We start from the raw sequence: 57,671 nt of genomic DNA on the forward strand, positions 1-57,671 counted from the left end.
TTCGTCCCACACTGCTGAATGACTAACATGACTCATAATTAATACCTTTAAACCGTGACAGCAGGTAGTAGCCGATGCCGTTAATTTATGAAAATGTCGGGAATGGGAAAATACAAAGTAATAAGCCGGTAATAATGATTATCATCAGCGAAGTACCTGGGTATTTATGCTGCGCCAGTACTTTGTAAACCAAACCAGTGAAAATTAAACAATCTATCAAACTAACTATCGGGTCACAGATTGAGGTAAAACATAGAACCGAAGCATTTAGAGTAATGGTGCTCCACGTTAAAGCACCACGCAGACCATAATACTGTTTTTAACCCACTTATAACTATGTGCATCATACGACGCGGAATGCGCATTATAATGCCTTGACCGGCTTTACTACGCCGGAATAAATCCCAAACATCTGATTAGTCGGTTTCATTGTTATTGACATGTACAGAGTTTTTTATTTGATATTTATGTCTAATAAGACAATCAATTTATTTATTCTTGCTTCTATCAACCGGTCGGTAATTTTATCTTCCCTATAATATTACGCCGTGGCGTAGAGAATGTTTTTTTAATATTACCGGCTATTTAGGGGGGGCGTAGAAAATTATTCTATATAAAGCGGTTTATCCTGTATCCGTTTCTAACGATAATCCCAAAACAGGGGGATGCTATTCCCACCACTACATAAGTCGCTAGCTCTTGAGCCTCGCCATCTCGACTGTTTGTTGCTGTCAAATATTCTTGTATGTGCGCTTCAACTTCCTGCTCAAGGGGCAGCGTTGAGTAAAAATACTTAAGGGACCTGATATGGCAGCCCTTCTCTGGCGAACCTGGCCGTTGAAGGTGTGGAACCTGACGGCGCGGGCAACCTTGCTTTCATCGCCAACCAGATGGGACACCAAGACTACTCAATGCTCATGGAAGTCTCTGCGCGTTGGATAGACTTAGAGTCTCCCGGAGAACTGGATAGCATTTGGGAGAACATGAAAAATATGGCTCAAATTACCCCAAAATCACCCCCCCCCCTTAATTTGCCATTATGGTTTATAAGTGATTTATTTAAATGGGAAAAAAAGAAGTTAGCTTGCACACGCCCATGATGAATTGGTGCGTTAGTGCTGATAAATAAAGATTATTTATATAAAACCAGTAAAAACTGCGCTTTAACCTACACGTTTATAACAATTTGATTTATCTGTTGTTACTACGCTGCTGTGCTTTGATAGATTAGTGCATGTGGTTTACAAATCACCATGTAGTGATACCCAGGGTGAATGTATAGATTAAATGATAAACTACTCTATCCACTCGGCAAGAACTGTCTCAAGCTTCGCCAACGCCTGAATATGTTTATCTTTTGGTATCCGACCAATATTTCGTAACTTCCACCTAACCGCTGGTAGATGCTGAATCTGGTCTTCAGGAGCGAGATTCCAGTCCGGCTCACCACGTTTGAAAGACATCAGAAAATCATAATCCCGCTGCGTGAATTGTGCTTTGAGAGCAGTAACCATTAATTTGGGTATCGCATTGAGTTCTTCCAGAGAGATCGCATCGAATGTCATCCCATTAAATTCATTTGCATATGGTAGAGAAATATCTTTCCAGCGGGGATTTAGTACCTCTGATAATGGGCGCGGGTGTCCCAGTAGATAGGTGATGAAACCATTAAAGATGTGGCGATCGATACCTTGCGTTTCGAGCAGCATTTTGACGTCATAAAAATCGCGGGGGTGTTGCCTATCCAGAGCAGCGCAAAGCTTGCCACCATAGAGATCTGCAAGTGATACAACCTGAATAGTAGCAAAACCGAACTCGTCGTCTACCGCCTCAACAACATCACGTTCTTCCGGGGGATACAGTGTACCTCGCGTAACAGGCGAAACTTCTATCTTTATCTGTGCCTCCGGAGAAGAGACAATAATACGCATTTCATCAGGATTATTCGTTTGTAGCACCGCCGAAATGCCCGCCTGTTGTTGCTGTATTTCTGCAATACGCGTCAAAGCAGCCCGCACATTTGGCAATGCCACATCTCTGCTTTCCAGAGGAATGTAAGCCAAATCGATATCAACCGATAATCGTGGGAAATCACGAACAAACAAGTTTATCGCCGTCCCACCTTTTAGTGCAAAGCATCGCTCTGATGCCACAACAGGTAATGCACTGAGCAGCAACTCAACTTGCCGATAATAAGGTGAATGCTTATCCATGCGAGATCCCTTTGCTAACAAAACTCTCTGGAACAGTGATCTGATATTTTGGGTCTAGCTTGCCACCAGATACGATCTGCCGTTTCCCAGCCCCCAAGTCAATGTTGGCTTTATCTATCCGCTTAACCCATGCATGAGCATAGTGATCGGCCAGAAACAGGTAAAGCCGGTTAGTTTGCACTGCTCGACTGGACTGTAACAACAATTCGACTTTACGCGGACTCAGGTTTACCAGCCCCTGAAACAGCTCCGCTGCGTGCTCAAATGAAAGTGAACCAGGGACTGCATTAGCAATCTCGTAAGCAGCTAATTCCGGCACACTCGCTTTCAACCGCCCTCCTTTAATTTCAACCTCTGTCAGATATTTTTCGTCATGCATATTGAGCTTCTGGTTAGAAAGTAAAAGCCACTCGACATTGGGAAATTCTTTGAACCATTTTGGCAATGAAGCTTTATCTTCTACGCAAAGCCAAATCGCCTGGCGTGTTAAGTGAAGATAATGAGAGCGTCCCTGATAGGTCAGGCTAGTAAGCCCCGCCAGATGAACAGAAATCCCAAGCTGATTTTGGAGGCATAGGACGGCATCACTCCACTGAGGGTCGCGCCCACTCCGCACGTATACCCCGGCACGTAGCTTTTGTAACCAGTCGCTGTGCATATACTTATTGGCTAAAGAAGGGCTGATACCATTTTTTGTCAGCCAGGACTGTAATATCAAGGAACCTGGCGCAGTTTTCTGCAAAAGCCAGTTTAACTTTGATGACATAGATTCACCCATGGTTTAACAATATAACAAATACTAAACTACTGAGTTGATAATATGTCAATAGTGAGAGAAGTCAGTCCAACTTGATCTCTTTTTTATGGAGAAGAAGGGCCGAAAACTCTACTTTACGTCGGTACTGAACAACGGGAAGAGATCAATTCGTTATCTACCGATGGCCCCAAAACAGGGGGATGTTATTCCCACCACGGATAATTAGGCGGATTTCTTTTCGTTGTCAAAACCACACGTTTCGACTTTATCCGGTAACGTCAATGGCACGCGTACTTCCACACGGGTGAATTGCTCCGGCTCACTGACCACGGTGATGCCAACGTTTTATTCAAAAAAGAGTCCCGTTGCTTTGCATGCATCAGTCGCTAACTCTTGAGCCTCACCATCTCGCCTGTTTGTTGCTGTCAAATAGGCTTGTATGTGCGCTTCAACTTCTTGCTCAAGGGGCAGTGTTGAATAAAAATACTTAAAGGGCCTGATATGGCAGCCCTTCTCTGGCTAACACATGGCAACCTTAGTAAAATTATTATGAATGACCACTACAAGCTTGAGCCGAAAGATTTTTCCAAAGTATGAATTGGGGACTACATGGGAAACGCTTTAAGCGCGAAGGCCTATGTGTGTAACAAGAGCGAGATGGACTACGATCGGAAAAAACGACAACGTATTCTGGGTTACATGAGCAAGATGGTTCCGCATCTGGCTTAATGGTGGGCCCATTTACCTCGGTCTCAGTACCAGAAAATTATTGGTTTTCTGCAACGTGCTCAAAGTACATGAGGGAATGAGATGGTTGAACTATCTACCGGGAAAGATTGGGTTTACAGGGCTCCAGAGTCGGGTAAGCTGGAAAGAATTGAAGCCTATTTTTCAAATCATGGCTACGATCCGCATCGCCATGATACCTTTGCTATCGGCAGAACCTTATCCGGTGTTCAAAGTTTTCATTACCGCGGCGCCATGCAACATAGTCTGCCAGGTAATACAATCGTCCTCTATCCTGATGAGGAGCACGACGGCCAAGCTGGAACGCAGGAAGGCTTCCGCTATCGTATGATTTATGTTGAGCCAGCCCTGATACAACAGATCCTCAAAGGTAAGCCACTTCCTTTCATCAAGAATGGGATTACCACCGACCCTCGACTTTTTCAGGCAACCAATACGTTACTGCAACAGATGGATTGCCAAATCAACCCAATGGAAGAGGATGATGCCCTTTACGATCTTGCCATTGCATTAAGCGAGACGGTAGGGCAGTCGATAACAAACAATAAATCATTTGATTATCTCGCGGCAGAACGTGCCAGAGAATATATTAACGTCTCACTGGATAGAAACATCACATTAGATGAACTTGCGGAGCAAGCAGGACGCGACCGCTGGAGTTTATCTCGTGATTTCCGATTGCTTTTTGGGACCAGCCCCCACCGTTATATAACGATGCGCAGACTGGATATTGTGAAGTCCTGTTTAATGCAAGGGGAATCGATCATCGACGCGGCTATGATCGCGGGGTTCTTTGATCAGAGCCATATGTCACGACACTTTACCAAAACATTCGGTTTGACACCGTTTCGCTGGAAATCTATTCATAGCAAAAACACCAAGCGAAACGGCACAAAAATTTAGCGCCTTTCAGATATTCTGACTGGGTACCAGTATCTACATTATTATCTGACGTTCAATATCATTTGAAATGTGTGCCACAGGCATAATTTCCCAACCTGAGTACCCAAGAGAATTAGCGGATAACATAATGATCTTCCTTACATTAAATTGACACCAATTAAGAAATCGTATGCCATAAATACACCAGCAGATATCAACATCAGCCCCATCAATCTATTCAGTCTATTAAACCATTTTTCATTAGTGATTCTTTCTCCGAGCACTGATCCGATAAAAGAATAAATACCTGGTGCGCCCGCGCCGCCTACAGAAATTAAAGCCGAAACCGTTAGAATCATACTTCCGGTGATATGAGAAGAAGGATACATCACTGTAGTTATTGGTAACACAACAAGCATTCCCTTGGGATTTAATGCCTGAATAAAAAAACCATTCCAGAAAGTAAGATTATTTCTTCTCGTAGCCTCTTTCGAACCATTTATCCCTACATAAGAGGTCATCATTTTTAACGCCAAATAAAATGTATAGATTGCACCGGCTAAAGCAATATAGGGTAAATAACGATGAGAAATCACTGCTTCTCCAGTGTAACCAAACAGCAGGAAAAGAGTAAACATTGCGAAACCTACGCCAATAAAAAAACCGACCGTTTTTTTGAAATTGCCGGTTAGTCCAGCATTCAAACCCATAAAATTAACGGGACCGGGGCTGTACATTACACTGACAGCATAGAGAAAGATCTCCATCATAGCTCCTGTTTGCTCTGTAACACTGATGCCAACAGTGTTTAACACGTTGAGATATTCAACTTCATGAATATTATCTGTAGATTGAATAATGCCTTTTGCCATAAATAAAAATATTTAAATACCGTGACAATGCCTTTTCGCTCCAAGACGCGGAACATTGACTCAGGGGGATACGACGCCGTTCACTCTCTAAGAATAAGCACAGCTAAAATACTCAATTTTTCTTTGACAAAACCAAAAGTTGAATAAACTGAGGGCGATGTGCAACAACATTAACTGTGGTTTCAACGCATTCAGCTATATACCCGCCATACTTCAAGTTGCAGGTGTGTTGGCGGCGTTCGTTCACCCGAATCACTTACCTGAGTAAGCTCCTCGGGATTCACTCTCTTGCCGCCTTCCTGCAACTCGAATTATTTGGGGTATATCAAGTACCACAGAACATAATTGTGTGTTTTTCCCATCTTGATCAGAGGAATCGATCACAGTAATCAGGTTGAAGAAACGATAATTCAGATGCTATTCGTTTTTATTGTACGTTTGTGCAATATCTGGGGACAGGTTAAGTCTGGGCCTTTTATTTAAACAAAAATAGTTATTTATCATATGATTGGCTATCTCATACGGACGCATTTAATGTTACTTATCACCCATTTAGCGGCGGACTCACTTAGGAATATTGCAAGATTTACTGCGAGCCAGCCGCGTTACACTTAGCGTCATTATCAAGCAGCCGGTGATTTTATTTTCTCGGTATATTACGCTGTGGCATAGAGAATATTTTTTAATATTGCTGGATATTTATAATTAAAGTAGCAAATTATTCTACATAAAGCGGTCTATCCTGCATTCGTTATCTGCCGATGGCCCCAAAACAGGGAGATGTTATTTCCACCACGGATAATTAGGCGGATTTCTTTTCGTTGTCAAAACCACACGTTTCGACTTTATCCGGTAATGTCAATGGCACGCGTACTTCCACACGGGTGAATTGCTCCGGCTCACTGACCACGGTGATGCCATAGCGATGGCCGTAACGCGCTTTGATACGGCGGTCCACCAGATTCATGCCCAACCCATCGCCGCCGCTGCGTGGCTGATAGGTACCGGCATTGTCTTCTACCGTCAGTTCCAGCGTGTTGGCGTGTAATCGTCCCCGGATGCAAATATGGCCGCTTTCCAGCATCTGGGAGGTCCCATGTTTGATGGCATTTTCTACGATGGGTTGCAGTGAGAATGCTGGCAGCCGTGCTTCCAGCAGTGATTCCGGCAGCGAAATATCTACTGTCAGATGATCGGCGAAGCGCGCTTTTTCAATATCCAGATAGGCGTTGACGTGCTCCATCTCATCACTTAGCGATACCTCATCATTGCTGCGCTTGAGGTTTTTGCGAAAGAAGGTCGACAGCGATAGCACCAGATGGCGGGCATAGTCTGGATTGCGGCGAATGACCGCTGAAAGCGTATTCAGCGCATTGAACAGAAAATGAGGGTTGACCTGTGCATGGAGCAATTTTATTTCGGATTGCACCAGTAACTGTTTTTGTTGTTCAAAGCGGCCAGCCAGAATCTGTGCGGACAGCAGATGTGCAATCCCTTCGCCCAGTGTGCGGTTAATGCTGGAAAACAGCTTGTTCTTCGGCTCGTACAGTTTGATAGTGCCAATCACCCGTTGCTCCTCTCCACGCAACGGGATGACCAGCGTTGAACCCAGCTTACAGTGGGGGGAAATGGAGCAGGTATAGGGCACCGCATTGCCGTCGGCGTAGACCACCTGGTTATTATCAATCGCCCGGTGAGTGTGAGGTGAAGTAATGCGCGAACCAACTTTATGGTGATCATCCCCCAGCCCGATAAATGCCAGCAGTTTTTCCCGGTCGGTGATAGCCACGGCACCGACGCCCAGCTCTTCATACAAAATGCGGGCCACACGCATACTGTTTTGTTGATTGAATCCCTGTCTCAACGCTCCTTCGGCCCGTGCCGCGATTTGCAAAGCTTTGGCGGAGAATGCGGAGGTATACTTCTCGAAGATCGCTCGTCGATCGAGCAGAATGCGCATAAACATAGCGGCACCGATGCTGTTGGTGATCATCATTGGCAACGCAATGTCCTTGACCAGTTCCAGTGCCTGGTCAAACGGACGAGCCACCAGCAGGATGATAAGCATCTGTAATATTTCGGCGACCAGTGTAGTGAGCGCCACGACCAATGGCTGGAACAGTTGATCGATACGGTTACGCCGGGCCAGGCTGCGATGGAGCAAGCCACCGACCAGACCTTCCACAATAGTAGAAAGCATACAGGCCAATGCAGTCATGCCGCCCATGGAATAGCGGTGCAGCCCACCGGTTAGTCCCACCAGAAACCCTACTGATGGGCCGCCCAGGACGCCACCCAGTACGGCACCGATAGCCCGGGTATTGGCAATGGAGTCATCAATATGCAGACCAAAGTACGTACCCATGATGCAGAACATCGAAAAAGTCAGGTAACACACCAGCTTGTGTGGCAGACGAATAGTGATCTGCATGAGTGGAATGAACAACGGGGTCTTGCTGAGCAGATAGGCAATAACCAGATAAACACACATTTGCTGTAAGAGGGAAAGAATAAGATCGATTTGGCTAACCATGATGGAACGTACCTCACTAATCGGTGCCTGCCGATTTTACGCTTTTAATGTGGCGCGTGACATTTGCATGATCAATGTTCAGTAAAATGATGATTCATAATTTATTCCTATAATATTTCGATGCAAAAGTTTAGCTATTTCTTAAATATTTTTTGGTTTCTTGACTAAGCTAATTTAAGGCTAACTTGATGAACACATTTTTTTGTATCAGGTATTGCCGCGATCAGTAATAACCCATCAGGTTAGCCATATTTTTTATAGGGTTAGGTTAATTCTTTTTTGTTACAGGGTTAAGAAATCATTATTCGGACAATAACACCAATATTATCATTTATCCCTTTAACATATTTAATGAATTCAGATGGTTAATTAGAGGATGGATACCATGTCAGGGTTTTCTGATCATCATGTAATTGATCTCCTTTTTTCCGGCCACTATGCCGATCCTTTTGCTGTGTTGGGTATGCACGAAACTGCTAATGGTCTGGAGGTACGGGCTTTGCTTCCTGATGCTAGCGACGTGCATGTCGTGGATGCCCGCAATGGGCACAATGTGGGACAACTGATCTGTCAGGATGAGCGTGGTTTTTTTTCCGCCGTAATCCCTCGCCGGAAAAAACGTTTTAGTTACCGTCTGTCAGTCATCTGGCGGAAGGAAACGTATCTGATTGACGATCCTTACCGTTTTGGTCCGTTGTTGCAGGATTTGGACATCTGGCTGCTGGCGGAAGGCCGTCATCTGCGCCCGTTTGAACGAATGGGCGTACATCCTGAAACACTGGATGGCGTGGAGGGTATGCGTTTTGCCGTGTGGGCACCCAATGCGCAACGGGTTTCGGTAGTAGGGAATTTCAATTTCTGGGATGGACGTCGTCATCCAATGCGCCTGCGTAGTGAGAATGGCATATGGGAACTGTTTCTCCCCGCTGTCCATTTCGGCGAGCTTTACAAATACGAAATCATCGACTGTTACGACAATGTATTGCTGAAGTCGGATCCTTATGCCTTTGAAGCTCAAATGCGCCCAGACACTGCTTCTCTGATCAGTCCTCTGCCGGAGAAGGTGACATCCTCTGTGCAGCGTCAGCAGGCTAACGATCTGCCGGCACCCATCTCCATTTATGAGGTGCATCTGGGATCGTGGCGACGTCATACCGACAATAATTTCTGGCTCAGCTATCAGGAACTGGCCGAGCAACTGGTGCCTTATGTCAAAGAGATGGGGTTTACTCACGTTGAACTGATGCCGATCAATGAGCATCCGTTTGATGGTAGCTGGGGTTATCAGCCGCTGGGGTTATATGCACCAACCCGCCGTTTTGGTACGCCAGAAGCGTTTCAGATGCTGGTAAACACGTTTCATCAGGCGGGTATCAATGTGTTACTGGATTGGGTGCCGGGTCATTTCCCCTCGGATAGTTATGGGTTGTCCTGTTTCGATGGTACTTCACTGTATGAATATGCCGACCCGCGGGAAGGTTACCATCAGGACTGGAATACACTGATTTATAACTATGGCCGCTATGAAGTGCGCAATTATCTGGCAGGTAACGCGCTTTACTGGACGGAACGCTACGGTATTGATGGCTTGCGCGTGGACGCGGTGGCATCGATGATTTACCGCGATTATAGCCGTCAGGAGGGCGAATGGGTGCCCAACTATTATGGCGGCAAGGAAAACCTGGAGGCGATTGCTTTTCTGCAATACACCAACCAGGTGCTGGGTCAGAATTGTCCCGGAGTGATCACCGCTGCTGAGGAGTCGACGGATTATCCCGGCGTCACGTTACCGCCGGAGAATAACGGGTTGGGTTTCCACTACAAATGGAACATGGGCTGGATGCACGACACGCTGTCCTATATGCAGCTTGATCCGGTGCATCGTAAGTACCATCACGATCTACTGACTTTCGGCATGCTTTACGCTTACAGCGAAAATTTTATCCTACCGCTTTCTCACGATGAAGTGGTGCACGGCAAACATTCGTTGTTGGATCGTATGCCAGGTGACGCCTGGCAAAAGTTTGCCAATTTGCGTGCCTATTACGGTTTTATGTGGGCGTATCCCGGCAAGAAATTATTGTTCATGGGGGGGGAATTCGCCCAAGGCAATGAATGGAACTACGACACCAGTCTGGACTGGCATTTGCTGGACGAGCCGGAGGGCTGGCATAGCGGTGTGCAGCATCTGGTGCGAGATCTCAACCACTGTTATCGCCAGCATCCGCCACTTTACCAGTGCGACTACCAGCCGCAGGGATTTGAGTGGGTGGTGGTGGATGACTGCGAAAATTCCGTTTTTGCTTTTATCCGGCGCGATGGAGAAGGTAAGGAGATGCTGATTGTCAGCAACTTTACGCCGGTGCCGCGTTATGGCTATCGTATTGGCATCAATCAGCCGGGCCCCTGGCGGGAAGTGCTGAATACGGATTCATGGTATTACCACGGCAGTAATCAGGGTAATGAAGGCGTTGTGCACAGCGAATCGGTTGGAAGCCACACCCGTGCGCAATCACTGGTACTGACATTGCCGCCATTGGCCACCTTATATCTGGTCAGGGAGGGCGAGTGACGGTACTGCGAGAAGGTCATTCGACGCCGTTAGGATCGCACTTTGATGGTAACGGCGTCAATTTTGCCCTGTTTTCTGCCGGAGCGGAGCGGGTTGAACTGTGTGTGTTTGATGAACACCAGCGAGAACAACGGTTGCCGTTGACAGGGCGTACCGGGGATATCTGGCACGGTTATCTGCCGGGCGCCCTCCCGGGGTTGCGTTATGGTTTCCGGGTTGACGGCCCGTTTGATCCGCTGAATGGATTGCGTTTTAACCCGCACAAGCTGTTGCTCGATCCTCGAGCCAGACTGATGGATGGTCAGGTCGTGGATGATGAGATTCTGCATGGCGGCCATGAACGACGTGATGAACGTGACAGCGCCTGCGTTATGCCCAAATGCGTGGTGATTGATGACGATTATGACTGGCAGGATGACCGTTTTCCGCAAGTTCCCTGGGGAAAAACCGTGATTTACGAGGCCCATGTGCGCGGGTTGACCAAGCGGTATACGGCGATCCCTTCGGCAATTCGTGGCACCTATGCGGCACTGGCGCATCCGCTGATATTGGATTATCTGACCCACCTCGGCATTACCACACTGGAGCTGATGCCCATTCAGCAGCATGCCGATGAGCCACGCCTGCAAGAGTTGGGACTACGTAATTACTGGGGTTATAACATGCTGCTGCCGTTCGCGGTGGATAACAGTCTGTCGGCCAGTGATGATCCGCTCAATGAGTTCCGTGAGGCGGTGCGGTTACTACACAACGCGGGTATCGAAGTGATTCTGGATGTGGTTTTCAATCACAGCGCAGAACTGGATATCTACGGCCCGACACTCTCATTGCGCGGTATCGATAACGCCAGTTATTACTGGTTGAATCAGGACGGGACTTATAAAAACTGGACCGGTTGCGGCAATGTGCTGCGCCTGGATCATCCGGCGGTTGTCGATTGGGTGATGGACTGTCTGATTTTCTGGCATGAAGAGTGCCATGTGGATGGTTTCCGTTTTGATCTGGCAACGGTTATGGGGCGGATGCCGGATTTTAGCACTTCCGCGCCATTATTTACTGTCCTGCAACAGCATCATCGACTGCGAGGTTGCAAGTTGATTGCCGAACCGTGGGATATCGGTTGCGGTGGTTATCAGTTAGGAAAATTTCCGCTGCTGTTTGCAGAATGGAATGATCGTTACCGCGATGATATGCGCCGTTTCTGGTTACACGGCACTCTGTCTCTGGGGGAATTTGCCCGTCGTTTTGCCGCCTCCAGCGATGTATTTGAACATCATGGTCGAGAGCCCTGGGCCTCGATCAATATGCTCACCGCCCACGATGGTTTTACTTTGTGCGACCTGGTGAGCTTCAACCATAAACATAACGGAGCCAACGGCGAGCATAACCGGGATGGGGCCAACAGCAATTTCAGTTATAACCACGGGATCGAAGGGCTGGATGCGGATACGGAAATACAGCTCCGGCGGCGAGTCAGTCAGCAGGCATTGCTGACCACACTCTTGTTATCTCAGGGAACGCCGATGCTGTTGGCGGGCGACGAGTTTGGGCACAGCCAGCAAGGCAATAACAATGCCTACTGCCAGGATAATTTGATGACCTGGCTGGAGTGGCTGGATGCAGATAAAACATTGATTGCGTTCACTGCCGGGCTGATCAGTTTACGAAAATCGATCCCGGCATTGCAAAAGGAGTCGTGGTGGCGTGCTGACGAGAATGTCGTGCAGTGGCTGAATACACAGGGAGAGCCATTGACGCCGCACGAATGGGAACAAGGGGAGCACCGGATACAAATACAACTTTCCGAACGTTGGCTATTACTGATTAACGCTTGCCCGCAAGCATGCGACATGATCCTGCCGGAAGGCGAATGGCAGGTGTCCTCGCCGTTTGATGCAACAGAAAATCCGATTGATAACCGGATATGGCACGGAAAAGCGCATGCAGTGTGTGTTCTTGTGAAGAAGTGAAAAGGAGTCCGATATGGTTAGTGCTGAAAAAAATGATCCTATGATGCTTGCCCGACAGCTTCCACTAAAATCTGTAGCACTAATTCTGGCTGGTGGCCGGGGAACGAGACTGAAAGATTTAACTGCTCTGCGTGCCAAACCCGCGGTTCATTTCGGAGGGAAATACCGGATTATTGATTTCGCTCTGTCAAACTGCCTGAATTCTGGTATTCGGCGCATTGGGGTGATTACGCAGTACCAATCTCATACTCTGGTACAGCATATCCAACGTGGCTGGTCGTTCCTCAATGCGGAGATGAACGAGTTTGTCGATTTATTGCCTGCACAGCAACGGCATGATGGGAATGATCAATGGTATCGCGGTACTGCCGATGCCGTCTGCCATAACCTGGATATTATCCGGCGCTATCGGGCCGAATATGTGGTGATTCTGGCCGGCGATCATATCTACAAAATGGATTATTCACGCATGCTGCTTGACCACGTAGAGAAAGGCGCGGAATGCTCGGTGGCCTGCCTGCCAGTGCCGCTGAACGAAGCCAGCGCATTCGGCATTGTGAGTGTGGATAAAGATGACCGGATTGTCAGTTTTGCCGAAAAGCCGAAACAACCGACGCCTATGCCGGGTCATCCAGACAAGGTGCTGGCGAGCATGGGCATTTATGTTTTTAATGCGGAGTTTCTCTATCGGCGCCTTGAAGAGGACGTGTGTCAGTCGGATTCCAGTCATGACTTTGGCAAAGACCTGATCCCGAAAATTGTCGAACAGGGCCTGGCCTGGGCACATCCTTTTTCCCTTTCCTGTGTTACTTCCAATGAGAATGCACCGCCGTACTGGCGGGATGTTGGCACGCTGGAAGCCTATTGGCGTGCGAATCTTGATCTGGCTTCGGTAATGCCGGAGTTGGATATGTATGACCACAACTGGCCGATGCGCTCGGCGATGGATGCCATGCCTCCCGCCAAGTTTGTGCAGGATCGTTCAGGCAGTCACGGATTGACCATGAATTCTCTGGTGTCAGGTGGCTGTATTGTCTCTGGCTCGGTGGTGACGCACTCCGTTTTGTTCCCGCGAGTGCGAGTGAATTCATTTTGTAGCATCGACTCTTCAGTGTTACTGCCAGACGTCACGATAGGACGTTCCTGCCGCTTGCATCGCTGTATTATTGACCGGGCCTGTGAAATTCCGGAAGGCATGATCATTGGTGAAAACGCAGAGGAGGATATTCGGCGTTTTTATCGATCTGATGAGGGCATCGTGCTGGTAACACGAGCGATGTTGGCAAAAATGAAATAGTTTACCGTTAGCGTGGCGGATAAACCCGGATGGTGTGGATAGGTCTGTGATGTGATCCAATACGAATAATAAAGTGAATGCTCAAACGGGAGTAATAATGCGGGTATTACATGTATGTTCTGAATTGTTCCCGTTGTTGAAAACGGGGGGGCTGGCAGATGTCGTTGGTGCGTTGCCTGCGGCACAGATTGAGGCTGGTATGGATGTACGGGTACTGTTGCCCGCGTTTCCCGATCTGAAAAAAGGCATACCTGACACTCAGGTGGTCCGTGAACTGGATACATTTGCCGGGCATGTGACGGTACGCTATGGGCATTTCAATGGTGTAGGAATTTATCTTATTGATATACCACATCTTTATGCCCGTGCTGGCAGCCCTTATCATGATACGTCGCTGTATGCTTATACTGATAACTACCTGCGTTTTGCCTTGCTGGGCTGGATAGGCGCGGAAATGGCTTGTGGCATTGATCCATTCTGGCGACCAGATATTGTTCATGCTCATGATTGGCACGCAGGATTGACCTGCGCTTATCTGGCGGCGCGTGGGCGCCCGGCAAAATCGGTGTTTACCGTCCATAACCTGGCGTATCAGGGATTGTTTGAGGCCCGGCATATGTCGGAGCTGAATTTGCCGATGGAGTACTTTCATGTTTATGGTCTGGAGTTTTACGGACAAATTTCGTACCTGAAGGCGGGGCTGTACTATGCCGATCATGTCACTACCGTCAGCCCGACTTACGCCCATGAAATTACCCAGGCAGAATATGGCTACGGGATGGAAGGATTACTGAAAGCCCGGGAAGAGGAAGGCCGCCTTTCCGGTATTCTCAACGGTGTGGACGATATGATATGGAATCCGGCCCACGACCCGTTACTGATCAGTACGTATGACCGCGATGTACTGTCGCGAAAAGCGGAAAACAAGCAACATCTGCAAACGGCTATGGGATTGACGGTCGATGACAAAATACCGGTTTTTGCCATTGTCAGTCGTCTTACTAACCAGAAAGGTCTGGATATCGCATTGGAAACCGTGCCCGAATTGCTGGATCAGGGCGGGCAACTGGTGGTTCTGGGGGCGGGAGATGCCATCTTGCAGGAAAGCTTTCTGGCGGCGGCGGCGGAATATCATGGCCGGGTCGGTGTCCAGATTGGTTATCACGAAGCATTTTCGCACCGCATTATTGGCGGCGCGGATGTCATTATGGTTCCTAGTCGGTTTGAACCCTGTGGTTTAACCCAGCTCTACGGCCTGAAATACGGTACGTTACCGCTGGTGCGCCGCACGGGAGGACTGGCGGATACGGTAGCAGACTGCTCGCTGGAAAATCTGGCCGATGGCCTGGCGAGTGGATTTGTCTTCAGCGATTGCAATGCAGCATCGCTGGCGCGGGCGATTCGTCGGGTTTTTGTATTATGGTCGCGTCCATCGCTGTGGCGATATGTACAACGTCAGGCGATGGCGATGGATTTTAGCTGGCAGGTCTCTGCTCAGGCCTATCGTGCGCTTTATCAACGTCTGTGGTAGTCACGCATCAGTGGGAAAGGAATATTATGAACTCTCCGTTTATTTATAATTCACCAACACTCAGTGTTGAAGCGCTGAAACACTCTATCGCTTACAAACTCATGTTTACCGTCGGTAAAGACCCCAGCATCGCTAATAAGCACGACTGGTTGAATGCGACATTGTTGGCGGTGCGCGATCGGATGGTAGAACGCTGGTTACGTTCCAATCGGGCTCAACTGTCCCAGGATGTCCGGCAGGTTTATTATCTGTCGATGGAGTTTTTGTTAGGGAGAACCCTATCTAACGCACTGCTGGCGATGGGGCAATATGACGACTTGAAAGCCGCCCTGGATGCCATGGGATTGGACCTGGATGAGCTGCTGGAAGAGGAGTATGACCCAGGACTGGGGAACGGTGGTCTCGGGCGTCTGGCTGCCTGTTTTCTGGATTCGATGGCGACCATGGCACTGCCGGGGCGCGGCTATGGTATTCGCTATGAATACGGTATGTTCAAGCAGAATATTGTTAATGGTCGTCAGGCCGAGTCGCCGGATTACTGGCTGGAATACGGTAACGCCTGGGAGTTTGTGCGCCATAGCACGCGTTATAAAGTGCGTTTTGGCGGACGTCTTCAGCAGGAAGGCAGCAAAGTCCGCTGGCTGGAAACGGAAGAAATTGTTGCCTGTGCCTATGACCAGATTATCCCCGGTTATGATACCGATGCCACTAACACCTTGCGGTTGTGGGCCGCGCAGGCCAGTAACGAAATCAACCTGGGTAAATTCAATCAGGGCGACTACTTCGCGGCGGTGGAAGATAAAAATCACTCGGAAAATGTGTCTCGTGTACTTTATCCGGATGATTCCACCTATTCTGGCCGTGAGCTACGTTTACGCCAGGAGTATTTTCTGGTTTCGGCGACAGTGCAGGATATTCTCATCCGTCACTGGATGATGCACAAAACTTATGACAATCTGGCTGAAAAATTTGCCATCCATCTGAATGATACGCACCCGGTGCTGGCTATTCCGGAGTTGATGCGCCTGTTGCTTGATGAGCATAAATTCAAATGGGATGCCGCATGGGAGATAGTGACCAACGTCTTCTCCTACACCAACCACACCCTGATGAGCGAAGCGCTGGAAACCTGGCCGGTGGATATGCTAGGTAAAATCCTGCCGCGTCATCTGCAACTGATTTTCGAAATTAATGAACAGTTTCTGGATGATGTACAGGCACGTTATCCTGATGATAATGAATTATTGGCTCGCGTCTCCGTCATTGATGAAACGCATGGGCGGCAAGTGCGCATGGCCTGGCTGGCAGTCATCTGTTGTCACAAGGTCAATGGCGTTTCCCAGTTACATTCTGATCTGATGGTGCACTCGCTGTTTGCGGATTTTGCCCGGCTTTTTCCGGACCGTTTCTGCAACAAAACCAATGGTGTCACGCCACGTCGCTGGCTGGCGCTTTCCAATCCGGCTTTGTCCAAAGTGTTGGATGACTCTATTGGACAAACCTGGCGTACTGACCTTAGTCAATTGGACGATTTGAAACAGCATATTGACTATCCGGCTTTTATTCAGAAAGTGCGCAAGGCCAAGCTGGATAACAAGAAGCGGTTGGCGATTTATGTGGCAGAGCATATGAATGTCGTGATTGATCCGAATGCGCTGTTTGATGTGCAGATCAAACGCATTCACGAATACAAACGGCAATTGCTAAATGTATTACACCTGATCACGCTATATAACCGTATCAAAGATGACATGGACACGGAGCGTGTGCCGCGTGTGGCTATTTTTGCCGGTAAAGCGGCGTCGGCATACTACAGTGCCAAGCACATTATCAATCTGATCAATGATGTAGCGAAAGTGGTCAATAATGACCCATTGGTGCAGGATAAACTGAAGATCATTTTTATCCCTAACTACGGTGTCAGTCTGGCACAGATTATCATTCCAGCAGCGGATCTTTCGGAGCAGATTTCGCTGGCGGGTACGGAAGCATCCGGTACCAGCAATATGAAATTTGCACTTAATGGCGCACTGACAATTGGTACGTTGGATGGTGCCAATGTGGAGATGCTGGAGCATGTGGGCGAAGATAATATTTTTATTTTCGGTAACACGGCTGAGCAGGTGGAGGAGTTGCGCTGCAATGGCTACAACCCACGGATTTACTATGATCGTGATGCAGAGTTACATCGGACACTGACCCAGATTGCCACCGGCGTTTTCAGCCCTGATGAACCGCATCGCTATGCTGACCTGTTCGATTCACTGGTGAACTTCGGTGATCACTACCAGTTACTGGCGGATTACCGCAGCTATGTGGACACACAGGACAAGGTGGATGAGTTGTATAGCGATGAGGAGGAATGGACGCGTCGTACACTGCATAATATTGCCAATATGGGGTATTTCTCTTCGGATCGTACCATCCAGGAATATGCTGACGAAATCTGGCATATCAAGCCGATTCGATTATAACCCACGGTTACTCGTCATTATGCCTGTGTAAGCAGGCATTCATAAAAACAGCGTGATGTTATCGCTATCCTGCCGATCCTCAGGAAATTTCCGTTGCCATTGATGTTACGTGAGGACGTCTTCTGTATTTACCTAATACTTGAGTGGCAATGCCGGATGTCATCATGCTAATGCGGCATCCTGGTATGGCATCTGCTGCATAACCAACAGGATGAATTTTCCATTTTTTGAGCGTATTTTCTAAGTCTGAGTGATCATGATCACAAAAATATGGTCATATGCCCAATTATTCGATAGATAATTACTGTAAATGTCATAACTTGCCCAATGACGTGTCGATCATCATCCCCAATAATCTAAAAATAAAACATAATTTTTATTAAATTAGCCCGCTATTTCTTTTATTTTTCGATATTGAATTTTTAGTCATGGAATTTTATAGAATATATATCTGTTATTTTTTCTATTAATGGGTATTCGTTTCTTATTTGTGTGCTTTTTGTAATGGAAAATTCTTATACGTAGTCGCTATTCACTATCAAGGCAGGTCACAACGTGAAAATAGAATTTATTGACGTCACCGTTTTTACCTATCCCACACATCGCGTATCTGATAGCGCCGGGCATTCACATCCCGGTGAAGAAAATCAGGCCAAAATGGCGATGCTGACTATCACGACGGACAACGGGGATAAAGGCTATGCCTTTGCACCGCCAGAGATTATTCGTCCCTATGTGGTCAATGCGTTCTTCCGTAAGGTATTGATTGGTCAGAATCCCTTTGATCGTGAGCGTTTGTGGCAGGATCTGGTGCATTGGCAGCGTGGTAGCGCTCATCAACTGACTGATCGCGCATTGGCTATCGCCGAGCAGGCGATTTGGGATCTGTTAGGCCGTGTGCTGCAAATGCCAGTGTACAAACTGTTGGGAGGATACCGAGATAAAGTGCCAGCTTACGGTAGCACCATGTGTGGTGATGAGCTGAAAGGCGGTTTATCCACACCGGAAGAGTATGGGCAATTTGCTGAGCAGCTGGTACAGCGTGGTTACAAAGCGATCAAACTGCATACTTGGATGCCACCCGTTTCTTTCGCGCCCAGTCTGAAAATAGATGTCAAGGCCTGTGCCGCCGTGCGTGAGGCGGTTGGTCCAGATATCTGTCTGATGCTGGATGGGTATCACTGGTATAGCCGCAGCGACGCGCTGTATATCGGCCGTGAATTACAGAAGCTGGACTTCACCTGGTTTGAGGAGCCAATGGAGGAGCAGAGTATGGCCTCCTACAGTTGGTTGAACAAGAATCTCGATATTGATGTCATCGGGCCAGAAAGTCTGGGCGGTAAATACTTCAGTCGGGCCGATTGGGTAAAAGAAGGCGCTTGCGACATTTTACGTGCCGGTGTGGCGGGGGTTGGTGGCATCACACCTTGTATGAAGGTTGCCAGTCTGGCGGAAGCCTTTGGCATGGATTGTGAAATTCATGGTAATGGTGCGCCCAATCTGGCTGTCGTGGGAGCCATCAAAAACTGTCGCTGGTATGAACGTGGTCTGCTGCATCCGTTTCTCAATTACGATGAGCCTGCCGCTTATCTCAACAGGATGATTGACCCAATGGATGAAGACGGTTTTGTCCATCTTTCGCCACTACCGGGTCTGGGTGAGGACATCAATTTCGCATGGATCGATGCGCATACACTGAGTAAAGAATGACGTTTTACCTCTGAAAGATAGCTGTACCTAAAAAATAAAAATTGTAGTTTTCATGCTCATTCTGGAGCCGCTGGCAACGCGGGAACTGACACTGGATACGCCGAAAAATCCCTATACTGCTATGTTGGTGGATGCCAGTCGGCAGTATAGCCGTGACCTGGCTATTCGCTCGGAACAAATGGGATAGTTCCTGGTGGTCAGCCAAACATGACTTCTGGCTGACTGGTGAGATTCTCCTTCCGGCCCTTTTTTTATGTTGAGACGGACTAAACGCACAGATGATCGCGCCTTTTTCTATCATTTAGATCTCGATACTGCGTAAAAAAAGGTAAATGGGTAGCGCTGGAGCATAGGGCTATTTACAATCATTACGCTTTCAGTGCTTGGTTCTCAAAAAGGAATTATTCATGTCAAAACGTATACTGGCAGCGGTCGCAACGGTTCTTTCTTTAACCGCATTTTCGCCCGCGTTTGCTGCAACCTCTACTTCTACTTATGTGCTGCTTACTACGTCAGCCGGGAACATTGAATTGGCGCTGGACAATCAAAAAGCACCAGTATCTGTGAAAAACTTCGTGAATTACGTAAATAGCGGATTCTATAACGGCACAACGTTCCACCGTGTTATCCCTGGCTTTATGATTCAAGGCGGGGGATTTGACAGCAATATGAAACCGAAGGCGGTTAATCCGGCGATTAAAAACGAAGCGGATAACGGTTTGCGCAACGTGCGGGGTACGATCGCTATGGCGCGCACTGCTGAGAAAGACAGTGCCACCAGCCAGTTCTTTATCAATGTTGCAGATAACGCTTTTCTGGATCATGGTCAGCGCGATTTCGGTTATGCAGTATTTGGCAAGGTAGTAAAAGGGATGGATGTGGCGGATAAGATTTCTCAGATGCAAACCGAAAATGTCGGTCCTTATCAGAATGTTCCCATCAAGCCGATTGTCATTCAGTCGGCAAAAGTTTTAAAAAATAAGTAATGAGTGATTCTGGCAGGAAGTTCGCTTCCTGCTTGGTCAGGGCAGTGTGGCAATATTTAATTTTTGATCTTCAATCAGCATATGCTGGGCGATGACCTCGTAAACGATATAGTGGAATAGTTCTATGCTGCCGATCTGCCCTTGTTGACAGCACGCTATCATCTCGTCAACTTGTGCAAGCAGCTTATTGTGTATAACGGTGTGTGATGCTGCCATCGGATGATGTTTGTCCCACAGAAACGACTCCTCATCCTGCATGTGTCGCCTAATGTCATCAGCTAGTCTGCCAGCATACTCAATCAATACCTCTGACGAGGATTTTTGTAAAATCAGTTGCAGGAAATCATTAGCCTTATCAAAAAGTAAACGGTGCTGCATGTCTATTTCCGCGTAACCCGTTTCGTAGGTGCTGCGCCAGGTCAGTGTAACCAGATGAGCGTCTTGCCTGTTTATATCGTTCTCTTCTGCCGTTTCAAGGGTTTCCAGCTCCACTCGGTTTCGTCCATTGGCTTTTGCCCGGTAAAGTGCTGCATCAGCCCGCCCAAGCCAATCTGACCAGCTGTCTGTCGATTTACCGATGGCGATGCCAATGCTGGCTGTTATCTGAATCGAGTTGGGGAATATCTGTGTTTCCAGCGAGGAAAGAATGCGTTCCGCTGTTTCTATGGCGCCAGCCAGTCCGGTGGATGGCAATATTGCCACGAACTCTTCACCTCCCCAGCGCCCCAGTACATCTGTTGTCCGCAACGATTGCCAGGCCGTATTCACAAAGCCGCATAGTATGGTATCTCCAGCCGCATGCCCGAATTTGTCATTGATCTTTTTAAAATTATCCAGGTCGATCATCAACAGGGATACCGGGTGCCCGTAACGTTCCAACCGAGCCATTTCCTGCTGGGCGATTTCCTGAATGCGGATGCGGTTCCAGCATCCGGTCAGATTATCTTGTCTCACCATCAGACTATTCAGATGATCTGACCGATCTTTTGCCATCATCATCATCCCGTTGACCACAAACATCAGCGTAAGGATATTGGAAAAATTGAAGATAAAATGATGAAACGAGTTGCTGAGCAAACCATATTGTTGATTATTTTGAATGATGGTGGCTACCAGCCGTCCGACCAGCGCCAGTAGATTGATACCTAAACCTAACACCATCAGATTTCTTCCCCTTGAAGGCTGCGAGGCGTCTTGAGACATGAGGTAGTAGATAATAATTGCGCTTTGTATAAAAGAAACCGCGGCATTAATTAGCAGCCGTAAATATATACTTTCTATAACCAGACTGAATGCTATCAGAATGAAAAGAATAGGTCCCCAGAGCACCCAAGATGGGACTTCACGTTTTTGAAAGCGGATGACGGAGAGTAAAAGCAGAGAATAACCCGTTGTCACGATGGTATTGGCGAGCACAATAGAAATAACATCAGGAACGTGGTGTCGAAGCAGCAACAAAGATAAGCCGCAGGCAAAAAAAATCATAGACCAGAAACAAATCTCAAGTCCTTGATCATTCTGGCTGTGAACAAACCAGCGGACGCAGATGGCGAGAATAAGACAGATGGCAATGAGCATCATAAACATAGTTGGGATATCAACTTTCATCCGTCACCTCAAAGTGAAAATCAAAAAATACTGTTATTAACCTGCGCACGTTATGAAATATTGGGATGGTGCGCTCATCGGTAATTATGCTGAATGTCCCGTCACATCAAGGGATGCTGGTTATGCTCTGAAATTCATCGTGATGCCGTTATCGACTGAAAGATCTGGCACCAGAACAGAGACAGCAGATCGTGTCGCCTTTGATCAAACTCGGCAACATAAGTGTGTGGTTGGTATTAGACCCGTTGTTTGTGTCTGTTAAACCATATGATGTGATTCAGGCTAACGTTTTTATCGGCATATATTGGCATGTCTGTACTGTTTGCCAATAGCTTAATGTCAATATCTGGTGTAAAAGATGCGAACTGGCTGAAGATGTAAGGTTATTACAGCAAAGATGCATATCGGGTGTTTGCGTGATATTGGCGGAGCGCTGGCATGATGCATCTGATTGGCAATATTGTTTTTAAGCCTCAGATATCCGGGCATACTGCACCGAGAGGGCACTTTCCCTGATAGCTGAACATTGCCAGCCTCAGGGGAAACCATGAATGGTTCCCCCGGGTTGTGTTCAGGTATGGCGAATAGGCATTATTCCAGTGCTTTTGCCATGGTTTGCAGCCATTCGTCAACATTACTGGATGGTACTGTCAGTGTGTGCTTGGTCGCAGTTGCCGTGGGATAGCCGCCGACATCATCCTGACTGTCGATAAAAGAACCCGTGCGATTCTGGAAGTTACTGATAATGCGTTTATCTACCGCATCGCGATCCAGTGGACGAGCCCCCACCTTTTGCATGACCTGGTTGACTACGGAACCGGAACGGATGGCGGTCAGACCAGTAGGCCAGACCGGCGCGGATTTCAGCAGGCTGATGCCAGTGCCAGAGGTCTGGGCCACAGCGTTCCCCGCAGTATCATAAGCCAGGTTATCGCTCATCCAGACATTACCTCCTGTGGTATTGCTGCCGACCAATGACAGATCGGATTGGGTGTTTTTACCGTGATACATCACGTTACCTACGATGGCGACTTTTGGCTTATCGGGCAGAGTACGTCCTTCCCACTCACTTTGTATCGCACCCATCCGAATGGCCCATTTGCCGGGATTATAGATCAGGTTATTGACGATAACGCCAGTGGCGTTGCCCTTAAACCAGGGATTGCGTTCGTTATTCTGGGCATAGAGGTTGCCGATAATGGCGGCATTGGTCACGTTATCATGAACCAGTGTTCCCATGGAGTGGATGCCCTTGGAATGGCTGGAATCATAAAGGCCTTCGGCGATGATATTGTTTGAAAAGGTAACATTATGGGCCGTACCTGACTGGCCATCGTAACGGGGGCCGGAAACTGACAGGTTTTCGTCAGTCCCCCAGGCGAAACTGCAATGATCGACCACGACGTTATAGGCGCTGGGGCCATAAAGAGAGACGTCTTTTTCAAAACCGCTCTTCTTGGCGTGGCCTGCGTCACCAATGCGGAAGCGGACGTGTTGCATCAGTACATCGTGCGTTGAAATGGACATACCGCCGCGGATCAGCGTAATGCCTGGTGATGGCGCGGTCTGACCGGCAATCGTCACAAAAGGTTCTGTTAGTTTCAGGTCATGTTCATCCAGATCAATGATTCCACCGACTTCGAAAACAATAATACGCGCGCCTTTTGTGGCCAGTGCTGTACGCAGTGAGCCCGTGCCGGTGGAGGCGAGGGTGGTGACACGGATAATTTTGCCGCCGCTGCCAGCCACGGTATCGGTACCAAATCCTTTTAAGTCAGGCGCTGCGGTTGTTGCAGCGTTAGCCGACAACACGCAGGCGCCAAATAATACAGCAAATAAAAGATCACATTTCATCGCTGTTTACTCCAGGGTAGTGTTTTTTTCATAAAAAATGAGCGAGCTGACATCGCTCGCTCAGGTCGCATCTGTTCGTTATCTGCCCGGATAAAAGCGTCGTACTCACAGCATCAGTTGTGCAATGTTCTCTGCCGCCATGAGATCAATTCCGGGCTGGGGACGATTTAGTTACAGGCTGAACTGGTCAAGGTTGCCAGGTTCTTACTGACACCGGCATAGTTAGCCAGTTTGTTTTTCACGCACTGGGCGCTGACCGGGCTATAGCTGTAAGGAATGCTGGATGGGTAGGCCTCCGTGGTAGTCCAGTCGTCCGCATTTACATAAGCTTTGGTATCGGCAGTCCAGGTAATGTTGTAGGTAGTGAAGTCGGCAGGTTTGGTAATGTTGTTGTTACGTAGATCCCACTTACCGAAATTGGAGCCATCATAACGGGACGTTACCGGGTTCACTGCATTTTCAAACCAGTTGCTTTCGATCAGCGCATTACCATTTTGACGCACGTTCAGACCCGAACTGGTAATGCCGGTGTACAGGTTGTTATAGGCATGTACCAGGCCACCACGTTGCAGTGGCAAACGTGCATTCACATCGCTGTAAATATTGTGGTGATAGGTGATGCTACGGCCGGTATCGCTGGAACTGGAGCCATCAAGACCGACTTTCTTGATACCATGAATATAATTATAGGAAACGGTGACATAAGTAGACGCTTTCTTGATATCTACCGCGGATTCAAACGTGGTGTCTCCATCAGGCGTGCCGTCACATTCATGGTTTTGAGCGAAAATTTCATTGTGATCAATCCAGACATTGGGTGAGGCATCCACGCGGATCGCATCACCATCACTGGCTCCGCCCGGCATATAGCCCATACGCATGTTCTGTACCACCACGTCAGAAGATTTGACGATCCAAATCCCGAAGTTGGCAGAAGAACCATTGGCACCAATGATGGTCAGACCCTTGGTGAAATTCTTGACTTCTACACCGCGGGCATCTTTGCTCCACTGACCGCAGATATTGGCGGCAGCAGCATTGATCAGCGAGTCTTCGTTACCGGTGTAGGTGATGATCAGCGGATAGGCACCGGTTGAGACTTTCTTGCCAGCGGAGTCGTATCGGGCGGCAGCAATGATATCGATAATATCTTGCATGGATGCTGCCGTTTTACTGACTGCACCGGTAACGTTACCGCCAGCGGTGGTGGCATAACCACCGGTTGCTGTACTTGCGGCAAAGACGGGTTGGCATAATGCTAACAACAGCCCCGCAGTTATAGGTTTCAGTAATGCTTTCATGAGTAGTGTTCCTATTTTTTCCAAAGGTATTTTCGGGCATTTATCGTTCCACATGCCCTTGAGGTAGGTTGTTTCGGCACGAAATAGGTAAGTAGAACCGAAGCATGCTGATCAACCACACACAGTTTTAGCTTAAAAAAGGAACAATTCAATAATTAAAACGATGTTTCATTATGTGTTTTGGTATTAATTTTCAGAGATTTGATGGGCGTCACTTTTATTGGTCGGATGTCTTAAATATCCAAGACGCTAATTGTAAAAATTAAGTTTAATTTAATAGTTACATTTTGGTCTTATCTGTACGGATGGTCATAATTCTGGGTTGGTGTCAGGATGTCTTTACTGAAAAATCTGCGCTGATTCCTTTTTCTTTGGCAAATGAGCGAGCTGACATCGCCCGCTCAGGTCGCATCTGTTCGTTATCTGCCCGGATAAAAGCGTCGTACTCACAGCATCAGTTGTGCAATGTTCTCTGCTGCCATGAGATCAATTCCGGGCGGGGAACGGTTTAGTTACAGGCTGAACTGGTCAAGGTTGCCAGGTTCTTACTGACGCCAGCATAGTTAGCCAGTTTGTTTTTTACGCACTGGGCACTGACCGGGCTGTAGCTGTAAGGAATACTGGACGGGTAAGCCCCGGTGGTGGTCCAGTTGTCTGCGTTTACATAAGGCTTGGTATCGGCAGTCCAGGTAATGTTGTAGGTAGTGAAGTCGGCAGGTTTGGTAATGTTGTTGTTACGCAGTTCCCACTTACCGAAATTGGAACCATCGTAACGGGAGGTCACCGGGTTCAACACATCTTCAAACCAGTTGCTTTCGACTAATGCGTTCCCATTCTGGCGCACGTTCAGGCCAGAACTGGTGACATTGGTGTACAGGTTGTTGTAGGCATGAACCAGACCGCCACGTTGTAGCGGCAGGCGGGAGGTGACATCGTTGTAAACATTGTGATGATAAGTGATGTTGCGCTCTGCCGTATCTGACGAGCTGAATCCTGCCAGACCCACTTTCTTCACACCATGGATGTAGTTGTAAGACACGGTAACGTAGGTTGAGTCTTTTTTGATATCCACAGCCGATTCAAAGGTTGTATCGCCGTCTTTACTGCCATCACATTCATGATTGGCAGCAAACAGTTCGTTGTGGTCAATCCACACATTAGGGGATCTATCAATGCGGATCATATCGCCGTCACTGGCCCCGCCTGGCAGATAACCGATACGCATGTTCTGTACCACTACGTCGGAGGATTTTGTAATCCAGATCCCGAAGTTGGCGGAAGAACCATTGGCACCGATGATAGTGATGCCTTTGGTGAACTCCTTGATTTCCACCCCACGGGCATCTTTTGCTGACTGGGCGCAAATGTTGGCGGCAGCGGCATTGATCAGCGAGTCCTCGTTACCGGTGTAAGTGATGATCAGCGGATAGGCACCGGTTTTGACTTTCTTGCCAGCGGAGTCGTATCGGGCGTCAGCAATGATATCGATAATATCTTGCATGGATGATGCCGTTTTACTGACTGCACCGGTAACGTTACCGCCCGCGGTGGTGGCATAACCACCGGTTGCTGTACTTGCGGCAAAGACGGGTTGACATAATGCCAACAACAGCCCCGCAGTTATAGGTTTCAGTAATGCTTTCATGAATAGTGTTCCTGTTTTTTCCAAAGGTATTTTCGGGCATTTATCGTTCCACATGCCCTTGAGGTAGGTTGTTTCGACACGAAATAGGTAAGTAGAACCGAAGCATGCTGACCAACCACACTCAGTTTTAGCTTAAAAAAGGAACAATTCAATAATTAAAACAATGTTTCATTATGTGTTTTGGTATTAATTTTCAGAGATTTGATGGGCGTCACTTTTCTTGGTCGGATGTCTACGTGCTAAAGCATATTATTTCAATAATTAATTATTTTTTAATAATATGTAGTGACTATTTCATCTGTTGCATATTGTGATGCCGATTGGTTTGTCTGGATGGTTTTACCGGCGGGTGCCTGATGATTTTCTCTTTTACCATGTTAAAAATAAACAGTGTGAATGCCAATATGTTTGAAACGGCTTCAACCAAACGCTGCCAGCCAGCCAGCCAGCCAGCCTGCTGCTCGTCGTTGAAGATGACGGGGGCATATTCATAGGCATTGGCGTAGGGAGAGATGGCTGTCGCCTCTGCGATAAGCAGTCCTCCCTGACTCGCACGTTGACGATAATATTCAACCATCAGTTCGCCAGGAATGCCTCCTTGCACGGTTCTCATGCGTGTTGTGGGTACCATTACAACTCTACGCTCCAGACGCAATTTTCCTGCCGTCACGGGCGATAATAATGCTTTCATGATTTACCCTCTCAATAGACAGGTACCCTGAATAACGAGGGAGACCCTACTTAATAAATGTCCGATAATTTACAAAATCCTCATCGTCTGAAGATAAGCCAGACGATGACTGGAAACGCTTATTTCTGCGTCATGCTCTGTGCCACCTGGGCCGCACTGATCCCTTCGAGCGCCAGACCATAACCGGTGCCCTCTTCGATCAACCGTTTTAGTCGCTGGGTCAGCGCAATGCGTGTATAGCGGGATGTGAGCGGTGGAAGCGCGGCAATGCCGTCGGCAATTTCATGCGCGCGGGCAAGCAGATGGTCTGCCGGGACAATTTCGTTAACCACGCCCCAGTCTTTTGCGGTTTCTGCATCGAGGACCTGGCGGGTAAGTAGGAAATAGCGGCCACGGATCGAGCCGATGACTTCTGGCCAGAGAATGTGAACGCCGTCGCCGGGCACAATCCCAAATTCAAAATGCGGTTTATCCTGGAAGACGGTTTCCGGCGTAGCCAACACGATGTCGGTCAGTAAGTCATATTCGCTATGGAGTAACACGGGGCCGTTCAGCGCGGTAATCATGGGGACTTCGATGTCCAGAATGTTGCTTAACACCTTTCTGCCTTCACGCAGAATTTTGTCAAAGCCTAATGGGCTGAAAAAGTCAAAGCCTTCTGGGCTGATGGCATCCATAAAAGCATCACCTGAACCTGTTAGGATCACCACACGGTTTTCACGGTCTTCACCGATGGTATGAAACAGGGTAACGAATTGTTCATGAGAGTGGCCGTCGAAGACCAGTTTTTCACCGTTGGTATGCAGCTTGACCTCTAATACACCGTTAGTTTTACGCGTCAGACGGGCGTTGGAGAAGGCATTACGATAGGTTTCAAATGTTGACATGGTTGCGATCCTTGTTATTGCCAGTCCGGATTGGCTGGCCGTGAAACAACAATATTCCATTCCAAACGAAATGGGATCGCCTCCAGATTAGATAATGGCTATTCCTAAGAGGAATGTTTGAGAGTTATTACTCAGACATGATAGTTTCAACAAAGCCAGCGAATTGGCGCGCCTTGGCACTCGCTAAACGGCCATTTGGGAAAACCGCCCAGAGGTCAATGCAAGGCAGTTCCCAAGCCGTCAGTACTTTTCTAACCACGCCAGTTCTCAGTTCCTCTGCGAACATCCAGTCTGAAGCAATGCACAATCCCATATGACTCAGTACGGCAGCGCGTTGTCCTTCAGCGGCGCTGACCCGCACGCGCCCATTGACTGATGTTGAAATCACGGCGCCGTTGCGAGTGAATGACCAGAGAGTGGGCTGTGGGTTATAGAGGATAGTTTCATGCTCGGCTAACTCGGCCGGTATTTTCGGCTCTCCGTTTTTTTCCAGATAGTCCGGAGTGGCTATAACAGAACGAGGGCTGGTGGCCAGCTTACGTGCGACGGCGGAGGAGTCGGGCAAAATCCCCATGCGCAACGACACGTCTACGCCCTCGGCAATCAGGTCTATGACGTGGTCATCAAGGATGACGTCGACGCTCAGTTCTGGATGCTCCTCAAGAAATCGGGGGAGGTGGGGAATGATATGCAGTCTGGCAAAGGTGGTTGCAGCCGAAATACGTAGCTTCCCGGATAACCCCCTTCCCGCGCCTCTGGCGGCCAGTTCAGCCTCTTCGGCTTCTTGCAGCGCCGCCTGTGCCCGTTCGTAAAACCTTTGGCCCGCCTCAGTCGGCGTCAGACCGTGGGTAGAGCGCGTCAGTAGGCTGGTTTGTAGTCGGGCTTCAAGTTGGGCAACGATTTTGGACACTGCGGGTTGGCCGACGTTGAGTTGTCGGGCGGCAGCGGAAAAGGAGCCTGTTTCTACGACCCTGACATATGTGGCCATTGCCTGAAATCGATCCATATTATTCCCTTAAAGAATAGATGTTATCACTCCAGCATATCTACCATTCCAAATGTACGCCAGCCAATATGTTGTTCAGCGAACCGGGAGTTACCCGAAAATAATCTGAACAAGGAAATGACCATGATAGATGTCTATGCATTTGCCACACCCAACAGCATCAAAGTGCCTATCGCGTTAGAAGAACTTGGCCTGGATTATGTTCTGCATGCCGTGAATGTACGCAAAGGAGAACAGAAGTCAGCTGGGTTTATTGCATTAAATGCCAATGGCAAGGTACCCGTGCTTGTTGATTCGCAGGCTTCATCTGAAACACTTGTTTTGACCGAATCATCCGCGATCCTCATATACCTCGCCGAAAAAAGCGGAAAGCTTTTGCCTGCCGAGGGACCAGAACGGGCCCGCGTGTTCGAGCAGCTGTTCTTTCATGCGTCAGGATTGGGTCCCGCCTTTGGTCAATCGGGATTCTTCCGGCATCAGGTGTCCGAACCCCAGCCGCTGGCGATTCAGCGTTTTTTATCCGAGGCTGTTCGTACCTTAAACGTGCTTGATAACACCTTGGCGGAACGTCCTTTTGTTGCCGGAGATGATTTCTCAATCGCGGATATAGCCCATTTTGGCTGGTTGTGGCGGCGAGAGTTTGCTGGTGTAACCCTGGAGGATACGCCTCATGTAGCGCGCTGGTTTGAGGAAATCTCCGCGCGGCCCGCCGTTCAGCGTGCCATAGAGAAAGTTAATTCGCTGGCCTCGCAGTAAGTTCGTTATCCATTGCGACTCTTTTTTGTCATTACCCTATTTTGTCTGACCCTAATAATAGGGTGGCTGCGGCATTTGGTTTGCGTTTCGAGTTACCTGATTATCTGGTCGAACTGTACAAAGCGCTTAAGAACGACCTGCCGACATTTAACAGTGATGGGGGCTGGACGCTTTCTATGTCAGCACGCTATGTCATTGACCAGCAGAGCGCCATTATTTATGCGGAGGTGAACCCGGATTATACCCGTCGTCCCGATCCCGAAGACAGGCTGCCGTCCCTGCGTTGCGTTCGCGGTATCTGAATCTATTTTCTCTTCTGACGTGCTGTCAGCGGACTTTTATTGGAGTGGTTCATGAGTAGAACTTTCTTGATAACCGGTGCCAGTAAAGGCATTGGACTGGCGTTGGCTCATCGTCTTGCCGGAACGGGGCATCATGTTGTCGGTCTCGCACGGGGATCAGTGGATAACTTCCCAGGCACGCTGGTCGGTGTTGATCTTGCGGACACAGTTGAAACTGAAAAGGTATTTGCTCAGTTAAGCCAACATTACGAGTTTGATGGTTTGGTCAACAATGTTGGTCTGGTTAAACCACAGCGTCTGGGAACCATTGATCTCATCTCTTTTGATGAGGTCATGCGGGTCAATCTGTATCCGGCAGTTCAGGGAACACAGGCTATCCTGTCCGGCATGATAAAGCGCGGCTGGGGACGGATCGTTAATATATCCAGTCTGACGGTGTTGGGAAGTGTAGATCGCACGGCTTATGCAGCGGCCAAGGCGGCATTGATAAGCTTCACTCGTAGCTGGGCGTTGGAACTCGCGCAAACTCGCATTACTGTGAATGCCGTTGCACCAGGCCCTACCGAGACGGCGCTTTTCAGGGCGAACAATCTTCCTGGCAGCGAGGGAGAACGTCGATATCTTACTGGGATACCGATGAGGCGCTTTGGTAAACCAGATGAAATTGCGGCGACTATTGCGTTTCTCCTGTCTGAAGATGCTGCATTCATGACCGGTCAGACACTGTATGTCGATGGCGGAGCATCAATAGGCAATCTTGTTTTTTGAAGCAGAAAATTGAAATATTAAAGGGTGAAATAAACAAACCCATCGCGATTTACCTTCCCTTATTGGGGAGGCGGCCTGCTCTATGTTGATTAACACGCCATGATTTGAGTAACGTCCGCTCCCCCTGGCGCAGGCTGCGTGAAAACCGCTGATCACTTTTTGGTCTAATCAACCGATTTACATGATCATTTACTCCTGATAAACGCACGTTGTTTCTTGGCGCTTTACTAAAATGATTAGCATCCGAATTAAAATGATGCGTGCTGATATGATCCACCATATTAAAGGCCAAGGCAGGGCATCCTGTGACCTTAACTATAGTACTTAGTGCTAGGTCACCCCCTTTTCTTCTAGACTCAAGGTGCGTGAAGTCGGCAAAACTTTGTCGTGTTTTTATCTACGTAACTCGTTGTCTCAGACAACTGCCAATGTTTCCGGTATCCGGTGTTGTAGTGAACGGTATGGCCCTTCTTCAGAAGACAGGGGAAAATGTCGTGGTCTGAAAGATGGCGCGATTATCATAGCGCTGCCTCCGTTAATTCGTTGGAAACGGGGGTTGCCATTCAACAATTAAGCGTTGATGACATCAATTGCTGTCACCCCTTTGCTAGTAGATACGGGTACAATGTCCTGTGTTAGATCCGCTCAATTAGAAAAGTATCATAAAAATTGTTGGTACTATTGTGGAGATCATAAACAAAGTTGCATTATATTTATTTATCAATAAGTTAGGTTTGATATGCTGCTATTAATTGATAACTGCCATCGAAGTCCATTGGCGTTTATTGCCCTCCATGTTTTGGTTCAATCTCATTAAATTACAGTTAATTACCGTTCATTGGTGGGTGAGATAGTCCATTGTTATCCACGAAAATAGCGGGTATCTTTGCGGGTATCGTTTATCTGATACCCGCAATTGTATGCCGCTGACTGATGCAAAAATTCGTAGTACCAAATCGACCAATAAACCGATCAAGCTGGCTGATGGCGGTGGCCTGTATCTGGAGGTTCGCCCGTCAGGTTCAAAACTGTGGCGTTACCGATACCGTATTGCAGGAAAAGAAAACGTATTTGCTCTGGGAGAGTATCCAACACTGAGCCTTGCCGAAGCCCGCGCTGAGCATGATAAAGCCAGAGCTTTGGTCAAACAGGCGATACATCCAGCACATCAGCGTCAGTTAGAACGTATGGCGAGCCACAGTGCTAACGCGAATACGTTCGAAGCTGTTGCGCGTGAGTGGATCGATAAAAAGTCACCAGACTGAACACCTTACTACTTACGGCAGGTAGAACGCTTCTTAGCTGCCGATGTATTCCCTGTCATTGGTAAACTGCCAATCAAAAGTGTGAGAGCAGCCCACCTGCTTGAGATCATCAAACGTATTGAAGGGCGGGGGGCGGAGACGGTTGCTTTGCTGATAAGGCAGTGGTCTTCTGCGATATTTCGTTACGCAGTAGCAACACTTCGCGCAGATAGCGATCCGGCGGCTGCGCTCAAAGGCGCAATACGCCGACCTAAAGTTGAGCATCATAAACCTCTGTCGCGTACTGAAATTGCGGATTTCATGCAGGCACTGAATCGCTATGGTGGCTATCGCACCACGGTGATTGCCTTAAAATTGATGTTACTGACGTTTGTCAGAACTGTTGAGCTTCGCAAAGCAGAATGGCGGGAATTTGATCTGGATGGTGCTGAATGGCGAATCCCTGCCGGAAGAATGAAGATGCGAGAAGAGCATATTGTCCCGTTATCAACGCAGGCGATTGTGCTGCTACGGGAATTACAGACATACACTGGCGGACGTGCGGTAGCTGTCAACGAAGTTGACACCCTTATTCGTTTTTACGCTGCAGATTTTAGCCCGGTTTCTGGCTTGTCTGGATTCAACATTACTACATCTACCCGCTGCCACTGACGGCATGAGGCTGACCACCGTTCCGGTCGGGCTTTTTTAGCCATGTCATACAAGGCTTTTCGTTTTGCCAGCAGGCTTATATCTTCTCCCTGATGCCGTTGTTCTGGTGTGACATAACCGATCGCGCTATGCCGATGCTCCTTGTTATACCACTGGCTAAAGCCCTCCACCCAACGCCGGGCTTCCGCCAGATCCAGGAAGCCTGATGACGGCCACGACGGAACATATTTTAGCGTTCTGAACAGCGACTCCACATACGGATTATCGTTGCTGACTCGTGGTCGGCTGTGCGAACCCGTGATGCTCAGTTCTTCCAGTTTCACTTTCAGCGTCTGGGATTTCATCGGCGCACCATTGTCGGCATGTAACACTAACGGATGGCGGTAACACCGTTCACGTAACACGGTGCGGTGCAGCAGCGCGGCCGCTCGCTCGCCGCTTTCCTCTTCGTGAACCTCGTAACCGACGATTTTACGGCTAAAAATATCTTCTATCAGATACAGATAAAAATAGCGGCCGCGAACCCTGGAGGCCAGCCAGGTGACGTCCCACGTCCACACTTGGCATGGCCCGACAGCCTGATAGCTGGTCGGTTTATTCACCTTCAGCGGTGCGCGGCTACGGCCACGGTGATGTACTTGACCCTGCCGCCGCAGTACCCGGTAAAACGTCGATTCACTGGCCAGATAGAGGCCCTTGTCCGCCAGCCGTGGCACGATCTGCGCCGGCGGCAGGCTGGCATATTCCGGCTCATTACATACCGTGACTATCTGATGCTCTTCTTCGGCGGTCAGTTTATTGGCCGGTACCGGACGCTCTGCCGTGGGTCGACGGTCTTCAGTCTGGTTATTCCAGCGTCGCCAGGTGCTCAGGCTTAACCCTACTTCCCGACAAGCGGGGAGCAGACGTGCGCCGGCGCTCATGGCTTCACGTATCCATCGGATCAGTTGCACGCGTTCGTGAGCGGGGGTCAGTCGTCCTCGTCCGCCTCGCCGTAATACTGATTCAGCTTTTTTCTCAGGACCAGCAGGGCTGCCGCCTCCGCCAGGGCCTTTTCTTTGCGCGCCAATTCACGCTCCAGCCCTTTGATTTTCTTTTGGGCCTGTTTTTGCGACTGCCGGGTATCGACTTGTGGCGTCTGGAGAAAATCCTGTTTCCACTGCGCTATTTGTTCAGGATAAAGCCCTTTACGACGACAATATTCGCCTAATTCGGCTTCACTGAGTGTGGCGGTTTCAACGATGACGGCAAAACGGGCTTCTGTCGACCAAAGGTCTGTGGTTTTGTTGGCTCCGGGCACCGGTTTTCCCTCCAATTTGGCTTGGACCCGCCAATGATAAAGGGTAGCTTCCGATATCCCTTCCTGTTGTGCAAGTGCGGTGACGGTCATGTTGTAAGGAGGAAGTAATTTAGCCAATACAGCGGCCTTACGCTCTGGTGAATAACGTTTCATAACAGGCTCCGTTGCCCCATAGAGATTTTCAGTTTGGGGTGTCAACTATCCTGCCAGAGGGGGCGTGGGTGGTTGTTCCCAAATTATCGTAACCCACAGGATTGCATGACGGCGACCACCCTTAATCGTGCGCTTGAGCGTATGGGGTTTAATGGCAAGGATAGCATCGGTTTTTCCGCGCACGGCTTTCGCGCTACCGCATCAACGATTTTAAATGAAATGGGCTACCGCCCGGATGTGATCGAACGCCAGCTTGCTCATACTGAGCGTAACAAGGTACGAGCGAGTTACAATCGTGCGGTGTATCTGGATGAGCGACGGAAGATGATGCAAGAGTGGGCGGATTTTGTTGGTAATTTGCATTATATATGATTTTGGTTGTTTGAAGTGGGCGACACAAATTGGCCACGACATGAGAGCTTTCTAGAACCACTATACGTCCGCTTCGGCACGGAGCGGACAAGCCCATGAATAACACGTCTGCTGTAAGCGAAGAACGGAAGTTCGCTTTAAGGGTAATGCCAGAGGATCTCTAAAAGAGAATGGTGCGGATTTTAGGGATACTTACAATGCGACTGTTTTGCGGCGTCGTTTGATCAGTGAAGCTGCAATTGATTCAACTTCTCCGAAGTCAATTGAAGCACTCGTTCTAAGAGCCAGATTCCATTTACTGAGAACGCGAGCATTAATAACAAGCTCACCATCCTCTTTTAGTCGCCCATTCTTTAGCAGCCATTCAGCAACATTAGCCCAGTCCCAAAGTGGAGACTGGCCTTTAATTCGCTGGATAGGGCAAGGGAAGTCACCGGTGCCGCGGGTGCCATCTTTTAGCATTGCAATCGCTTGGCGGGACATATTTGTAATTTCAGCAATATCGCTTAAACCTACAAGGGCAGAATCTACAGACTCTACGATAGCGCCGATACCAGCTGATTCGATATTTTCAATCGCTGATGCGATAGCATCATCCAGGGAATCAGCTTCGCGGTCGAATTCAACGTAGACGGAGTTTCCGTACGCACAAAGCAGCGCATCGTCACAGCCGCTTTCGTACAGCGCATCTTCCAGTCCTTCGACCTCATTCGTTACGCCTGAGAGTGTCAGAGTGAAATTATAAAGCGCCATAATACCTCTTTATATAGTATTCAGAGTATTCAACAATTCGGTAAGAAGTGGTTGTAGCCACCCCTTACCGGGCAAAATCAAGGGCAATGGTTTACATTGCGCCTAATTTGCTTGGCATGGTTCTCCGGATTTCCCGGAGTGGACCACACACTCATTTGATGATCTTGGTGCTCATCTGCTGAATTACCACAACGCAGCTTACAAAAGCAGTGGGCAGAACCGCCCGGTGGAACCCAAACCCAGCCTTTACTCAAAGCATAATCAATGGCTGCTTGAATATGCTTGTTCGGATGTTTCTTCATTCGCCTCCGACAATACAATCCTAGTATTGATGTTGACATTTGTCAACGGAGAATGCAATTCATCCGCCTATGCCCTCACCCCGTTGTCGAAAGCTGTCTACGGCCAGCTTTTAACGACTCATAGGCTACAAGTTAACTGTGGTTAGCATCAATATAATTTATAAGGAAATTCTTCTGGCTGCTGCGGATTTGCATCAAACGATATTCGTTGGAGCCACACACAGTATTTTTCAGGCATGCCCCAACTCCTGAATGGTTTCGGTCCACAGTTCCAGGCCGGTGTCGGTCTCGATGAGTTCTTCCGGCAGCTCGACTTCAAATGCGCCTGGCGCGGGGTGAGGCTACTGAAAGTTGGCAGGTGGGGACCCAGCAGTAAACGCTGCAGTTCATGTGGAGAAATCAATGTCGACCTGACACTGGCCATGGGAACATGGACGTGCCCCAGCTGCGGCTCCGGGCATATTCGGTCTTATAAGGGTTTTACCGAATCGTTGTGCTCCATATCTTGCTTCGGTGCGCCAGATATCGCCCTACCAGAACATACGGTATAAGATTTTAATCATTAGTGATTAGCTTAGTTAGGAATTCATGTGGAAAAGGAAACATGGGCATTAGTTGGAGCAGCAGCCATCGCAGGGCCGCTTATTTTTAACACAGTAAAAGAGGCGGTCTGGGAGAGGAAAAAAAGGAAAAGAGAAGAACTACATTAGTAATACAGCTTATATTCGTGCTAGACAAATATATATCTCAGTGTGAATTCTTGTCTTATAACGACGGTATTTATGATCCTGAAAAAGAATACAAGGTAACAGGGTATGTTAAACCTGAACTGCAATTATCATCGGTGAAAGGTGACTATAAATATCTGGATGCAGATATGCTTTACAGGCTGCACGGCATCGATTCGAAACGTGAACAGGTGATCAGTGAACTTTCAAACCTTGATGACTCTTACTTTGATGATGCACCAGATTGCACAGGTTATTATGCCAAGCGGCAGGAACCCTACGCAAAGCACGGCCTGTATGTAATCGAACTCTCAGAGAATATTTGTCGAAAATTCGAAATAAAACATGTGCCATGGGAAGGGGGATTCAATCCGGCGGTCTCCATTCGGGAACGTCTGGTTCAGATTCGCGCATCGAAGTCCCGCGCCAGTCTCCGCAGAATGGAAATGAAGGCGAAGCGAGTCGCTGAAAAACAGCGAAAATTACTGTGACGGTAGGTTACGCTGCGACCCGAATTGTCAACGATCCGCAGAAAGATATGCTCGAAAACAGACGTAAAAAAACCGCCTGCCGGCGGCTTGTATTAGGCTGTTTTTCCGGTTCCCAGCGTGCGAACCTCATGTTCCGACATCCAGTTATCCGTAGCCTCTGTATGCCCGTCTGATTCGGTAAACACGATAATTTCATGAGCGGGGTTGAGGCTCGCCTGATTTTCAACAGATTTCAGCAGCTTAGGGCTGGGGAACATCAATAAATACACCGCTTCCGGCAGATAACTCTTATTCAGGGTCAGGGGCGAATATAAGCTCAATTTCCGTCCGTTAACGGAGATAACCTGATTTGACTTAAGTTTATTAACAACTCTTTTGTCAAAGATGCGTTCTAGTATTTGATCGCAGTGTGATTTGTTGTTCACGCACAGATAGACCTCACACTGATGGTGTTCGGCTCGGTCAGTAGCATATTTTAAGATGCTTCCGTGCAGCCCGTTCATAAGCTCAGAAAACTCACGCTGCAATATCACCCGGTCAGTCATTTTAGTTCCTTTTGATGAATGAATTTCGGCATCCATCATATCGGTAACGTCCGGTTCAGCACAGTGCGGCTGCGCGTCAGATTGCATGGTTCGGCATATTAGGCGTTTTACCGAATGCTCGCAAAAAGTGAGCAAAAAAACCGCCTCGCAGTGGTATTAAAGCAAAGTACAATCGCTAAGTCCGCTCTGGCACATAGCAGACCGTCAATCTATATTCCAAAATAACCAGTCCAATAAATCAAACCAGCACCTTCAACCCATGCTTCTGCACCACGGTAAGCAGTTTCAGCGATAACCCGCTGGGGCGTTTTACACCACTTTCCCATTTTTGCACCGTTGAAACACTGGTATTCAGGTAACGGGCAAAAACCGGTTGGCTGACGTTCAGCTTCTCACGTAGTGCTTTTATTTCTAGCGGTTGAAGATCATCCACACTATTGATGCAGGCTTTGTCAAAGTTTCGCATCGTTTCCTGTGGGATAGCGTCGACGCTGAATAAGCCAGAAGCCGCGCTGTGGATAGCTTCAAATGCAGGACTCTTGAATTTACTTTTTGCGGTCATGGCAAATCTCCACCAGTTCTTTATGCTTAATCAGTGCCGTAATCTTTTCATCGGCAAGGTTGGCATACTGCTTCGCCAGTTCGCGGAACCCGGCCAGTTCACGATCATCAATGTTCGCCATATCCTGCTTGGCATACAGGAACGTGTAAAACCAATGTTCCCCGCCTTTCGCCAGTATGATGGCGCGATCTCGGTTTTGGTTAAGACGTTTCTTGTAAACGCCGCCGCCGAGATCATCAGCTTTCCCCTGAGTTACCGCCTCAATGGCCTGACATAACTCACTATCCTTGATAGCGTGGGATTTAGCCGCCTTAGTAAACCATTTGGTTTTGAATACACGCATCAGGCCAGCATTCCATACCTTTAACTATAGCACTTAGTGCTAGATTACTCCCTTTTGATGAATATTCAAACTACTTGAAGTCTGCAAAATTCCGTCGTATTTTTATCCGAGTAATCCGTTGTCTTAGACAACTGCCAATGTTTCCAGTGTCAGGATGATACGAGTGACCTGAGAGAAACGCCTTCGGGTGGTCACACTGCTAAAGTCATAAGGAATGAAGCGTGGTCTGAGACTGACGCCTTCGGGCGACCACACCGGTACTCTTCCGTAGCCTGAAAGGAAGAGAGCGTGATGAAGAAGCGCGGTAAATCTGCTTACCTTCTGCAAGCAGATGTCGTCAGGGCCGCTATGAGCGTGACGATGAAGGCTACTACTATACCTCAAGCCCAACTATTGCTGTGGGCCTCGCTATACCCAGCCAGAGAGCGGCTTCCATACCGTAGGGGACTGGCCTGTAGCTGCAACGTTATCGTTGTGGTGATTTCACTTCACAGGCGGCTTAAACAGCGCTTACTTCTGTAAGTTCACGCTATCGTGCAACTTTAGCTTTATTCGTCTCAATGATTTGCGTCTGTGCGTGTGAACGTGCTGGCTGCGCGCTGCTATGCCGTAAGGCATCGGCTACGCGCCTGCCTGCATCGTCTGCACCGGCGTCACTTTTTCCGTGCCAACGGATGAAAGTGACGCCGCAGCCTATGGGCACGTCAGCCCCTGAGACAAGCAACTTCAACCACTGCGTCATGAATCTGACACACCTATTTGTGCCGAACTGATCGCTTTTTTTTTACAGGAGATTGAACCGATACCGAGGCAGGCCCAACGGCCTGAGGGGAAAACCTGCAACCGCAGGCGGTCGCACAGAGTGCATAAACCGACACCCCGCAATACCTCAACCGCTGCCCGCTCTGGCGCACAGGTATCGTTCAAGGCAGGTCAATTCCCATTGTGTCTGCCATTTCCCCAAGCGCCAGAGAAAAGCAGCAGGTTGAAATTGTAGGGAGAAGTTGCATGAGTAAATTAAGTCGTGAAATGACCACACTGGCTAAACAGGCCGGTGGGAGCTACAAAACAGTTCATGATCGCATCCGTATTATGGACAGGCTCTGCCGTCACTTACTGGCGCTGAATATTCAGGTGCGTGACATCAAGTACCTCAAAACCAGACATATCGAAAGTTATGTCGCTGAGCGCTTGTCAAAATGCATTGCCGTTCGCACGCTTCACAACGAAATGGCAGCTCTGCGCGCAGTGCTCAGGCAGGGAGGACGGGAAAAGCTCGTCGCTTCTGAGCGCCTGACGAATAAAACACTGGGACTGGGTGGCGCAAGCCGTGCGGGTACAAAGTTTGCCATCCCGGATGCGCTCTATCAGTCTGTGCTGAACACTGCCCGTCAGGACGATGCCGGTCTGGCCTGTGCACTTCAGCTTGCCCGGTTGCTGGGGTTGCGCTCTCAGGAGACGGTGCAGTGCGCCAGTTCGTTGAAAACATGGGAAAAGCAGCTTGAACTCCATCAACAAACGCTCACCGTGGTATTTGGCACCAAAGGCGGCAGGCCGCGTGAAACCCGGATTATCGATCGCGAAGCCATTCAACGAGCAGTGAAAGCGGCGCTAAAGGTGGCTGAGGCGCGTAACGGCAGGTTGATCGATAAATCCGACCTGAAAACCGCCATGAACTTCTGGCGCACACAGACCACCCGATTGGGGCTGACCGGTCACTATTCTCCGCACAGCCTGCGCTACGCATGGGCGCAGGATGCAATCCGTTATTACCTGTCACAAGGATTTTCCCGTAGTGAAGCCAGAGCGTTAACGTCAATGGATCTCGGCCATGGTGATGGCCGGGGCCGCTACGTTGAACGCGTTTACACCCGGAAGGAGGATTGATCATGGCAGATATCACGTTAATTCGCTTATCGGGTGTGATGAAAAAAACCAGCCTTAAAAAATCATGGATTTACCTGCTGATGAAGCAGGGGGAATTTCCTCAGGCGGTCAAAATCGGTTCCCGCTCCGTGGCATGGGTGGAAAGCGAAGTGAATGACTGGATCGCTGCACGCGTCAGCCTGCGAATACCTGTCAATGGTGGCTCAGGCGGGGGCTCCGCAAGGAGCGCCGGGCTACGTGGTAACCGGTTACGCCAACCCCGTCTGGGCTACCACCATAGAGGTTGGCGTCTCAGGTGGTAGTGATACCCTGCTTACCACGGAGGCTGCCTTATGGCTACGACCCTTCCCTTTCTATACCCGCAATCTTTCTTTTTTTCTGCGGGGGTACATCATGTATGACCCCATACCGCTTACGCTGGAAGAACTCGTCGATCACTGTCGGGCGCTGGCCTATGCCATCATCGAACTGGAAAACGCCCTCGCTAAAGAACTGTTGATGTTTATCTTGTGGGAGCGTCTGAATCAGTTAAATGACACACTGGAAGCGGAGGTATCTGACGATGAGTAAATTCGTTTCGGATATTACCGCTCAGTCCCGCTACTGCTGGTCGTCCATTCTTGCAGCGCTGGATATTTCGGTGCCTTCCGGTGGGAAACATGGCTCTTGTCCTGCCTGCGGTGGGAAAGATCGTTTTCGTTTTGATGATAAAGAAGGGCGGGGGACGTGGTTTTGTAATCAGTGTGGTCATGGTGATGGCCTCGACCTGATAGCACAAGTCAGACACTGCGACCTGCCAGCCGCCGCAAAACAGGTGGCCAGTCTGACATTACCCACGTCAACAGCGCCAGCCAGGAAAAAGGCCGCTGACCGCCCGCCTCTTGTGGATAAAATCAAGACCATGCTGAACCATTCAAGTAATGGTGAAAACGTGTATTTGAAAACGAAAGGGCTCTCCACCACTCTCCCATGCCTGACCGCGCAGCAAAAAACGCGCATTAGCGGTATCACGTTTGATAGGGGAAGCCTTCTGTTAGCGCTGCACCGCGTTTCCGGTGAGCTTACCGGCGCACAGTTGATCAACGACAACGGAGAAAAACGCCTGCTGCCTGGTTCACAGTTGAAAGGCGCCTTCATCGCGGTACATTATCCGAAAGAGCCGGACACTATCGTGATCACCGAAGGGTACGCCACCGGCCTGACCATCAGTCTGATAACCACGGCGGCCGTTGTCGCGGCGGTTTCTGCAACCAACCTGATAAATGTCGCTAAAGCCTTACGCAACGAGTATCCCAAAGCCACCCTTATTTTGGCGGGCGATCATGATGTCCATGCCGACGGCGCGACCAATATCGGCAAAGAACAGGCAGAAAAAGCCGCGCTGGCTGTGGATGGCTGGGTTTCGTTACCACCCACCACAAGGCTCTGTGACTGGGATGATTACCGTCAGCAATATGGGCTTGAGGCCACCAAATCCGCCTTCAACAAGCAACGTTATCAGCCCGATACCATGCATACCCCTTTAGTCCGCATCGATACTGCTACATCCGCGTTCAACACCTCATTACCCCTACGCAAAGGCTCTGACGGTTTTGATACTCGGCAGGATTATCTGATTAAAGGCTATCTGCCGAGTTCGTCGGTGGCCAGCGCTTACGGTGCCAGCGGCTCTTATAAGTCTTTTCTGGCGGTGTCGTGGGGATGTCATATCGCCACCGGCAAACCGTGGGCGGGCAAGCCAGTGACGCAGGGGGCGGTGATTTATGTCGTCGGTGAAGGCGGGATTGGTGTTCCCCGTCGTATCCGGGCATGGGAGAAGACACTTAACAGCGGCAGCCCGATTGACGCACTTTATCGAGTGGATTGCCCGATCTTTCCGGCCAGCCCGGAGAGCGTGCAGCAAGTGATACAAGCCGCACGCGATGTGAAAGTCGCCTCCGGTATGCCGGTTCGTCTGATTATTCTGGATACGCTTGCCCGCTGTTTTGGCGGTTCGGATGAGAATGCGGCTAAAGATATGGGCGCATTCATTCAGGGATGTGACGCGATTAAAGCGGCAACACAGGCCACGGTGCTAATTATTCATCATTCCGGTAAAGATCAGGACAAAGGCGCACGAGGCTCCAGTGCCTTCCGTGCCGCGCTGGACGTGGAATTTAACGTCAGGCGTGAAGGTGATGGCGGCGCGTTGATCCTCAGTTGCACCAAGATGAAAGATGCAGAAGAGCCGCCGCGTCGCGCCTATGACCTGAATGCCGTTGATCTGTACGTGGATGATGATGGCGATCAGATCACCTCGCTGGTACTGAACGATGAAGGCCGTGAAGTCAGAGAGGATGATGTTGGCAACGATCCTGATTTAGCCGGTATTTCTAGGCTGACAGAAAACCATGTCGCCTTATGGCAGGCCATTCGTTCACGCACGGCCAACGGCGAAGGCTGCACCCGTTCATTAGTACGAGACGATATGCGGGCAATGGGCTTTGATGTGAACAAGAAGTTCACCCGATGGTTGGACAAGCTGGAAAAAGATGGCCTGATCGCCTTTGAAGGGGAACGGATCACGCCGTTATCGCAACGGAATAAGATGGGGGATTAAACGGGGGAAAGTGGGGGCGAACGGATAATGCGTCATCCTATCCGGCATTTTCCCCCATTTCCCACGCATATATAGACGCGAAGTGGGGGAATAACTTAACTCACTAATAAATAATTGCTTTTAATCTAGCCATGAAAATCAGGTGGGGGAAGCCGTGATCCCTGAGCAAGTGGGGGAAAGGTGGGGGATGGTTTTCTGTTCCCGAGCTGGTGAGTTATGGAAAAATCACCCACATAAGAAAGATGAGCGCCAGCCCCTCCCAAAAAAGGGGCTGGCGCGATGTGATGGGTTCCGCCGTATGGTCATAGGTATCTTTAGCGTTTTGTTAAAGTAAATTTCTTGTCATCCCTTTCATGCTGGAGACAGGTACAATGGCTTTTACCGCTTTAGCCCATAAGCATGTATCGAAAAAAATTGCGGGTATTCTTGCGGGTATGAAAAGAAAGATCAAATAACATTTTTATTATTTATCAATAAGTTAGGTTTGATATGCTGCTATTAATTGATAACTATGATTCCTTTACCTATAACCTGTATCAGTATTTCTGTGAGTTGGGTGAGAATGTGTTGGTAAAGCGCAATGATGAACTGCAACTAGCCGATATTGAACGGTTAGCACCGCAGAGACTGGTGATATCACCTGGTCCTTGCACACCGGATGATGCTGGCATCTCACTGGCGGTTATCCGCCATTTTGCCGGTAGACTGCCGATTCTGGGGGTTTGTCTTGGGCATCAGGCGCTGGGGCAGGCGTTTGGCGCACGAGTGATCCGTGCCCGGCAGGTAATGCATGGCAAAACATCATTAATTCAGCATACCAATGTGGGGGTGTTTACCGGGTTGGCTCAGCCGTTGAACGTCACGCGTTATCATTCTCTGGTGATCGACAAGGCTTCTCTGCCTGACTGTTTCGAGATTACCGCCTGGAGTGAGCATCAGCAGGGAATAGATGAAATCATGGGCATTCGTCACCGTTCTCTGCCTCTGGAAGGGGTGCAGTTTCACCCGGAAAGTATCCTGAGCCAGCAGGGGCATCAGTTATTGAAGAATTTTCTTGGTTTATAGTCATATAGTGGATAATTTTCTTTTCCGGCAGATTAATGATTGCCTCGTTATGACTTTTTATGCATATTTATTGACTATATTTTCATTCAAGGTAGTGAGATATTGAGGCGGGGAAGCAGATGGCAACAGATAAAATGGCGGTAACAAGAGACACTCACAATAAAGTAATACTTCCGGTTTATGCACCAGCGCAGTTTGTGCCGGTTAAAGGCAAGGGAAGCCGGGTTTGGGACCAGCAAGGTAAGGAATATATCGATTTTTCCGGTGGGATTGCAGTGACAGCGTTAGGGCATTGCCATCCGGCGTTGGTTGAAGCACTCAAACAGCAGGGGGAAACTCTGTGGCATACCAGTAATGTTTTTACCAATGAACCGGCTTTGCGGTTGGCAAGCAAACTTATCAATGCGACGTTCGCGGATCGGGTCTTTTTCGCTAATTCCGGTGCGGAAGCTAATGAAGCGGCTTTCAAGCTGGCTCGTCACTATGCCATCAAGCGTTACAGTCCGTACAAAACCAAAATCATCGCGTTCTATCATGCATTCCATGGCCGAACACTATTTACTGTGTCGGTGGGGGGGCAGGCGAAATATGCGGATGGTTTCGGCCCGAAGCCGGCAGATATTATCCATGTACCGTTTAATGATCTGGCCGCTGTCAAAGCCGTTATGGATGACCACACCTGCGCGGTGGTGTTAGAGCCGGTGCAGGGCGAGGGTGGTGTCATCCCTGCAACGCCGGAATTTATAAACGGTGTGCGGGCGTTGTGCGATCAATATCAGGCGCTGATGGTGTTTGATGAAGTTCAGTGTGGGATGGGACGCACCGGTAAACTGTTCTCTTATATGCATTACGATGTTCAGCCGGATATTTTGACTACGGCCAAAGCGTTGGGCGGTGGTTTTCCCATTAGTGCAATGCTGACCACCGAGGAAATTGCTTCGGTGATGACGGTGGGGGTTCACGGTACGACGTATGGCGGTAATCCGTTGGCCTGCGCGGTGGCGGAAGCGGCGTTGGATACGATTAATACGCCGGAGGTGCTGTCAGGTGTGGCCGAGCGTCACGATCGTTTTGTGGCGGCGTTGAATACTATTAATGCGGAGTTCGGCATTTTCGACGAAATTCGTGGTCAAGGACTGTTGCTGGGCGTGGCGCTAAAACCTGAATGGCAGGGTCGGGCACGGGATTTCCTGACTGCTTCTGCTGAGCATGGCCTGATGATTTTGGTGGCAGGGCCGGATGTGATCCGTTTTGTACCTTCATTGGTCATTGAACTGGCCGATATCGATCAAGGCATGGCGCTTTTCGCCAAAGCGGTCGCACAGGTCGTCAACGGTCAGTAAGCCGCCTTTAGACAAAACGAAAAGAGCGTGCCACAGCACGCTCTTTTGTTATCTGATATGGGTTAGCGGGTGCCATAAACCACGATGGTTTTCCCATGGGCAGATATAAGATTTTGATCTTCCAACATTTTCAGTATACGGCCTACTGTTTCGCGGGAGCACCCCACGATTTGGCCGATTTCCTGGCGGGTGATCTTAATCTGCATGCCATCTGGATGAGTCATGGCATCAGGTTGTTTGGCCAGATTAAGCAACGTCTGAGCAATACGACCTGTTACGTCCAGGAAGGCAAGATTGCCCACTTTTTCTGACGTTACCTGTAGACGGTTCGCCATCTGAGCAGATAATCGCATCAGAATGTCAGGGTTAACCTGAATCAGCTGACGGAATTTTTTATATGAAATTTCAGCAACTTCGCAGGCAGTTTTGGCTCTCACCCAGGCACTTCGCTCCTGGCCTTCTTCAAACAATCCGAGTTCACCAATAAAATCCCCCTGATTAAGATAGGAGAGAATCATTTCTTTGCCTTCTTCATCTTTGATCAGCACTGCGACAGCACCTTTCACGATGTAGTAAAGCGTTTCTGCTTTTTCACCTTGGTGAATAAGCGTGCTCTTTGATGGATACTTGTGAATATGGCAATGAGAAAGGAACCATTCAAGAGTCGGGTCTGTTTGCGGTTTGCCGAGAACCATTCGCTGTCATCCTCTGTTGTAATTCACTGCGCAAATCACAGGGTTCAGAGTTCCCTGTACGGCGTGATAACATAGTTATAATTCAAATTCCGTGTAGGCGGAATGACGTCAGGGAATATATTAGGTCTCTATCGAGTGACGTCATGATCTGCTTGTTTTTTTGCTTTGGCTCGAAATAAGCAGATTCAGGATTCGTTTGTAACACAGGTTGCACGCAGTGTCTTGTGTTGTCTCGCTTCAGCATGACTAAGCTCTGATTATCAGGCTTTTTTGTACATAAGCGATGTAATATTTCAAAAATAGTTGATTGAGGGTGAATTTATGCAGGCGCGAGTGAAGTGGGTTGAAGGCTTAACGTTTATCGGTGAATCTGCCTCCGGACATCAGGTGTTAATGGATGGCAATGCCGGTGATAAAGCGCCAAGCCCGATGGAAATGGTGCTGATGTCTGTCGGTGGGTGTAGTGCTATTGATGTGGTTTCCATTCTGCAAAAAGGCCGTAATGATGTGGTGGACTGTGAAGTCCGGCTGACGTCGGATCGTAAAACCGATGCCCCTCGTTTGTTCACTGCCATCAACCTGCATTTTATCGTTACTGGTAAGGGACTGGCCGATAAGGTCGTAGAGCGAGCGGTTTCCCTTTCGGCTGAAAAATATTGCTCTGTCGCATTGATGCTGGGTCAGGCGGTGGATATTACCCACAGTCATGAAGTGCGTGACGTGGCGTAAAGCTTTAATGACCGTGAGGTGGGTATATCTCACGGTTGTCAGTGGCACGCGCTGCTGTTCGAGGTGGTGCCGTAGTAAGTGCTGATGTAGTGAACACGTAGTATCGAAAATGAGTGGCAGGCACCAAAATGGTGCATGTGATTATGATTCACTCTGGATGCCCAACGCGTCCATAAATAATTTTATGATCGTATTTATTCTTTTCCCTTTTTTGATAATAAAACAGAAGCGGGTGAAAATGGTTAATGATTCTGAAGTAATAGGCCGTAGTAGATTTTGTTCAACGTATCTTTCTGCATAATGGCAAGGGAGATAGCCAATAAAATGTCCAGTCAGAATGAGCATGGCGACAGATTCAATTTGCACCGCCTGAATATTGCTATTCTTGAAATTAAATACCTTATTTTTATGATGCATGCTGGCGTAACTATGATTAATGACTTTAGCATTTTTCAACATATCAATAGTGATATCCGAGTCATTTAAATGGAAGAATTCATGCTCGTTACTACAATATATTTGTGACTCTTCCTGATAGAGAAAATAATATTCAAACTCGCTTTTTTCTTCATAAACCGGCGCAATAGCGCAGGTTAATCGGCCTTCGTTTAATCCTCTCTCAAGATTGTCGAGCTGTTCCGTTTGAAGCCTGATGTTCAGTTTTGGTGCGACGTGAGCGAGTTGGCGCACCGCTTTGGTGATGGGCGACTGGCGGTCGGTGATGGTGTTATCAATCACACTGATATTGATTTCACCGAGGATTTCATTACGGCTACTTTGCAGACGATCGCGGAATTGATTGATGGAAGAAAATAGCTCCAACGTGGCCTGATAGACGATGCTGCCATATTCGGTAAGAAAGAAACCATCACGGCCACGGCTGCATAGTGTCATCCCAAGGCGAATTTCCAGATCAGAAACCTGTTTGCTTATTGCTGCTAATCCAATGTTTAATTCATGACTTGCAGAAGTAAAACCTCCGGCTTCAACAACGCTTTTGAATACGCGTAATAGCTTTAAGTCCACATTATTGATGCTTATTTGTGAGCTTTCATTTTTTTCTGTCAGTAGGTTTCTGAAATCGGAAAGTTTACTTTCCATAATTGGTATTTACCTCCCGATGTTTTTTCAACAAATATGATGTTCGACGGATTTAATATTATTTGTTGAGATTCATCACTATCGGGCAATAAGCTTTTATTATTATAGAGCGATTCCCCAAATATAAAATTTCTTTCTTCATTTCATTCTCGGAAAAGAATAACGCATTCAATATGCCAGCATGAGGGTTGTTATGTCCAACAGTTCTGAGCTTCTTTGGGGAGCCCGTTTTAAAAGTGCGCCTGCGGCAGCACTGACCGCGTTATCCCGTTGTCCCGATAACTATTTTTCACTCACGCCTTACGATATTGCCGGGTGTCGTGCCCATGCTCATGAGTTGCAGCGTGCCGGATTACTTACGGAGGATGAAACGATCAGAATGATCGCCACCCTGGATACGTTGGACGACGAGTTCCGCCAGGGGATGCTCCAGCCTAGTCAGAATGATGAAGATGTTCATACGTTTATCGAACGGGAACTGGTGGTTCGTCTGGGCGAATTGGGTGGAAAACTGCGTGCCGGGCGGTCCCGGAATGATCAGACCGCGAATGATTTACGCCTGTATCTCCGTGATCATGGCCGTAAAATCGTTGCCGACCTGCTGCAATTGCAGTCGGCATTAATCAAACAGTCTGAGGCACATATACAGACTCTGGCGCCTGGGTTTACCCATTTGCAGCAGGCGCAGCCCATCGTTTTTGCTCATCAGTTGATGGCGCATGCTCAGGCTTTCTCCCGTGATATTCAGCGCATGCAGGATTGGGACACGCGTTGTGCATTATCTCCGCTGGGTGCGGCAGCCATGGCAGGCTCGGCTATTGCCATGCACCCTGAACTGTCGGCCCGGGAATTGGGGTATCTGGCACCCTGTGAAAACTCCATTGATGCGGTGGCCAGTCGTGACCATGTGGCCGAGTTTCTGTTTGTTACCGGCATGCTGGGCGTCAATCTTTCCCGTTTAAGTGAGGAAGTGTGTTTATGGGCCTCGCGGCAGTTCCGCTGGGTGGAGATTAATGACAGCTATGCCACTGGTAGCTCAATTATGCCGCAGAAGAAAAATCCCGATATTGCCGAATTGTCGCGAGGTCGCAGCGGTCGCTTGATTGGCAACCTGATGGCCATGCTGGCGACAATGAAAGCCATGCCGCTTTCCTATAACCGGGATTTGGGTGAAGACAAACGCAGTGTCCTTGACTCGGTGGATACGCTGCGTCTGGTCCTGCCCGCCATGTCCGGCATGATTGAAACCATGAGCGTGAATGTCGATCAACTTCTGCATCAGGCTCCAGACGGCTTTACGCTCGCAACCGAAGTGGCCGACTGGCTGGCAAAACGCGGCGTTCCTTTCAAGGAAGCTCATGAAATTACAGGGAAACTGGTCCGTCTGTGTGAAATACACGCTTGCCAGTTATGGGAGGTCAGTGATGAACAGCTGGCTGACGTGGATACCCGTTTGACCGCTGATGTCCGTACCTGTCTGACCCTTGATGCCGCAATCGCTGCTCGTGATGGTTATGGCGGCACCGCACCTCTGCGGGTCAATGAGCAGATCGAGCGGCTGAAGTCTGTAATGCAATCACAGTCGGCGTGGGTCAGTGCCTATCGTGGCCTGGTTATTTGATGTTTATCTCTTTTACCCATGACTGGAGCCAGGTATGAGCACCTCGCAACGCTCGCAAGAGCACTCTGAGTATTCGCACCGCGAGAAATATGTCGACCTCAGCCATTATGAGTATGTTCCGCGCCGCTATTACGGCCGGATCATCGCCACGGTCATTATCGTCTTACTGCTGATAGCGTTGGGTCACTCATTTTCACAGGGAAATATTGAGTGGTCCTATGTTGGGAAGTTCTTTACCGCCAAAGCCATCCTTGATGGGGTGGTCAACACGCTGATCATGTCGATACTGGCGATGGCGCTGGGTATCGTGTTCGGGGTGATGGCGGCGATTATGCATATGTCGCGCAATCCGGTGCTGCACTATGTCTCTGTCGGCTATACCTGGATTTTTCGCGGTACGCCGCTGATCCTGCAACTGTTGCTATGGTTTAACCTGGCGCTGGTTTTTCCAACCATCGCTATTCCGGGTCTATTCAGTGTTGAGACGGTGAGTGTGATGACGCCGTTCATGGCCGCGTTGCTGGGGTTGAGCATCAATCAGGGCGCTTATACCTCGGAAGTGGTGCGTGCCGGATTGCTCTCCGTGGACATTGGGCAATACGAAGCAGCCAAATCTATCGGTATGCCACACCTGCAAGCGTTGCGTCGGGTGATTTTACCGCAGGCGATGCGAGTGATTATCCCGCCGGTGGGTAACGAATTCATCAGCATGATCAAGACCACCAGTCTGGCCAGCATGATTCAGTATTCAGAACTGCTCTATAACACCCAAAACATCTATTACGCCAATGCCCGGGTGATGGAACTGCTGTTTGTGGCCGGTATTTGGTATCTGATTATTGTCACCATCCTGTCGTTTGGTCAGAGCTTGCTGGAGCGGTACTACTCCCGCGGCAGTAGCCGTCGTAACTGAATTACGCGATGAAAGAGGATAGCGGGATGAGAAACATTGTAAGAGCCGTCAACGTTAATAAGTATTTTGACCACTTTCACGCGCTGAAAGATATCAATCTTGAAGTGAACTACGGCGAAGTGATGTGCATTCTGGGGCCTTCCGGTTCAGGGAAAAGCACATTCCTGCGTTGTATCAATCAGTTGGAAAAAATTGATACCGGCGCTATCTGGGTCGATGAGGAACTGGTGGGATATCGGGTTGCCGGTAAAAAACTTTACCCTCTTAACGACCGGCAAATTGCCCGTCAGCGATTGCATACCGGCATGGTGTTCCAGCGTTTTAATCTGTTTCCCCATAAGACGGCGCTGGAAAACATTATCGAAGGGCCTTGTCAGGTACTGCTGCGCCCGCGACGGGAAGCTACCGAAGAGGCAATGGCGTTGCTCGATCGTGTCGGACTGGCACATAAAGCGAATGATTACCCGCAAACGCTCTCCGGTGGGCAGCAGCAGCGTGTTGCCATTGCCCGGGCGTTGGCGATGAAACCGAAGTTGATGCTGTTTGACGAGCCAACATCGGCACTGGACCCCGAAATGGTCGGTGAGGTGTTGGCTGTCATGCGCTTGCTGGCCAAGGAAGGCACAACCATGGTTGTGGTCACGCATGAGATGGGATTTGCCCGTGAAGTGGCGAACCAGATCGTGTTTATGGACGAGGGCTGCATTATTGAACGTGGTGCCCCGGAAGATGTGCTGCTCAATCCGCAGAATCCACGTATGCAGAATTTTATTTCTGCCATTCTCCTTTAACTTTCACCAAGGGTAATACTCATGAAAAAGCTCGTGCTCTCTGCTGTTGCCGTGTCGGTTTTATTCAGCTCTGTCACCTGGGCTGCGCCATCGCTGCCCGCTGATATCAAAGCCAAAGGGGAATTGACGGTGGCAATTATGCCGAATTATCCGCCGATGGAGTTCAAGAATCCCGCTGATAACCAGTTAACTGGGGCGGATTACGATCTGGGCAATGCGATTGGTAAAAAGCTCGGGATTAAGATCAATTGGCAGGAAATTGGCTTTGAGCAAATGATCAATGCGGTGGCGACCAAGCGTATCGATATGATCATGTCTGGAATGACCGATACCAAAAAGCGCCAGGATGTCGTGAGTTTTGTCGATTATTTCACCACCGGGCCACAGTTTTATACCCAGGCTTCTCGCAGTGATATCAATACCGCACTTGATTTGTGTGGAAAAAAGGTCGGTTCCAGCCGGCGCACCACCTTCCCGGCTGAGATCGCCGCCTGGAGTAAGGCACATTGTGAAGCCGCGGGTAAACCCGCGATTGTGGTGGTTGGCGCGGAAGGTACCGCCGATGCCCGTTCCCAACTGCGGCAGCATCGTCTGGATGGCGTGGTGCAGGGCAGTGAAACCATTCCCTATATCATGAATCTGGAAAAAAACACCTATAAGCCACTGGATAAGGCGTTTTCCTTCCAATACACCGGTATTGGTATCGATAAAGCCAATACCCAGTTGGTCAGTGCCGTTCAGGGCGCGCTTGACGAGATGATCGCCGATGGCAGCTATCTGACGATCCTGAAAAAATGGGGCCTGCAAGATGGTGCTGTCAAGAACGCGACGGTGAATCAGGGTCGCTAATGCACGGGTATTGTCGGAGTCAGTCATGATAAATACACGGGATAACTGCCCAAGCTGGCCGGAAGGTAAAAAAGGCTGTATGGCGCTGGCGTTTGATCTTGATGGTCCAACCGGCGATGCCATGCTTGACGGCTCTATCTGGCAAAAACCGGAATACTTTACCTTCGGCGGCTATGGTCCGTTTCGGGCGTTGGGACGCATTCTCGATCTGTTGGAGCAATTCACCATCCCGGCCACATTTTTTGTGCCTGCCTGGGTGGTGGAAAACTGGCCTTCACAGTGCGTCGCCATTGTCGAGCGAGGTCATGAAGTCGCCTATCACGGTTATCGACATGAGTCGTTTTATGCCTTGTCAGCCGAAGAACAGCGGCAAGTGATGCAGGTTTCCCGTGATATTTTCTGGCGTTACCTCGGCATTCGTGCCGAGGGTTTTCGCACCCCGTCTGGGGACTGGCATGCGCAAACCACGGCGGTTTTGCTGGATGCGGATGTCATTTATTCCAGCAGTATGCGCGGCGATGATCGCCCCTATCTGATTCCGGTGCCGGGCAAAACGCGGCCACTGGTGGAAATCCCTGGTCGCTGGGAGATGGATGACTACTCCTCGCTGGCTTATACCCGTGCGCCGGATTTCCCCGCTGGACTTGACCGGACCGCCAGTTATGCCCTGACACGGGATAACTGGCAACGTGAATATGATGGCGCCATGAATGAAGGGCTGTGCCTGACGACGCTGTTCCACCCTAAAATCAGCGGGAAGCCAGGACGTATCTTGTTGCTGGAGCAGTTTATGGCTCACATGCGTCAGCGTGATGATGTCTGGTTTGCGCGTTGCCGCGATGTCGCGCACTGGTTTTTACAGGAGCCATGTCATGGTTAATCAATCCTGCTGGCCGGAAGGCCGGAAGTGCGCGGTGGTGATCACCATCGACTATCACGATGTTCATGGCATTCTCACTCAGACACCGGCGGTCGCCGGGCGGGAAAAAACCCTGTCGGTATGGCGTTATGGCACCACCCGAGGTGTCGATCGTTTACTGGCGTTGCTGGCGGCCAAACAGGTGCCGGCAACCTGGTGTCTGCCCGCCATTGTGGCGCAGGAGAATCCCGAAACCTTTAGCCGTATCGTGCAGTCTGGTCATGAAATCGCCTGTTCGGGACTCCGCCATCAGAATTTCGACAATCTGACGTTGGCGGAGCAGGTTGATAGCCTGCGTCAGGGATGCGACGCGCTGGAAGCGCTGAGCGGTGTACGTCCGGTCGGCTTTCGACTGCCTGCCGGACAATGGACCGGTGGTTTTACTCAGGCGATGCAGCGGGAAGGCATACGCTGGTCCTCTTCCCTGCGCGGTGATGACTTGCCTTATTTCCACGCCGATGCTCCCGTGGTGGAGCTTCCGCTGCACTACGAACTGGAAGATGAACCCTACTTTGCCTTTAATCTCAGTCCTGCCGTTCCACCGGGTCAATCCCGGATTGCGTCTTACTCCCATACGCTGGAAAACATGAAGATGGATTTCAGCGGGTTCTACCGTTTTGGGTTGTGTTATGTGCTGCGTTTGCATCCGGAAATCATGGGCACTGCCGGCCGCATTGGTGTGCTGGCCGAGTTACTTGATTTCATCACCGGGCATGATGGCGTTTGGCTGGCGACTGCCGGTGAGGTTGCCAATGAATGGCGGCAACAGCCGGCGAATGTTCCCGAGCATCCGGTGATGGTTTATCACCGCCATACGCATGGGGAAGCATGATGAATTCTGCTCAAATGCAGTTAGCGCGGTTTATTCATGATACTTGCTTTAGTGATATTCCCCCCGCATTGGTAGAGCGCTGTAAACGCCATATCCTTGATACCCTGGGTGCCGCACTGGCCGGGGTGGACAGCGATGTCTGGCAAACGACTTTTCATATTGTCGAAGCCGACGGTGCCGCGCCTCGTGCGCAAGTATGGGGCAGTATATGCAGAACCAGTGCGCGTAACGCGGCGCTGCTTAATGGTATCGCGGCGCATATGTATGAATTGGATGATACTGGCGGCTGTGACCACTCCGGTGCGGTGGTGGTGCCGGCGGCACTGGCGGTATTGCCGTTGTGCCCCCAACCGGTATCCGGCCAGCAACTCATCACGGCGGTGATGCTGGGTTATGACGTCGGGCGTCGAGTGCTGGAAGCCTGCGGCGGGTACTCCGCCCACAATGGCAAAGGGTGGCATTCTACCGCGACCTGTGGGGTATTTGGTGCCGCCGCCGCCGCCGCTTATCTGTTACAACTGACGCCAGCGCAAACCAGTGCGGCACTGGGGATTGCCGGAAGTTTCAGCGGTGGGTTGTGGGCATTTATTCACGATGGTTCTCAAAGCAAGAAGTTACACGCCGGGCGCGCGGCGGAAGGCGGCGTGCTGGCGGCTCAGTTAGCCGCCGGCCAGGTGAGTGGGCCACAGAAACTGTTTGATGATGTCTGGGGCGGTTTTCTCGCTACGTTGGCGGGACAGGATGCGCAGCCGGAAGCGCTGACAGACGGGTTGGGTGATGTCTGGAAATTGGCGCGTTGCTCTATCAAGCCTTACGCTTCTTGTCGTGGAGTCCATTCCGCGATTGACGCCGTTGGGATACTAATGACCAGCATGGACATCAGCATGAACGATGTGGCCAGTATTAATGTCAGCCTCAGCCGGTTCCTGCATGGCATGTGTGGCGGTTGTGATCTGGACAGTTTGGCGGCAGCGCAGATGAGCCTGCCTTATGCGTTGGCGGCGAGATTGATTCATGGCCATGCCGGGTTGTCGGCTTACAGCGTGGATAAACGGCACGATCCGGATATTCAACGCTTGTTGTCGCGCATCACCCTACATATTGACGATCAGCAGGATGATGACAGCGAGCCATTGTTAACCCTGACGACATACCGCGGCGCACGCCAGCAACACCGGGTCGGGATTCCGCTTGGCGCGCCGACCAACCCGCTGAGTGATGCGGATTTGCTGGCGAAATTCACCACGCTGGCTACACGGGTGGTATCGGAACAGCAAGCGCAGTCAGTGATTAGCTTCTGTCTGGCGCTGGAACAGGAAACCGATTGCCGTATGTTGACATCATTACTGTCGTGCTGAGTCATCTGGAATGGTTTACCCGATTGGCACATAAATCGGCTTTCACTTAACTGCGGTAGCGCCGCTACTGGCCACCTGTCGTTCGTATAATGAGGTTACTATGGAACACGCTCTTCCCGTTAGCCGTCACGATTTTGATGAAAGAATGATCCCGTTGTATGCGCCTGCCGATTTCATTCCGGTACGCGGAGAAGGCTCACACCTGTGGGATCAACAGGGCAAAGAGTATATCGATTTTGCTGGTGGTATTGCGGTGAATGCGTTGGGCCACGCCCATCCGGCAGTGGTTGCTGCCCTGACTGAACAGGCTGGCATGTTGTGGCATGTTGGCAACGGTTATACCAATGAACCGGTATTGCGTCTGGCGAAGCAGTTAATTGACGCCACATTTGCCGAAAAGGTCTTTTTCTGTAATTCAGGTGCGGAAGCCAATGAAGCGGCGCTGAAACTGGCGCGTAAATATGCTCTGGATACCGTCGGGCATGAAAAGAATCAGATCGTGGCGTTTAACAATGCTTTCCACGGTCGCACGTTGTTCACCGTCTCTGCTGGCGGACAGCCGAAATACTCGCAGGATTTTGCGCCATTGCCCGCCGGTATTGTCCATACTGATTTCAATGATCTGGCTGCGGCGGCAAGTGTTATCAACGATAAGACCTGTGCCGTGATTGTCGAGCCGATTCAAGGAGAGGGGGGCGTGGTGCCCGCCGATACGGTGTTCCTGCGAGGGTTGCGTGAATTGTGCGATCGTCATCAGGCGCTGTTGATTTTTGATGAAGTGCAGACCGGCGTCGGCAGAACCGGGGATCTGTATGCCTATATGCAATACGGCGTCATTCCCGATGTGTTGACCACGGCGAAAGCGTTGGGTTGTGGTTTCCCGATTGGCGCCATGATCACGACCAACCGGCTGGCCGCCGCATTTTCCGTCGGTACGCATGGTACTACCTATGGTGGTAATCCGCTGGCTACCGCCGTCGCGGGGACGGTATTCGAACTGATACGATCGCCGGTGCTATTGGCGGGGGTGAAGCAGCGTCATCAATGGTTTATGGATGAGCTGGCGAGTATTAATACACAATATCCGGTGTTCGCCGACATACGGGGCCGTGGATTGCTGATCGGTTGTGAGTTGTTACCGGCATTCGCTGGAAAAGCCAAAGCGATCACTCAACTGGCCAATGAGGAGGGGGTGATTGCCCTGATTGCCGGTCCGGACGTGGTACGCTTCACCCCGTCACTGATTATTCCAGAAGCGGATGTGCGTGAAGGATTAGCGCGCTTTACACGGGCTATCGCGAAGATTTACGGCTGAAACTGAGCCTGAGAGGTGGGTAATTATGATGATAATCCGTCCGGTTGAGCAGAGCGATCTCCCTGATTTACTGGTATTGGCGGGTAAATCCGGCGTCGGTCTGACATCGTTGCCGAAAAATGAACAGACGCTGGCAACACGAATAGCGCGGACAATCTGTACTCGTCAGGGGGAGGTTCCCCCAGGCGAGCAGGGATACTGGTTTGTGCTGGAAGATACCGTTACGGGACGGGTCGTTGGCGTCAGTGCGCTGGAGGTGGCCGTTGGTTTATCTGAACCCTGGTATAGTTTCCGACTGGGAACGCTGGTGCACGCATCCAAAGCGCTCGGGGTGTATAAGTCAATGCAGACTCTCACGCTGGTGCATGACTATACCGGGAGCAGTGAGCTGTGTACCCTGTTTCTCGATCCTGATTATCGTCATGGATCGAATGGTAAGTTACTGTCTAAAGTGCGCTTTTTGTTTATTGCCGCGTTTCGCGAGCATTTCTCACGTAAACTCTTCGCCGAAATGCGAGGCTACTCGGATGAAAACGGCAACTCACCCTTTTGGGACAGTGTTGGTAATCATTTTTTCTCTATTGATTTTGCCAAAGCCGATTACCTGAGCGGAACCGGACAAAAAGCCTTTATTGCCGAACTGATGCCTAAGCATCCACTGTATGTCGATTTGCTGGCACCCGGTGCTCGTGAAGCCATTGGCAGCGTTCACCCACACACCATGCCAGCGCGCACGGTACTGGAGTCAGAAGGGCTGCGCTATAACGGATATGTGGATATTTTTGACGGTGGCCCTACGTTGGATGCCGAGATTGACGATTTGCGTG

50 protein-coding genes and 6 pseudogenes (2 of these 56 only partly in view) are annotated in these 57,671 nt (G+C 49.4%); 35 read left to right on the forward strand and 21 right to left on the reverse strand.

Going from position 1 to position 57,671, the window contains the following annotated elements:
* The 4 genes and pseudogenes from CWC46_RS04245 to CWC46_RS04265 form a co-directional block, all read right to left on the reverse strand.
* Positions 1 to 36 carry the beginning of an L-cysteine desulfidase family protein gene (locus tag CWC46_RS04245; protein ID WP_021013441.1) on the reverse strand. Its footprint begins 1,284 nt before the window's first position, so only the first 36 of its 1,320 coding nucleotides appear in the window; it begins with the start codon at positions 34 to 36; its stop codon lies off the left edge, out of view.
* Positions 37 to 85: 49 nt separating this feature from the next.
* Positions 86 to 292, reverse strand: a pseudogene (locus tag CWC46_RS23585) (hypothetical protein); the annotation flags it as partial.
* A 1,003-nt stretch (positions 293 to 1,295) separates the two neighbouring features.
* Positions 1,296 to 2,213, reverse strand: coding sequence for a nucleotidyl transferase AbiEii/AbiGii toxin family protein (locus CWC46_RS04260; protein WP_021013440.1), 918 nt, complete (start codon positions 2,211 to 2,213; stop codon positions 1,296 to 1,298).
* Positions 2,206 to 2,979 (reverse strand): type IV toxin-antitoxin system AbiEi family antitoxin, encoded by a 774-nt coding sequence (locus CWC46_RS04265; protein ID WP_037380309.1) that lies wholly within the window; start codon positions 2,977 to 2,979, stop codon positions 2,206 to 2,208. The genes CWC46_RS04260 and CWC46_RS04265 overlap by 8 nt, the downstream gene beginning before the upstream one ends.
* 801 nt (positions 2,980 to 3,780) lie before the next feature.
* Between CWC46_RS04265 and CWC46_RS04270 the strand changes: the two genes are divergently transcribed.
* Positions 3,781 to 4,620 carry an AraC family transcriptional regulator gene (locus CWC46_RS04270; RefSeq protein ID WP_021013437.1) on the forward strand — a complete coding sequence of 280 codons (840 nt, stop codon included), beginning with the start codon at positions 3,781 to 3,783 and terminating at the stop codon, positions 4,618 to 4,620.
* 137 nt (positions 4,621 to 4,757) lie between these two features.
* Here the strand turns inward: CWC46_RS04270 and CWC46_RS04275 are convergent, their stop codons facing one another.
* Entirely contained in the window at positions 4,758 to 5,471 is a 714-nt protein-coding gene (locus CWC46_RS04275) for a LysE family translocator (protein ID WP_237160205.1), read from the reverse strand.
* Between the two features lie 802 nt (positions 5,472 to 6,273).
* Positions 6,274 to 8,004, reverse strand: coding sequence for a sensor histidine kinase (locus tag CWC46_RS04280; protein WP_021013434.1), 1,731 nt, complete (start codon positions 8,002 to 8,004; stop codon positions 6,274 to 6,276).
* Between the two features lie 385 nt (positions 8,005 to 8,389).
* Between CWC46_RS04280 and glgB the strand changes: the two genes are divergently transcribed.
* The 8 genes and pseudogenes from glgB to ppiA all read left to right on the forward strand — a co-directional run bounded on the left by glgB (position 8,390) and on the right by ppiA (position 20,544).
* A complete protein-coding gene (glgB, locus tag CWC46_RS04285; protein WP_021013433.1) occupies positions 8,390 to 10,576 on the forward strand; it encodes a 1,4-alpha-glucan branching protein GlgB in 2,187 nt (728 codons plus the stop codon).
* Positions 10,573 to 12,546: a glycogen debranching protein GlgX gene (gene glgX, locus CWC46_RS04290; RefSeq protein ID WP_021013432.1), complete on the forward strand. Its 1,974-nt coding sequence runs from the start codon at positions 10,573 to 10,575 to the stop codon at positions 12,544 to 12,546. Before glgB ends, glgX begins: the two co-directional genes overlap by 4 nt.
* 13 nt (positions 12,547 to 12,559) lie before the next feature.
* Positions 12,560 to 13,843: a glucose-1-phosphate adenylyltransferase gene (gene glgC, locus CWC46_RS04295; RefSeq protein WP_021013431.1), complete on the forward strand. Its 1,284-nt coding sequence runs from the start codon at positions 12,560 to 12,562 to the stop codon at positions 13,841 to 13,843.
* A gap of 97 nt (positions 13,844 to 13,940) precedes the next feature.
* The gene (gene glgA / locus CWC46_RS04300) at positions 13,941 to 15,374 is read left to right on the forward strand and encodes a glycogen synthase GlgA (protein WP_021013430.1); all 1,434 of its coding nucleotides are present in this window, start codon (positions 13,941 to 13,943) and stop codon (positions 15,372 to 15,374) included.
* A gap of 26 nt (positions 15,375 to 15,400) precedes the next feature.
* On the forward strand, positions 15,401 to 17,848 hold the full coding sequence (gene glgP, locus CWC46_RS04305; RefSeq protein ID WP_021013429.1) for a glycogen phosphorylase: 2,448 nt from the start codon (positions 15,401 to 15,403) through the stop codon (positions 17,846 to 17,848).
* Positions 17,849 to 18,403: 555 nt separating this feature from the next.
* Positions 18,404 to 19,558 (forward strand): mandelate racemase family protein, encoded by a 1,155-nt coding sequence (locus tag CWC46_RS04310; protein WP_021013428.1) that lies wholly within the window; start codon positions 18,404 to 18,406, stop codon positions 19,556 to 19,558.
* A 55-nt stretch (positions 19,559 to 19,613) separates the two neighbouring features.
* Positions 19,614 to 19,745, forward strand: a pseudogene (locus tag CWC46_RS23175) (ABC transporter ATP-binding protein); the annotation flags it as partial.
* A 220-nt stretch (positions 19,746 to 19,965) separates the two neighbouring features.
* A complete protein-coding gene (gene ppiA, locus CWC46_RS04315; RefSeq protein ID WP_021013427.1) occupies positions 19,966 to 20,544 on the forward strand; it encodes a peptidylprolyl isomerase A in 579 nt (192 codons plus the stop codon).
* Between the two features lie 36 nt (positions 20,545 to 20,580).
* Here the strand turns inward: ppiA and CWC46_RS04320 are convergent, their stop codons facing one another.
* The 7 genes from CWC46_RS04320 to CWC46_RS04350 all read right to left on the reverse strand — a co-directional run bounded on the left by CWC46_RS04320 (position 20,581) and on the right by CWC46_RS04350 (position 29,536).
* A complete protein-coding gene (locus tag CWC46_RS04320; RefSeq protein ID WP_237160206.1) occupies positions 20,581 to 21,705 on the reverse strand; it encodes a diguanylate cyclase in 1,125 nt (374 codons plus the stop codon).
* Between the two features lie 1,038 nt (positions 21,706 to 22,743).
* Complete coding sequence (locus CWC46_RS04325; protein ID WP_021013425.1) at positions 22,744 to 24,006, reverse strand: pectate lyase family protein; 1,263 nt, start codon at positions 24,004 to 24,006, stop codon at positions 22,744 to 22,746.
* Positions 24,007 to 24,173: 167 nt separating this feature from the next.
* Positions 24,174 to 25,307, reverse strand: coding sequence for a polysaccharide lyase (locus CWC46_RS04330; protein ID WP_021013424.1), 1,134 nt, complete (start codon positions 25,305 to 25,307; stop codon positions 24,174 to 24,176).
* A gap of 508 nt (positions 25,308 to 25,815) precedes the next feature.
* The gene (locus CWC46_RS04335) at positions 25,816 to 26,952 is read right to left on the reverse strand and encodes a polysaccharide lyase (protein ID WP_021013423.1); all 1,137 of its coding nucleotides are present in this window, start codon (positions 26,950 to 26,952) and stop codon (positions 25,816 to 25,818) included.
* A 289-nt stretch (positions 26,953 to 27,241) separates the two neighbouring features.
* Positions 27,242 to 27,643, reverse strand: coding sequence for an oxidoreductase (locus CWC46_RS04340; protein WP_021013422.1), 402 nt, complete (start codon positions 27,641 to 27,643; stop codon positions 27,242 to 27,244).
* Between the two features lie 119 nt (positions 27,644 to 27,762).
* Positions 27,763 to 28,530, reverse strand: a complete 768-nt coding sequence (locus CWC46_RS04345) for an enoyl-CoA hydratase/isomerase family protein (RefSeq protein ID WP_101377469.1) — start codon at positions 28,528 to 28,530, stop codon at positions 27,763 to 27,765.
* A gap of 127 nt (positions 28,531 to 28,657) precedes the next feature.
* Positions 28,658 to 29,536, reverse strand: coding sequence for a LysR family transcriptional regulator (locus tag CWC46_RS04350; protein ID WP_021013420.1), 879 nt, complete (start codon positions 29,534 to 29,536; stop codon positions 28,658 to 28,660).
* Between the two features lie 123 nt (positions 29,537 to 29,659).
* On the opposite strand from CWC46_RS04350, the gene CWC46_RS04355 reads away from it, so the two are divergent.
* The 5 genes and pseudogenes from CWC46_RS04355 to CWC46_RS23055 all read left to right on the forward strand — a co-directional run.
* A complete protein-coding gene (locus tag CWC46_RS04355) occupies positions 29,660 to 30,292 on the forward strand; it encodes a glutathione S-transferase family protein (protein WP_021013419.1) in 633 nt (210 codons plus the stop codon).
* Positions 30,293 to 30,372: 80 nt separating this feature from the next.
* The gene (locus CWC46_RS04360; RefSeq protein WP_201797190.1) at positions 30,373 to 30,594 is read left to right on the forward strand and encodes a hypothetical protein; all 222 of its coding nucleotides are present in this window, start codon (positions 30,373 to 30,375) and stop codon (positions 30,592 to 30,594) included.
* Positions 30,595 to 30,645: 51 nt separating this feature from the next.
* Complete coding sequence (locus CWC46_RS04365; protein ID WP_021013417.1) at positions 30,646 to 31,362, forward strand: SDR family oxidoreductase; 717 nt, start codon at positions 30,646 to 30,648, stop codon at positions 31,360 to 31,362.
* Positions 31,363 to 32,282: 920 nt separating this feature from the next.
* Positions 32,283 to 32,627 (forward strand): integrase arm-type DNA-binding domain-containing protein, encoded by a 345-nt coding sequence (locus CWC46_RS23050; RefSeq protein ID WP_021013416.1) that lies wholly within the window; start codon positions 32,283 to 32,285, stop codon positions 32,625 to 32,627.
* A gap of 18 nt (positions 32,628 to 32,645) precedes the next feature.
* Positions 32,646 to 33,278: pseudogene (locus CWC46_RS23055) on the forward strand (tyrosine-type recombinase/integrase); the annotation flags it as partial.
* On the opposite strand, the gene CWC46_RS04375 reads toward CWC46_RS23055, so the two are convergent.
* Positions 33,206 to 34,731, reverse strand: a protein-coding gene (locus CWC46_RS04375) for an IS3 family transposase (RefSeq protein ID WP_101377470.1) whose coding sequence is annotated in 2 segments (ribosomal slippage) — positions 33,206 to 34,287 and positions 34,287 to 34,731 — 1,527 coding nt in all. Because the reading frame shifts where the segments join, the coding sequence is not laid out codon by codon here. The pseudogene CWC46_RS23055 and the gene CWC46_RS04375 sit on opposite strands and share 73 nt — an antisense overlap.
* A 33-nt stretch (positions 34,732 to 34,764) precedes the next feature.
* On the opposite strand from CWC46_RS04375, the gene CWC46_RS04380 reads away from it, so the two are divergent.
* A complete protein-coding gene (locus CWC46_RS04380) occupies positions 34,765 to 35,103 on the forward strand; it encodes a tyrosine-type recombinase/integrase (protein ID WP_255401385.1) in 339 nt (112 codons plus the stop codon).
* A gap of 192 nt (positions 35,104 to 35,295) precedes the next feature.
* Here CWC46_RS04380 and CWC46_RS04385 read toward each other — a convergent pair whose 3' ends face one another.
* Both CWC46_RS04385 and CWC46_RS23180 read right to left on the reverse strand, forming a co-directional pair.
* Entirely contained in the window at positions 35,296 to 35,856 is a 561-nt protein-coding gene (locus tag CWC46_RS04385) for a hypothetical protein (RefSeq protein WP_021013411.1), read from the reverse strand.
* Positions 35,857 to 35,933: 77 nt separating this feature from the next.
* Entirely contained in the window at positions 35,934 to 36,158 is a 225-nt protein-coding gene (locus CWC46_RS23180) for a hypothetical protein (RefSeq protein WP_021013410.1), read from the reverse strand.
* A 236-nt stretch (positions 36,159 to 36,394) separates the two neighbouring features.
* On the opposite strand from CWC46_RS23180, the gene CWC46_RS23590 reads away from it, so the two are divergent.
* Positions 36,395 to 36,709 carry a zinc ribbon domain-containing protein gene (locus tag CWC46_RS23590; protein WP_071790825.1) on the forward strand — a complete coding sequence of 105 codons (315 nt, stop codon included), beginning with the start codon at positions 36,395 to 36,397 and terminating at the stop codon, positions 36,707 to 36,709.
* 209 nt (positions 36,710 to 36,918) lie between these two features.
* Positions 36,919 to 37,377, forward strand: a complete 459-nt coding sequence (locus tag CWC46_RS04400; protein WP_157831358.1) for a hypothetical protein — start codon at positions 36,919 to 36,921, stop codon at positions 37,375 to 37,377.
* A 92-nt stretch (positions 37,378 to 37,469) separates the two neighbouring features.
* Here the strand turns inward: CWC46_RS04400 and CWC46_RS04405 are convergent, their stop codons facing one another.
* The 3 genes from CWC46_RS04405 to CWC46_RS04415 all read right to left on the reverse strand — a co-directional run bounded on the left by CWC46_RS04405 (position 37,470) and on the right by CWC46_RS04415 (position 38,827).
* Positions 37,470 to 37,961, reverse strand: coding sequence for a hypothetical protein (locus tag CWC46_RS04405; protein WP_237160207.1), 492 nt, complete (start codon positions 37,959 to 37,961; stop codon positions 37,470 to 37,472).
* Positions 37,962 to 38,160: 199 nt separating this feature from the next.
* Positions 38,161 to 38,484 carry a helix-turn-helix domain-containing protein gene (locus CWC46_RS04410; RefSeq protein ID WP_021013407.1) on the reverse strand — a complete coding sequence of 108 codons (324 nt, stop codon included), beginning with the start codon at positions 38,482 to 38,484 and terminating at the stop codon, positions 38,161 to 38,163.
* Complete coding sequence (locus tag CWC46_RS04415) at positions 38,468 to 38,827, reverse strand: type II toxin-antitoxin system RelE/ParE family toxin (RefSeq protein ID WP_021013406.1); 360 nt, start codon at positions 38,825 to 38,827, stop codon at positions 38,468 to 38,470. The genes CWC46_RS04410 and CWC46_RS04415 overlap by 17 nt, the downstream gene beginning before the upstream one ends.
* Before the next feature lie 1,008 nt (positions 38,828 to 39,835).
* On the opposite strand from CWC46_RS04415, the gene CWC46_RS04435 reads away from it, so the two are divergent.
* From CWC46_RS04435 to argD, 8 genes and pseudogenes are all read left to right on the forward strand, one after another.
* On the forward strand, positions 39,836 to 40,714 hold the full coding sequence (locus CWC46_RS04435; RefSeq protein WP_021013403.1) for an integrase domain-containing protein: 879 nt from the start codon (positions 39,836 to 39,838) through the stop codon (positions 40,712 to 40,714).
* Between the two features lie 2 nt (positions 40,715 to 40,716).
* Positions 40,717 to 40,899 (forward strand): annotated as a pseudogene (locus CWC46_RS04440) (helix-turn-helix transcriptional regulator); the annotation flags it as partial.
* Positions 40,900 to 40,909: 10 nt separating this feature from the next.
* Positions 40,910 to 41,017, forward strand: a pseudogene (locus tag CWC46_RS23185) (ash family protein); the annotation flags it as partial.
* A gap of 90 nt (positions 41,018 to 41,107) precedes the next feature.
* Entirely contained in the window at positions 41,108 to 41,284 is a 177-nt protein-coding gene (locus tag CWC46_RS23190; RefSeq protein WP_021013401.1) for a hypothetical protein, read from the forward strand.
* Positions 41,277 to 42,161, forward strand: a pseudogene (locus tag CWC46_RS23195) (primase-helicase zinc-binding domain-containing protein); the annotation flags it as partial. The gene CWC46_RS23190 and the pseudogene CWC46_RS23195, both read left to right, overlap by 8 nt.
* A gap of 63 nt (positions 42,162 to 42,224) precedes the next feature.
* Positions 42,225 to 43,313 (forward strand): helicase RepA family protein, encoded by a 1,089-nt coding sequence (locus CWC46_RS23200; RefSeq protein WP_237160217.1) that lies wholly within the window; start codon positions 42,225 to 42,227, stop codon positions 43,311 to 43,313.
* 489 nt (positions 43,314 to 43,802) lie between these two features.
* Positions 43,803 to 44,378 (forward strand): aminodeoxychorismate synthase component II, encoded by a 576-nt coding sequence (locus CWC46_RS04460; RefSeq protein ID WP_021013399.1) that lies wholly within the window; start codon positions 43,803 to 43,805, stop codon positions 44,376 to 44,378.
* A gap of 119 nt (positions 44,379 to 44,497) precedes the next feature.
* Positions 44,498 to 45,721 (forward strand): bifunctional acetylornithine/succinyldiaminopimelate transaminase, encoded by a 1,224-nt coding sequence (argD, locus tag CWC46_RS04465; RefSeq protein WP_021013398.1) that lies wholly within the window; start codon positions 44,498 to 44,500, stop codon positions 45,719 to 45,721.
* A 62-nt stretch (positions 45,722 to 45,783) separates the two neighbouring features.
* On the opposite strand, the gene crp is transcribed toward argD, so the two are convergent.
* Positions 45,784 to 46,416, reverse strand: a complete 633-nt coding sequence (gene crp, locus CWC46_RS04470) for a cAMP-activated global transcriptional regulator CRP (protein WP_021013397.1) — start codon at positions 46,414 to 46,416, stop codon at positions 45,784 to 45,786.
* A gap of 321 nt (positions 46,417 to 46,737) precedes the next feature.
* Here crp and CWC46_RS04475 point away from each other — a divergent pair, with 321 nt between their 5' ends.
* Complete coding sequence (locus CWC46_RS04475; RefSeq protein ID WP_021013396.1) at positions 46,738 to 47,145, forward strand: OsmC family protein; 408 nt, start codon at positions 46,738 to 46,740, stop codon at positions 47,143 to 47,145.
* A 141-nt stretch (positions 47,146 to 47,286) separates the two neighbouring features.
* Here CWC46_RS04475 and CWC46_RS04480 read toward each other — a convergent pair whose 3' ends face one another.
* Positions 47,287 to 48,246, reverse strand: a complete 960-nt coding sequence (locus tag CWC46_RS04480) for a LysR family transcriptional regulator (protein ID WP_021013395.1) — start codon at positions 48,244 to 48,246, stop codon at positions 47,287 to 47,289.
* 193 nt (positions 48,247 to 48,439) lie between these two features.
* On the opposite strand from CWC46_RS04480, the gene argH reads away from it, so the two are divergent.
* The 9 genes from argH to astA form a co-directional block, all read left to right on the forward strand.
* Positions 48,440 to 49,867 carry an argininosuccinate lyase gene (gene argH / locus CWC46_RS04485; RefSeq protein ID WP_021013394.1) on the forward strand — a complete coding sequence of 476 codons (1,428 nt, stop codon included), beginning with the start codon at positions 48,440 to 48,442 and terminating at the stop codon, positions 49,865 to 49,867.
* Positions 49,868 to 49,901: 34 nt separating this feature from the next.
* Positions 49,902 to 50,780, forward strand: a complete 879-nt coding sequence (locus CWC46_RS04490) for an amino acid ABC transporter permease (RefSeq protein WP_021013393.1) — start codon at positions 49,902 to 49,904, stop codon at positions 50,778 to 50,780.
* A 26-nt stretch (positions 50,781 to 50,806) separates the two neighbouring features.
* The gene (locus tag CWC46_RS04495; RefSeq protein ID WP_021013392.1) at positions 50,807 to 51,571 is read left to right on the forward strand and encodes an amino acid ABC transporter ATP-binding protein; all 765 of its coding nucleotides are present in this window, start codon (positions 50,807 to 50,809) and stop codon (positions 51,569 to 51,571) included.
* 21 nt (positions 51,572 to 51,592) lie between these two features.
* A complete protein-coding gene (locus CWC46_RS04500) occupies positions 51,593 to 52,420 on the forward strand; it encodes an ABC transporter substrate-binding protein (RefSeq protein ID WP_021013391.1) in 828 nt (275 codons plus the stop codon).
* Between the two features lie 25 nt (positions 52,421 to 52,445).
* Complete coding sequence (locus tag CWC46_RS04505) at positions 52,446 to 53,300, forward strand: polysaccharide deacetylase family protein (protein WP_021013390.1); 855 nt, start codon at positions 52,446 to 52,448, stop codon at positions 53,298 to 53,300.
* Positions 53,293 to 54,171 carry a polysaccharide deacetylase family protein gene (locus CWC46_RS04510; protein WP_021013389.1) on the forward strand — a complete coding sequence of 293 codons (879 nt, stop codon included), beginning with the start codon at positions 53,293 to 53,295 and terminating at the stop codon, positions 54,169 to 54,171. The genes CWC46_RS04505 and CWC46_RS04510 overlap by 8 nt, the downstream gene beginning before the upstream one ends.
* Positions 54,171 to 55,529 carry an MmgE/PrpD family protein gene (locus CWC46_RS04515; RefSeq protein ID WP_021013388.1) on the forward strand — a complete coding sequence of 453 codons (1,359 nt, stop codon included), beginning with the start codon at positions 54,171 to 54,173 and terminating at the stop codon, positions 55,527 to 55,529. The genes CWC46_RS04510 and CWC46_RS04515 overlap by 1 nt, the downstream gene beginning before the upstream one ends.
* A gap of 100 nt (positions 55,530 to 55,629) precedes the next feature.
* The gene (locus CWC46_RS04520; RefSeq protein WP_021013387.1) at positions 55,630 to 56,844 is read left to right on the forward strand and encodes an aspartate aminotransferase family protein; all 1,215 of its coding nucleotides are present in this window, start codon (positions 55,630 to 55,632) and stop codon (positions 56,842 to 56,844) included.
* Positions 56,845 to 56,869: 25 nt separating this feature from the next.
* Positions 56,870 to 57,671, forward strand: the 5' portion of a protein-coding gene (astA, locus tag CWC46_RS04525) for an arginine N-succinyltransferase (protein ID WP_021013386.1). Its footprint extends 236 nt past the window's final position; the window shows 802 of its 1,038 coding nt (coding positions 1–802); it begins with the start codon at positions 56,870 to 56,872; its stop codon lies off the right edge, out of view.

Source organism: Prodigiosinella confusarubida (genome assembly GCF_002847015.1).
In the GTDB taxonomy this organism is placed as follows: Bacteria; Pseudomonadota; Gammaproteobacteria; order Enterobacterales; family Enterobacteriaceae; genus Prodigiosinella; species Prodigiosinella aquatilis.

What these genes read in the sequence shown, in the direction of transcription:
- CWC46_RS04260 (WP_021013440.1), bottom strand. Translation starts at nt 2,213, where the DNA reads ATGGATAAGCATTCACCTTATTATCGGCAAGTTGAGTTGCTGCTCAGT.
- CWC46_RS04265 (WP_037380309.1), bottom strand. Translation starts at nt 2,979, where the DNA reads ATGTCATCAAAGTTAAACTGGCTTTTGCAGAAAACTGCGCCAGGTTCC.
- CWC46_RS04270 (WP_021013437.1), top strand. Translation starts at nt 3,781, where the DNA reads ATGGTTGAACTATCTACCGGGAAAGATTGGGTTTACAGGGCTCCAGAG.
- CWC46_RS04275 (WP_237160205.1), bottom strand. Translation starts at nt 5,471, where the DNA reads ATGGCAAAAGGCATTATTCAATCTACAGATAATATTCATGAAGTTGAA.
- CWC46_RS04280 (WP_021013434.1), bottom strand. Translation starts at nt 8,004, where the DNA reads ATGGTTAGCCAAATCGATCTTATTCTTTCCCTCTTACAGCAAATGTGT.
- glgB (WP_021013433.1), top strand. Translation starts at nt 8,390, where the DNA reads ATGTCAGGGTTTTCTGATCATCATGTAATTGATCTCCTTTTTTCCGGC.
- glgC (WP_021013431.1), top strand. Translation starts at nt 12,560, where the DNA reads ATGGTTAGTGCTGAAAAAAATGATCCTATGATGCTTGCCCGACAGCTT.
- glgA (WP_021013430.1), top strand. Translation starts at nt 13,941, where the DNA reads ATGCGGGTATTACATGTATGTTCTGAATTGTTCCCGTTGTTGAAAACG.
- glgP (WP_021013429.1), top strand. Translation starts at nt 15,401, where the DNA reads ATGAACTCTCCGTTTATTTATAATTCACCAACACTCAGTGTTGAAGCG.
- ppiA (WP_021013427.1), top strand. Translation starts at nt 19,966, where the DNA reads ATGTCAAAACGTATACTGGCAGCGGTCGCAACGGTTCTTTCTTTAACC.
- CWC46_RS04320 (WP_237160206.1), bottom strand. Translation starts at nt 21,705, where the DNA reads ATGGTGTTAGGTTTAGGTATCAATCTACTGGCGCTGGTCGGACGGCTG.
- CWC46_RS04325 (WP_021013425.1), bottom strand. Translation starts at nt 24,006, where the DNA reads ATGAAATGTGATCTTTTATTTGCTGTATTATTTGGCGCCTGCGTGTTG.
- CWC46_RS04330 (WP_021013424.1), bottom strand. Translation starts at nt 25,307, where the DNA reads ATGAAAGCATTACTGAAACCTATAACTGCGGGGCTGTTGTTAGCATTA.
- CWC46_RS04335 (WP_021013423.1), bottom strand. Translation starts at nt 26,952, where the DNA reads ATGAAAGCATTACTGAAACCTATAACTGCGGGGCTGTTGTTGGCATTA.
- CWC46_RS04340 (WP_021013422.1), bottom strand. Translation starts at nt 27,643, where the DNA reads ATGAAAGCATTATTATCGCCCGTGACGGCAGGAAAATTGCGTCTGGAG.
- CWC46_RS04345 (WP_101377469.1), bottom strand. Translation starts at nt 28,530, where the DNA reads ATGTCAACATTTGAAACCTATCGTAATGCCTTCTCCAACGCCCGTCTG.
- CWC46_RS04350 (WP_021013420.1), bottom strand. Translation starts at nt 29,536, where the DNA reads ATGGATCGATTTCAGGCAATGGCCACATATGTCAGGGTCGTAGAAACA.
- CWC46_RS04355 (WP_021013419.1), top strand. Translation starts at nt 29,660, where the DNA reads ATGATAGATGTCTATGCATTTGCCACACCCAACAGCATCAAAGTGCCT.
- CWC46_RS04365 (WP_021013417.1), top strand. Translation starts at nt 30,646, where the DNA reads ATGAGTAGAACTTTCTTGATAACCGGTGCCAGTAAAGGCATTGGACTG.
- CWC46_RS23050 (WP_021013416.1), top strand. Translation starts at nt 32,283, where the DNA reads ATGCCGCTGACTGATGCAAAAATTCGTAGTACCAAATCGACCAATAAA.
- CWC46_RS04385 (WP_021013411.1), bottom strand. Translation starts at nt 35,856, where the DNA reads ATGGCGCTTTATAATTTCACTCTGACACTCTCAGGCGTAACGAATGAG.
- CWC46_RS23180 (WP_021013410.1), bottom strand. Translation starts at nt 36,158, where the DNA reads ATGAAGAAACATCCGAACAAGCATATTCAAGCAGCCATTGATTATGCT.
- CWC46_RS23590 (WP_071790825.1), top strand. Translation starts at nt 36,395, where the DNA reads ATGCCCCAACTCCTGAATGGTTTCGGTCCACAGTTCCAGGCCGGTGTC.
- CWC46_RS04405 (WP_237160207.1), bottom strand. Translation starts at nt 37,961, where the DNA reads ATGATGGATGCCGAAATTCATTCATCAAAAGGAACTAAAATGACTGAC.
- CWC46_RS04410 (WP_021013407.1), bottom strand. Translation starts at nt 38,484, where the DNA reads ATGACCGCAAAAAGTAAATTCAAGAGTCCTGCATTTGAAGCTATCCAC.
- CWC46_RS04415 (WP_021013406.1), bottom strand. Translation starts at nt 38,827, where the DNA reads ATGCGTGTATTCAAAACCAAATGGTTTACTAAGGCGGCTAAATCCCAC.
- CWC46_RS04435 (WP_021013403.1), top strand. Translation starts at nt 39,836, where the DNA reads ATGAGTAAATTAAGTCGTGAAATGACCACACTGGCTAAACAGGCCGGT.
- CWC46_RS23190 (WP_021013401.1), top strand. Translation starts at nt 41,108, where the DNA reads ATGTATGACCCCATACCGCTTACGCTGGAAGAACTCGTCGATCACTGT.
- CWC46_RS23200 (WP_237160217.1), top strand. Translation starts at nt 42,225, where the DNA reads ATGCATACCCCTTTAGTCCGCATCGATACTGCTACATCCGCGTTCAAC.
- CWC46_RS04460 (WP_021013399.1), top strand. Translation starts at nt 43,803, where the DNA reads ATGCTGCTATTAATTGATAACTATGATTCCTTTACCTATAACCTGTAT.
- argD (WP_021013398.1), top strand. Translation starts at nt 44,498, where the DNA reads ATGGCAACAGATAAAATGGCGGTAACAAGAGACACTCACAATAAAGTA.
- crp (WP_021013397.1), bottom strand. Translation starts at nt 46,416, where the DNA reads ATGGTTCTCGGCAAACCGCAAACAGACCCGACTCTTGAATGGTTCCTT.
- CWC46_RS04475 (WP_021013396.1), top strand. Translation starts at nt 46,738, where the DNA reads ATGCAGGCGCGAGTGAAGTGGGTTGAAGGCTTAACGTTTATCGGTGAA.
- CWC46_RS04480 (WP_021013395.1), bottom strand. Translation starts at nt 48,246, where the DNA reads ATGGAAAGTAAACTTTCCGATTTCAGAAACCTACTGACAGAAAAAAAT.
- argH (WP_021013394.1), top strand. Translation starts at nt 48,440, where the DNA reads ATGTCCAACAGTTCTGAGCTTCTTTGGGGAGCCCGTTTTAAAAGTGCG.
- CWC46_RS04490 (WP_021013393.1), top strand. Translation starts at nt 49,902, where the DNA reads ATGAGCACCTCGCAACGCTCGCAAGAGCACTCTGAGTATTCGCACCGC.
- CWC46_RS04495 (WP_021013392.1), top strand. Translation starts at nt 50,807, where the DNA reads ATGAGAAACATTGTAAGAGCCGTCAACGTTAATAAGTATTTTGACCAC.
- CWC46_RS04500 (WP_021013391.1), top strand. Translation starts at nt 51,593, where the DNA reads ATGAAAAAGCTCGTGCTCTCTGCTGTTGCCGTGTCGGTTTTATTCAGC.
- CWC46_RS04505 (WP_021013390.1), top strand. Translation starts at nt 52,446, where the DNA reads ATGATAAATACACGGGATAACTGCCCAAGCTGGCCGGAAGGTAAAAAA.
- CWC46_RS04510 (WP_021013389.1), top strand. Translation starts at nt 53,293, where the DNA reads ATGGTTAATCAATCCTGCTGGCCGGAAGGCCGGAAGTGCGCGGTGGTG.
- CWC46_RS04515 (WP_021013388.1), top strand. Translation starts at nt 54,171, where the DNA reads ATGAATTCTGCTCAAATGCAGTTAGCGCGGTTTATTCATGATACTTGC.
- CWC46_RS04520 (WP_021013387.1), top strand. Translation starts at nt 55,630, where the DNA reads ATGGAACACGCTCTTCCCGTTAGCCGTCACGATTTTGATGAAAGAATG.